The 56,280-nt window shown below is 43.5% G+C and carries 44 protein-coding genes and 1 pseudogene; 30 read left to right on the top strand and 15 right to left on the bottom strand.

Annotation, left to right across the window (positions count from 1 at the left end):
• The first annotated feature begins 373 nt into the window (after positions 1-373).
• The 6 genes from KL866_RS08005 (at position 374) to KL866_RS07980 (ending at position 6,881) form a co-directional block, all read left to right on the top strand.
• Positions 374-1,648 carry a hypothetical protein gene (locus KL866_RS08005; protein ID WP_214994500.1) on the top strand — a complete coding sequence of 425 codons (1,275 nt, stop codon included), beginning with the start codon at positions 374-376 and terminating at the stop codon, positions 1,646-1,648.
• 162 nt (positions 1,649-1,810) lie between these two features.
• Entirely contained in the window at positions 1,811-3,118 is a 1,308-nt protein-coding gene (locus KL866_RS08000; protein ID WP_025254157.1) for a sugar ABC transporter substrate-binding protein, read from the top strand.
• A 67-nt stretch (positions 3,119-3,185) separates the two neighbouring features.
• Positions 3,186-4,058, top strand: coding sequence for a carbohydrate ABC transporter permease (locus tag KL866_RS07995; RefSeq protein WP_025254158.1), 873 nt, complete (start codon positions 3,186-3,188; stop codon positions 4,056-4,058).
• Positions 4,059-4,061: 3 nt separating this feature from the next.
• Entirely contained in the window at positions 4,062-4,892 is an 831-nt protein-coding gene (locus tag KL866_RS07990) for a carbohydrate ABC transporter permease (RefSeq protein ID WP_214994498.1), read from the top strand.
• A gap of 12 nt (positions 4,893-4,904) precedes the next feature.
• Positions 4,905-5,945, top strand: coding sequence for an ABC transporter ATP-binding protein (locus tag KL866_RS07985; RefSeq protein ID WP_025254160.1), 1,041 nt, complete (start codon positions 4,905-4,907; stop codon positions 5,943-5,945).
• A gap of 231 nt (positions 5,946-6,176) precedes the next feature.
• Positions 6,177-6,881 (top strand): HAD family phosphatase, encoded by a 705-nt coding sequence (locus KL866_RS07980; protein WP_214994496.1) that lies wholly within the window; start codon positions 6,177-6,179, stop codon positions 6,879-6,881.
• 14 nt (positions 6,882-6,895) lie between these two features.
• Here the strand turns inward: KL866_RS07980 and KL866_RS07975 are convergent, their stop codons facing one another.
• Positions 6,896-10,057, bottom strand: coding sequence for an EAL domain-containing protein (locus KL866_RS07975; RefSeq protein WP_214994493.1), 3,162 nt, complete (start codon positions 10,055-10,057; stop codon positions 6,896-6,898).
• 234 nt (positions 10,058-10,291) lie between these two features.
• On the opposite strand from KL866_RS07975, the gene KL866_RS07970 reads away from it, so the two are divergent.
• The 5 genes from KL866_RS07970 (at position 10,292) to KL866_RS07950 (ending at position 13,324) form a co-directional block, all read left to right on the top strand.
• Positions 10,292-10,495, top strand: a complete 204-nt coding sequence (locus tag KL866_RS07970; RefSeq protein ID WP_214994485.1) for a DUF4405 domain-containing protein — start codon at positions 10,292-10,294, stop codon at positions 10,493-10,495.
• Complete coding sequence (locus tag KL866_RS07965; protein WP_214994483.1) at positions 10,495-10,806, top strand: hypothetical protein; 312 nt, start codon at positions 10,495-10,497, stop codon at positions 10,804-10,806. The genes KL866_RS07970 and KL866_RS07965 overlap by 1 nt, the downstream gene beginning before the upstream one ends.
• Positions 10,781-11,692: a LysR family transcriptional regulator gene (locus KL866_RS07960; RefSeq protein ID WP_214994482.1), complete on the top strand. Its 912-nt coding sequence runs from the start codon at positions 10,781-10,783 to the stop codon at positions 11,690-11,692. Before KL866_RS07965 ends, KL866_RS07960 begins: the two co-directional genes overlap by 26 nt.
• A 110-nt stretch (positions 11,693-11,802) precedes the next feature.
• Entirely contained in the window at positions 11,803-12,777 is a 975-nt protein-coding gene (locus tag KL866_RS07955) for a TonB-dependent receptor plug domain-containing protein (RefSeq protein ID WP_214994480.1), read from the top strand.
• A gap of 88 nt (positions 12,778-12,865) precedes the next feature.
• The gene (locus tag KL866_RS07950) at positions 12,866-13,324 is read left to right on the top strand and encodes a TonB-dependent receptor (protein WP_214994472.1); all 459 of its coding nucleotides are present in this window, start codon (positions 12,866-12,868) and stop codon (positions 13,322-13,324) included.
• Positions 13,325-13,402: 78 nt separating this feature from the next.
• On the opposite strand, the gene KL866_RS07945 is transcribed toward KL866_RS07950, so the two are convergent.
• Both KL866_RS07945 and KL866_RS07940 read right to left on the bottom strand, forming a co-directional pair.
• Positions 13,403-15,643: an alginate lyase family protein gene (locus tag KL866_RS07945; RefSeq protein WP_029661335.1), complete on the bottom strand. Its 2,241-nt coding sequence runs from the start codon at positions 15,641-15,643 to the stop codon at positions 13,403-13,405.
• A 290-nt stretch (positions 15,644-15,933) separates the two neighbouring features.
• A complete protein-coding gene (locus KL866_RS07940; protein WP_214994465.1) occupies positions 15,934-16,866 on the bottom strand; it encodes an AEC family transporter in 933 nt (310 codons plus the stop codon).
• A gap of 273 nt (positions 16,867-17,139) precedes the next feature.
• Between KL866_RS07940 and KL866_RS07935 the strand changes: the two genes are divergently transcribed.
• Positions 17,140-18,900 carry a diguanylate cyclase gene (locus KL866_RS07935; protein WP_214994463.1) on the top strand — a complete coding sequence of 587 codons (1,761 nt, stop codon included), beginning with the start codon at positions 17,140-17,142 and terminating at the stop codon, positions 18,898-18,900.
• Here KL866_RS07935 and KL866_RS07930 read toward each other — a convergent pair.
• From KL866_RS07930 to KL866_RS07920, 3 genes and pseudogenes are all read right to left on the bottom strand, one after another.
• The gene (locus KL866_RS07930; protein WP_025254170.1) at positions 18,897-19,928 is read right to left on the bottom strand and encodes a substrate-binding domain-containing protein; all 1,032 of its coding nucleotides are present in this window, start codon (positions 19,926-19,928) and stop codon (positions 18,897-18,899) included. The genes KL866_RS07935 and KL866_RS07930 overlap by 4 nt on opposite strands.
• Before the next feature lie 42 nt (positions 19,929-19,970).
• A complete protein-coding gene (locus KL866_RS07925; protein WP_214994461.1) occupies positions 19,971-21,062 on the bottom strand; it encodes a polysaccharide lyase family 7 protein in 1,092 nt (363 codons plus the stop codon).
• A 90-nt stretch (positions 21,063-21,152) separates the two neighbouring features.
• Positions 21,153-24,079 (bottom strand): annotated as a pseudogene (locus KL866_RS07920) (TonB-dependent receptor).
• A 505-nt stretch (positions 24,080-24,584) separates the two neighbouring features.
• Here KL866_RS07920 and KL866_RS07915 point away from each other — a divergent pair.
• The 6 genes from KL866_RS07915 (at position 24,585) to KL866_RS07890 (ending at position 32,053) form a co-directional block, all read left to right on the top strand.
• Complete coding sequence (locus KL866_RS07915) at positions 24,585-25,352, top strand: SDR family NAD(P)-dependent oxidoreductase (protein ID WP_214994459.1); 768 nt, start codon at positions 24,585-24,587, stop codon at positions 25,350-25,352.
• 50 nt (positions 25,353-25,402) lie between these two features.
• Positions 25,403-26,647, top strand: a complete 1,245-nt coding sequence (locus KL866_RS07910) for an Nramp family divalent metal transporter (protein WP_214994457.1) — start codon at positions 25,403-25,405, stop codon at positions 26,645-26,647.
• 9 nt (positions 26,648-26,656) lie between these two features.
• Positions 26,657-27,148, top strand: coding sequence for a gluconokinase (locus KL866_RS07905; protein WP_118492376.1), 492 nt, complete (start codon positions 26,657-26,659; stop codon positions 27,146-27,148).
• Between the two features lie 49 nt (positions 27,149-27,197).
• Positions 27,198-29,444 (top strand): polysaccharide lyase 6 family protein, encoded by a 2,247-nt coding sequence (locus KL866_RS07900; RefSeq protein ID WP_214994451.1) that lies wholly within the window; start codon positions 27,198-27,200, stop codon positions 29,442-29,444.
• Positions 29,445-29,554: 110 nt separating this feature from the next.
• Entirely contained in the window at positions 29,555-30,673 is a 1,119-nt protein-coding gene (locus KL866_RS07895; RefSeq protein WP_214994449.1) for an adenosylhomocysteinase, read from the top strand.
• 138 nt (positions 30,674-30,811) lie between these two features.
• The gene (locus KL866_RS07890) at positions 30,812-32,053 is read left to right on the top strand and encodes a Xaa-Pro peptidase family protein (protein ID WP_051511216.1); all 1,242 of its coding nucleotides are present in this window, start codon (positions 30,812-30,814) and stop codon (positions 32,051-32,053) included.
• A gap of 26 nt (positions 32,054-32,079) precedes the next feature.
• On the opposite strand, the gene KL866_RS07885 is transcribed toward KL866_RS07890, so the two are convergent.
• Both KL866_RS07885 and KL866_RS07880 read right to left on the bottom strand, forming a co-directional pair.
• Positions 32,080-33,783 (bottom strand): protein adenylyltransferase SelO family protein, encoded by a 1,704-nt coding sequence (locus KL866_RS07885; protein ID WP_214994447.1) that lies wholly within the window; start codon positions 33,781-33,783, stop codon positions 32,080-32,082.
• Positions 33,784-33,902: 119 nt separating this feature from the next.
• Complete coding sequence (locus tag KL866_RS07880; protein ID WP_025254181.1) at positions 33,903-34,460, bottom strand: DUF1439 domain-containing protein; 558 nt, start codon at positions 34,458-34,460, stop codon at positions 33,903-33,905.
• 240 nt (positions 34,461-34,700) lie between these two features.
• Between KL866_RS07880 and KL866_RS07875 the strand changes: the two genes are divergently transcribed.
• Positions 34,701-37,856: a VPS10 domain-containing protein gene (locus KL866_RS07875; protein ID WP_214994445.1), complete on the top strand. Its 3,156-nt coding sequence runs from the start codon at positions 34,701-34,703 to the stop codon at positions 37,854-37,856.
• Between the two features lie 74 nt (positions 37,857-37,930).
• Here KL866_RS07875 and KL866_RS07870 read toward each other — a convergent pair whose 3' ends face one another.
• Genes KL866_RS07870 through KL866_RS07860 form a run of 3 tightly spaced genes read right to left on the bottom strand, consistent with a single transcriptional unit; the run spans position 37,931 to position 40,719 of the window.
• Positions 37,931-38,947, bottom strand: a complete 1,017-nt coding sequence (locus KL866_RS07870; protein ID WP_214994443.1) for an ester cyclase — start codon at positions 38,945-38,947, stop codon at positions 37,931-37,933.
• Positions 38,948-38,958: 11 nt separating this feature from the next.
• Complete coding sequence (locus KL866_RS07865) at positions 38,959-39,963, bottom strand: cupin domain-containing protein (protein ID WP_025254185.1); 1,005 nt, start codon at positions 39,961-39,963, stop codon at positions 38,959-38,961.
• A 15-nt stretch (positions 39,964-39,978) separates the two neighbouring features.
• Entirely contained in the window at positions 39,979-40,719 is a 741-nt protein-coding gene (locus tag KL866_RS07860) for an SDR family NAD(P)-dependent oxidoreductase (RefSeq protein WP_025254186.1), read from the bottom strand.
• A 120-nt stretch (positions 40,720-40,839) separates the two neighbouring features.
• Here KL866_RS07860 and hisD point away from each other — a divergent pair, with 120 nt between their 5' ends.
• The 9 genes from hisD to KL866_RS07815 all read left to right on the top strand — a co-directional run bounded on the left by hisD (position 40,840) and on the right by KL866_RS07815 (position 48,041).
• Positions 40,840-42,117: a histidinol dehydrogenase gene (hisD, locus tag KL866_RS07855; protein ID WP_025254187.1), complete on the top strand. Its 1,278-nt coding sequence runs from the start codon at positions 40,840-40,842 to the stop codon at positions 42,115-42,117.
• The gene (locus KL866_RS07850; protein ID WP_025254188.1) at positions 42,118-43,140 is read left to right on the top strand and encodes a LacI family DNA-binding transcriptional regulator; all 1,023 of its coding nucleotides are present in this window, start codon (positions 42,118-42,120) and stop codon (positions 43,138-43,140) included. It abuts the gene before it with no gap.
• Complete coding sequence (locus KL866_RS07845) at positions 43,133-43,840, top strand: alpha/beta fold hydrolase (RefSeq protein ID WP_214994441.1); 708 nt, start codon at positions 43,133-43,135, stop codon at positions 43,838-43,840. The genes KL866_RS07850 and KL866_RS07845 overlap by 8 nt, the downstream gene beginning before the upstream one ends.
• Positions 43,833-44,579 carry an HpcH/HpaI aldolase/citrate lyase family protein gene (locus KL866_RS07840; protein ID WP_025254190.1) on the top strand — a complete coding sequence of 249 codons (747 nt, stop codon included), beginning with the start codon at positions 43,833-43,835 and terminating at the stop codon, positions 44,577-44,579. Before KL866_RS07845 ends, KL866_RS07840 begins: the two co-directional genes overlap by 8 nt.
• A 162-nt stretch (positions 44,580-44,741) precedes the next feature.
• Positions 44,742-44,966, top strand: a complete 225-nt coding sequence (locus KL866_RS07835; RefSeq protein WP_025254191.1) for a DUF4177 domain-containing protein — start codon at positions 44,742-44,744, stop codon at positions 44,964-44,966.
• Positions 44,959-45,183 carry a membrane protein insertion efficiency factor YidD gene (gene yidD / locus KL866_RS07830; protein ID WP_081765817.1) on the top strand — a complete coding sequence of 75 codons (225 nt, stop codon included), beginning with the start codon at positions 44,959-44,961 and terminating at the stop codon, positions 45,181-45,183. The genes KL866_RS07835 and yidD overlap by 8 nt, the downstream gene beginning before the upstream one ends.
• Positions 45,184-45,187: 4 nt before the next feature.
• On the top strand, positions 45,188-45,583 hold the full coding sequence (locus KL866_RS07825; protein WP_214994439.1) for a TM2 domain-containing protein: 396 nt from the start codon (positions 45,188-45,190) through the stop codon (positions 45,581-45,583).
• Positions 45,537-46,319 carry a M48 family metallopeptidase gene (locus KL866_RS07820; RefSeq protein ID WP_214994437.1) on the top strand — a complete coding sequence of 261 codons (783 nt, stop codon included), beginning with the start codon at positions 45,537-45,539 and terminating at the stop codon, positions 46,317-46,319. Before KL866_RS07825 ends, KL866_RS07820 begins: the two co-directional genes overlap by 47 nt.
• Positions 46,320-46,628: 309 nt before the next feature.
• Positions 46,629-48,041 (top strand): serine hydrolase domain-containing protein, encoded by a 1,413-nt coding sequence (locus KL866_RS07815; protein WP_214994435.1) that lies wholly within the window; start codon positions 46,629-46,631, stop codon positions 48,039-48,041.
• A 769-nt stretch (positions 48,042-48,810) separates the two neighbouring features.
• On the opposite strand, the gene KL866_RS07810 is transcribed toward KL866_RS07815, so the two are convergent.
• On the bottom strand, positions 48,811-49,416 hold the full coding sequence (locus KL866_RS07810) for a TetR/AcrR family transcriptional regulator (RefSeq protein WP_214994433.1): 606 nt from the start codon (positions 49,414-49,416) through the stop codon (positions 48,811-48,813).
• A gap of 101 nt (positions 49,417-49,517) precedes the next feature.
• On the opposite strand from KL866_RS07810, the gene KL866_RS07805 reads away from it, so the two are divergent.
• Positions 49,518-50,534: an aldehyde reductase gene (locus tag KL866_RS07805; protein ID WP_214994431.1), complete on the top strand. Its 1,017-nt coding sequence runs from the start codon at positions 49,518-49,520 to the stop codon at positions 50,532-50,534.
• 558 nt (positions 50,535-51,092) lie between these two features.
• Here KL866_RS07805 and KL866_RS07800 read toward each other — a convergent pair.
• The 3 genes from KL866_RS07800 to KL866_RS07790 are packed head-to-tail and all read right to left on the bottom strand — an operon-like array spanning position 51,093 to position 54,708.
• Complete coding sequence (locus tag KL866_RS07800) at positions 51,093-51,971, bottom strand: nuclear transport factor 2 family protein (RefSeq protein WP_025256361.1); 879 nt, start codon at positions 51,969-51,971, stop codon at positions 51,093-51,095.
• A 2-nt stretch (positions 51,972-51,973) separates the two neighbouring features.
• Positions 51,974-53,062, bottom strand: coding sequence for a nuclear transport factor 2 family protein (locus tag KL866_RS07795; protein WP_214994429.1), 1,089 nt, complete (start codon positions 53,060-53,062; stop codon positions 51,974-51,976).
• A gap of 32 nt (positions 53,063-53,094) precedes the next feature.
• Positions 53,095-54,708, bottom strand: a complete 1,614-nt coding sequence (locus tag KL866_RS07790; RefSeq protein WP_025256359.1) for a sodium:solute symporter — start codon at positions 54,706-54,708, stop codon at positions 53,095-53,097.
• Between the two features lie 132 nt (positions 54,709-54,840).
• On the opposite strand from KL866_RS07790, the gene KL866_RS07785 reads away from it, so the two are divergent.
• Complete coding sequence (locus KL866_RS07785; protein ID WP_214994427.1) at positions 54,841-55,839, top strand: ester cyclase; 999 nt, start codon at positions 54,841-54,843, stop codon at positions 55,837-55,839.
• The last annotated feature ends 441 nt before the right edge of the window (positions 55,840-56,280 follow it).

Here is a 56,280-nt window from a genome sequence, read left to right as displayed (position 1 = left end):
AAACCTCAATTAAATTAAAATTTTAAGTGTTTCTATCGAATCTTTGATAAAAACTTGTTAATTTTTTGGTTGACGAGGGTAACAAATAATGGTCATATTCTCGCATGTTGAGCATTTGATCTTTGTGTGAGCATTTGGGTTTTAGTGATGTTTTTCCCGACCTCTCCAAGATACGAAGACTCTTCAAAAATTACACTCCACACAATTACGAAAGAATAAAAGAGGGTTCACAATGGGACTAAATACAACGAACGACATGGCGCAACTAACCAAGTACTCGAAACGAGCATCTCTGAGTTTGATTGCTGCCGCTGTAATGGCTGCAACCGTGCCGACGTTAGGTATAGCGCAAGAGCTAAGCCAAGAAAAGCCGATGTATGTACCACCTAGTGAACCCAACGAATTTCTTGATGGTCGAGTTCAAGTTAACTTCTTAGCTATGCAGAATTATCAGGCTATCCAAGCCAAAGACGGTGCGTTCCGCCCAGAGGATGAAACCCAGTCTGACGGTTTCGGTCGTCTTCGCGTTAACTTAATGTTTAAGTTCAAAATTACCGAAAATATTACTGCCGATATTGATATTGCAGAAGAGCCTAATGACTTCGGTAATAATGGAGACAGAGACTTCTCATTTCACCAAGATTTTGCCGGTGTTGAATTTGATATGCTTGGTTTGACTGGCTATGAAAAAGAGAACGCTAGCCTTATTTTACGAGTAGGCAACATTGGTGCTTCTCCTTTCCAGTTTAAAGGTTTCCAAGACGGTGCGGACAACCAAGGTAACGCACTTATCGGTAACGGCATTAACGACTACGCCACTGCCGAAAACGGTATTCAACTAAGCTATACCGAAACCTTCGATAGCGGAATTCTTCGCTCATACAATGTGGCGGGTCACATGACTACGTCAAGCTTTGGTGAAGCTTTCCAAGAAGAGCGTGGTTACAACTACCGCTTGCAAGGTACCTTGGAATTTGAGGGTGGTTTTAAAGCCGGACTTAACTTCTTCAATGCTAATCAAGGGGATCAACTTGTATTCGAAAATGGTTTAGCCAGCTTAGATGGCGTTACCACGACCAACTATCGTTTTGGTGACGGTGAAAACTATAACTTTTCTGCGTCTGCCTCCAGTGAACGTGATACTCACGTAGGCGCACTACCTGGACTTAATCAATCAATTATGCAGCTTAACTTGGCGTATCAGCCAAGCGACCAAACCAGCGTTATTTTAATGCTAGGTAAAGCAACTGATGATTATACATTTGCAGACGTAGACGGTAATGCTGTTGCAGGTATCACTTACTTCGGTAATGAAGGCGTGTTAGACCCAACCGGTACTACGTTCGATTCTAACCAAGTCATTGAAGCTGATTCGTCAGTCGAGTACTGGGTTGTAGAAGCGCAGCAGTACATCATTCCAGAGAAGCTCTATGTTGCTGCACGTTATGCAGAATCTGAAAATACGTCAGACCTTATTGAGCAAACAGATAACGACGTAACCCGTTTACAGGTATCTGCGGGCTATTGGATTAACGACCGCACCCTTTGGAAAGTGGAATACGTAGACCAAGACGAAGGCGTTAATTCTGGTGGTCAGATTGGTGCTGGTTTCGACGGCCTAACTTCTGAAATTTCAGTTAAGTTTTAATCGCTAGCCGAGTTTTAACCAAAAAGGTTAGGCACTGAGTTGCTTCGCTGTCTAACCACCTAATTTACTTTAATACCTCTGATTTTCTTATCCCCGCGTTAACCCAATTTGGGCGGGGAGGGGAAAGTCATATCTGAAAAGAGTACAAAGGGGAGAGACCCGATGTTAAAAAAACTATCTTTGATAATAGCCAGCGCACTAACTATTAATGCGGCAGCGCAGGCAGAAACTATCACTATCGCTACAGTAAATAATGGCGACATGATCACTATGAAGTCGCTTAGCAGCGAGTTTGAAAAGCAGCACCCTGATATTGACCTTAAATGGGTAACGCTAGAAGAGAACATTCTTCGTCAGCGCGTTACTACTGACGTTGCTACTAGCGGTGGTCAATACGATGTAATGACGATAGGCACCTATGAAGTACCGATTTGGGGCAAGCAGGGTTGGCTTACTGAACTTAACGGGCTAGGTGACGATTACGATATTGATGACTTATTGCCCGCAATTCGCAGCGGTCTTTCAGTAAACGATAAGCTTTATGCTGCGCCGTTTTATGGTGAAAGTTCAATGGTGATGTATCGCACCGACCTAATGGAAAAAGCGGGCTTAGAAATGCCAAAAGCGCCTACATGGAGCTTTATCAAAAAAGCCGCTGCAGCAATGACCGATAAAGATGCTGGTGTATACGGCATTTGTCTTCGCGGTAAAGCCGGTTGGGGCGAAAACATTGCGCTATTAACCTCAATGTCTAACTCCTTTGGTGCTCGCTGGTTCGATGAAAACTGGAAGCCGCAGTTCGACTCTAAAGCGTGGAAAGATACGTTAGAGTACTACGTAGATGTGATGGATAAATACGGTCCTCCTGGCGCTTCAGCCAATGGTTTTAACGAAAATTTAGCGCTCTTTCAAACCGGCAAATGCGGCATGTGGATTGACGCTACAGTAGCGGGTGGCTTTGTAACTAACGAGAAAGACTCTGAAGTTGCCGACAAAGTAGGTTTCGCGCTAGCGCCAGATAACGGTTTGGGTAAACGCGGAAACTGGCTATGGGCCTGGACTTTAGCAATCCCATCAAGCAGTAAGAAAACCGATGCGGCAATGAAGTTCATTAGCTGGGCAACATCAAAAGGTTATTCAAACCTTGTTGCAGACAAAAAAGGATGGGCGAATGTCCCTCCGGGCACACGTACCTCACTATATGAGAACGACGCTTATTTAGAAGCTGCGCCGTTTGCACAAATTACCTTAGATTCAATTAATTCTGCAGATCCGAAAAATCCAACAGTAGAGCCTGTACCCTACGTAGGTATTCAGTTTGTCGCAATTCCTGAGTTCCAAGGTATTGGCACTGCGGTAGGTCAGCAGTTTAGCGCAGCACTAACCGGTCGTATGACGGTAGACCAAGCTCTGCAAAGCTCACAGCGTTTAGTTGAACGCGCTATGCGCAAAGCACGTTACCCAAAATAACCAGCGTTAACCATAGGGAAAGTGCTCTATCGCACTTTCCCATTTAATAATTATAAGAGGGCTAGTCATGGCGACCACACAATCTCGTACTTTAGCCAAAATCATGCTTTTCCCTTCGGTCTCTTTGCTTTTAGCATGGATGATCGTGCCTCTATGCATGACCCTTTATTTCTCGGTATTAGACTATAACTTGCTAATGCCGGGCGATAACGAATTTATCGGCTTTCTCAACTACGAGTTCTTTTTAACTGACCCCGCGTTTATCGAGTCATTTTTTAACACCCTGCTGCTGGTAGGCGGTGTGTTGTTTATCACTATTTGTGGCGGAATTGGCTTAGCGGTTTTATTAGACCAGGCAATATGGGGGCGAAACTACGTACGCATTATGGTACTTGCGCCATTTTTCGTTATGCCTACAGTATCGGCGCTGGTATGGAAAAACATGTTCATGAACCCAGTGAATGGTCTGTTTGCTCACTTCGCTGAGTTCATTGGCGTAACCCCTATCGACTTTTTTGCACAACTGCCTTTGCTATCAATAATTATCATTGTGTCGTGGCAGTGGCTACCGTTTGCTGCACTGATTTTACTTACTGCTATTCAATCGCTTGACCGAGAGCAACTAGAAGCGGCAGACCTTGACGGTGCCGGTCCATGGAGCAAGTTTGTATATATCGTGTTACCTCACCTTTCTCGCGCGGTTACGGCAGTAATTTTAATTGAAACGATTTTCTTGCTATCGATTTTCGCTGAAATTTTAGTAACGACCAGCGGTGGCCCTGGATATTCATCGACCAATATTACTTACCTTATTTATACCCAGTCGCTTCTTCAGTTTGATGTAGGCGGTGGTTCTGCAGGCGGCATTGTGGCAGTGGTCATTGCCAACATAGTCGCTATTTTCCTAATGCGCCTTATTGGCAAGAACTTAGAGGGATAAGTAATGGCGATTAAAGATACGAATAAATCAAAACTTATCTACACCCTTGCGGCGTGGACAGTGAGCGGGATGATTTTCTTCCCCATTCTTTGGACGATTATTACAAGCTTTAAAACTGAGTCAGAGGCCATTTCTGCTTCGCCTCGTTTGTTTATGTTCGATTGGACGCTGGAGAACTATGCTGAAGTACTTTCTCGGTCTCCTTATTTCGACCATTTCATGAACTCGGTTGTGATTTCGCTTGGGGCTAGTCTTCTTGGGTTGCTTATTGCTATTCCAGCAGCTTGGTCGATGGCCTTTGTTCAAACTAAGCGCACAAAGAACCTACTTAAGTGGATGCTCTCTACCAAGATGCTTCCACCGGTAGGCGTGTTAATTCCTATTTACCTGCTATTTCGCGATTTTGGATTACTAGATACACGCATTGGTTTGGTCATTGTAATGACGCTTATCAACCTGCCTATCATGGTGTGGATGCTTTATACCTATTTTAGGGAAATCCCTAATGAAATCTTAGAAGCTGCACGTATGGATGGCGCTGGAATAAAGCAAGAGATCTTTCAGGTGCTGTTGCCGATAGCGCTACCAGGGATTGCGTCAACATTATTGTTAAACGTTATCTTGGCATGGAACGAGGCATTTTGGACACTCATTCTTACAGCGGCTAACGCAGCGCCTTTAACAGCATTTATCGCCAGTTACTCAAGCCCAGAGGGGTTATTTTACGCAAAACTATCAGCCGCCTCAGTCATGGCCGTGGTGCCAATTCTTATTCTTGGTTGGTTTAGTCAGAAACAGTTAGTGCGCGGCTTAAGCTTCGGCGCAGTTAAATAGGAGAGCTTCAAAATGGGAAGTATTACCTTAAAACAAGTAACAAAGAGCTTCGGCGACGTTAACGTGATTAAGCCGCTGGATTTAGAAATTCGAGACGGTGAATTCATCGTGTTTGTTGGACCGTCGGGTTGTGGTAAGTCAACCTTACTACGTATGATTGCGGGCCTTGAAGACACCACAAGCGGTACTATCGAAATTGATAACCAGGACGCGACAGACATGCCGCCAGCTCAGCGGGGTTTGGCTATGGTGTTTCAGTCTTACGCCCTTTACCCTCATATGTCGGTAAGAAACAACATTGCGTTTCCACTAAAACAAGCGAAAGTGGAGCCTGCAATCATTGAGCAGAAAATTGAAAAAGCGGCGAAAATGCTTAACCTTACCGACTACCTTGACCGTAAGCCGGGTCAGCTTTCGGGCGGGCAGCGTCAGCGTGTTGCTATCGGTCGAGCTATAGTACGCCAGCCTTCAGCGTTCTTGTTTGATGAGCCACTGTCGAACCTAGATGCGTCACTTCGCGTGAACATGCGCCTTGAAATATCTGAGCTTCATAAAAGCTTAGATACCACCATGATTTATGTTACTCACGATCAAGTTGAAGCCATGACCATGGCCGACCGAATTGCGGTATTCAATGGCGGTATTATCGAACAAGTAGGTACGCCTTTAGAGCTTTATCAAAAGCCAGTAAACCAATTCGTGGCAGGCTTTATCGGCTCACCAAAAATGAACTTTATTAGCGTAGATGCTAAAGCGGGCGACCCAACGTGCAGCTTGGGTGTTCGTCCAGAGCACTTCAAGATAACAGAAGAAGAGGGCTTGTGGACCGGCAGAGTTGGCGTGATTGAACACTTAGGATCTGAAACCTTTTTACATGTTCATGTTGACGGTGTCGGTACATTAACAGTGAAAGCTGATGGAGATTGTAAAGTCGCTTATGGTGATATCATTCACTTGGCGGCAGCTGAAGAAAAAATCATGTACTTCGACAAAGATGGCGTAACAATCCCCGAGTTGTCGTGGGGGGAAGAACACCCGTCTTCAGCAGCATAGTGGTATTGCTTGGAAATTGAATATTAGGCCCTAATTTATACATCGCAAGTGCTCTATTTTTTGAGCACTTTCATCATATGCGAGTTTTTGTGTAAATAAGGCCTTTCACCTTTTCACATCAATATATGAAACATCGAAAACACGGTTAACAACGCTATTGAATAAATAACGGTAGCGCGTAATGGCACAAGATATATGTGTAACAACGGTTAGGAAAAGCAAGGAATAAACATGGAACAGAAAAAGCCAACAGCAACATACACCGATATAGAGTTGGTTATTTTTGACTGTGATGGAGTACTTATTGACAGTGAAATTTTGTGCAAGAGCGTGCTTATCTCTATGCTACAGGACCTTGGCGTAAAAATAGATGGCGATTACTTTGATAGGCACTTTTTAGGTAAAAGTTATGATTCTGCAAAAGCGCAAATTGCGGAAGATTTTGATATCAGCCTTCCCGTAGCGTTTAGGGATGATTATTTAACTGCGTTACTGGCCGTATTTGCCGAAGAGCTTGCGCCAACTAATGGTTTGGAAGATTTATTGCATCGTCTCGTTTTGCCCAAATGTATAGCGACAAGCAGCCATCCCGAGCGAGTGGCTTTTTCTTTAAAAACAACGGCACTAGACAGCATTTTTAATAGCGATATAACCACAAGTGCTGAGGTTACAAGAGGGAAGCCTGCGCCTGATATTTTTCTATTGGCGGCAAAGAAAATGGGCGTATTACCTGAAAAATGCCTAGTCATAGAAGATTCTGATGCAGGAATAATTGGAGCGTTAAGCGCTGGAATGAAGGTTGTAAAATACACCGGCGCCAGCCACTTTGAGGGAAAGCAGTCTAATTCCTTTGGCGAGGTTCCAGTCATTAATAGTTGGTGTGCGTTGCCTGAGCTTTATCCAACTTTGTTTGATGATTACAACAGGGGCCGTTGAAAGTTCCCCCGTTTCTATATGGCTTCCCATTCTTTGTTTGCTGCCCACTGTTGTAACCATATCGATAAGTTGTTAGCAGGCATCGGGCGCGCGATACCGTAGCCTTGAGCGAGTTCACAACCTAAAGCTATTAATGTTGCGCCATGTTCACGGGTTTCTACACCTTCAGCAATAACGTCGCGGTTGAAAGATTTAGCCAATGCTATTACCCCCTTAACAATGGTTTCGTCTTCAGGGTCTACCAGCATATCGCGCACAAAACTTTGGTCAATTTTGATAACTTCAGCAGGCAAACGTCTTAAATAGGTAAGAGATGAATAACCCGTACCGAAGTCGTCTATGGCAAATTTAACACCTAAACATACACATTTATCCATTATTTCTGCTACACGATTGATATCGCCTAACTCGCTGGTTTCAAGTACTTCCAGCTGTAACGATGAGGGGGGAGTATGCAGCGTTTCAGATAGTAAGTGGGCGAGACGAGATGGAAAATTTCGTTGCTTAATCTGTAACGCAGAAATATTGACACTAATTTTGAGGTCGATGCCTTCTCGTTTCCATAACTCGTGTTGACGCAGTGATTCTCTTATAACCCACTCCCCAATTTCAATGCTAATTTGGTGGTTTTCGATAGCCGGTAAAAATTCATTGGGAGCAAGTAACCCGCGTTCAGGGTGCTGCCAACGGATTAAAGCTTCTACTCCAATCACAGCTTTCGAACGCATATTCACTTTGGGTTGATAGTAAAGTTCAAATTCTTCTTCTAACAGCGCTCTAGATATACGCTGAAGTAATTCGTGCCGCACTTTAATCGCGTCTTCTGACTCTATATCGAACAAGTGAAAGCAGTTCTTTCCTTTTTGCTTTGCTAGATACATAGCTTGATCTGCGTGTCGAATTAGCTGGTCGGCATCAGTGTTATCAGTGGGGTAAACAGTAACACCTATACTTGCAGATACTTTTAATTTGTGGTCTTGGTAAATTACCGGCTTAGAGGCCTCTTTTAGCATATTTCTTACGATATTCATAAAGTCGTTAGCTTGCTCTAGATTCGCAAGCACGGCCACAAATTCATCGCCACCGAAGCGAGAGATTGTATCGGTATCGCGCAAAGTGCTTTTAAAGCGTTTTGAGAGGGTAACAAGAAGTTCATCGCCAATACTGTGGTCAAAGTTATCATTTATTTCTTTAAAGCCATCTAAATCAAGGAGAACAACCGCAACAAACTTACAGTCTTTCTGGGAATCAAGCAGTGCTTTGTCTAAACGTTCAGCCAGAAGGGAACGGTTGGGTAGGCTAGTGAGCACGTCATAATGTGCCATTTGCTCTAAGCGATATTGCTGCTGTTTAGACTCAGAAATATCGCTGAAGATAGCAATGTAATTTTGCACATCACCGTGAGCGTCTTTGACGGCGCTAATCGTCAACAGCTGGGCGTAGATTTCGTTATTCTTTCTCCTGTTCCAAATTTCTCCTGTCCAGTAACCCTCATTGGTAATTGACGCCCATAGTTCAGCATAAAACTCAGCAGATTGTTTGTCCGACTTAAACATATTTGGGTTTTTACCTAAAACTTCGGTGCGCGAGTAACCCGTTATTTCCTCGAACGTTTTGTTTACATCAATAATGTTGGCGTTACCGTCTGTGATAAATATGCCTTCTTTGGCGTGCAAGAAAACGCTAGCCGACAGCCGAAGTTTGTCCTCCATACGTTTATTCTTTGTGATGTCCTGCACTAGAGACATTACACTTATGGCATTTCCAGAGAAGTCTAAAATTGGCGTGCTGTACCATTCACAGGTAATGGTTTCTAGCAAACGAGTAACATTGTCATTTACTTTGCGAACCGGTTTTTTTCCCTCAAGCAATAGCGTGAATACACTATCAATTTCATCTCGTAGTTCTGATGGTACAACTAGTTCAGATGCATGCTTTCCTATGGCTTCATTTTTGCTAAAACCAAAAATTGATTCAGCCGATTTGTTCCAATCAATACAAATAAAGTCCGTGTTCCAAGTAACGCAGCCCAAGGGCGTATTTTCAATATGACTAGCCAACATGTCTCTACTTTTCTGGAGCGAAACTTGACTATCCACCATTTTTTTTTCTGCGTCTAACCGCGTTTTAGCCATCTGTGTAAAACGTTGTTGTAATTTTTTTAGCTCTATACTGCCATTAGGTGTGGTGTTATTAATTTCTTTGCCTTGGGCAAGTGCTTTAGTGGACTGAAGAAGCGTTTTTATTGGTATTAAAACATTCCTTCTTATGAGCCAAACTGAAACGCAGACGAAGAGTAAAACGACAGAGGTCAAGATTAGAGAGGTTTTTAAAAGTCTTTTATCAATATTCTCAAATACATGTTTTAGCGGAATACCAATAGTAATATTGATATGTTGACCATTATCAAACATGGGGTGCTTTACGAAAACTCTTTGATAAGGGCCATCGCTTAAGAAAGCGTAGCCTTCTGACACCGCATTTTTATATCTACTCGTGTTGTCTTGAATGTCCAGCGCCGTGCCTAAAAGGTTATTACTTGTTGGAAAAGTCGCTAAAATTTTATTTTGGCTGTCGGTTATATAGGCAACTGTATTAATAGGTAGGTAAGACTCAGAAAGTATTTCATTCCACCAGTCTAAGGATATAACGGCTACAGCCACGCCAACTAAATTACCTCGCTTGGAATCCAAAACGGGATAGGCAAAATTGATACTCGTTAACTTGGTCGCACGGTCTATTTGAAACTCGCCAATTGAAAAACTTCGAGTGGTGAGTGCTTTTTTTATGTATGGGCGGTCGTATACGTTTACTGAGTGCTTTAAGGGCTGTGCATTACACAGTAGGTTACCGTTTTTATCGGGAACGCCTAAATTAACATAATTGCTGTTTACTTTAATTACGTTAGCTAGAAAACGGCTGCATTGTTCAGAGCTAGGTTGTTGTACTGCATCAAATTGCGCTAAGTTATGAAGGAAAGCACGCGTTTCATTTATTATTTTTGATTGAATTTTAGAGTGTGTTCTTGCGGTATTAATTGCTTGGTTTATGGCTGAGTTTATCGCTTTTTCTCTTTCAGCATAAGCGTTGTAGAAGATGCCAAATAACCCAGGTATAGCGGTCACTACGATGAGTAGGATTATACGTGCCTGAAGTGTTTGAAAAAGTCGCAACATGTAATTTTATTAAATCCGTTTAACGAATGTGGATAAACAAACACCAGTATTTACGATACTACTAACCCAAATAAAAACATCGTTAATAGCGTGCTAGTTTCTGTTAGGTTTGAGTATAGTAAAAATACAATAAATGAGTAAAGGATAACTAAATGTCTATTTCAACAAAGGGTTAACTTTTAATGTATAGGCTATAAAGCTTCATTAGAATTGCTCTGTAACCTTTATTTATTGATGATGTTTGTCTTAGTTAGTGGTTTTTTAGTGTCTGTTGCATTGTTTCCTGCACTAGGTATTCCATTAAATATTCAGGATTTCTGGTCGAAGATGCATCATGATTCAGCCACGTTAATCATGCCTATTTTAGGTTTACATTTAGCATTTCATTTTCGTTGGATTAAAACGCTCATTGTGCAAATGAAGAAAAAGGCATTGTAATGAAGTTTATTAAGAAAGATTGGAAGTCTCGAACGGCTATCGTTGTTGGTATATCTGTATGCATAGGGTTGCTAATGATAACTCTTGAGCAAACTCAATTTGCTCAAGACATTAATGCTGCGGGTTATCAACACGGCGGCGAAGGCAAACCCGACATTCCAGCAGCGATTCTCTTTATATTGCCTTTTATAAAAGCCTTAGTGTTAATAGGTGTGCCGCTACTGATTGCTCGCCTCTTGGCTAGTATTTTGCGCCTAGTTTCACGCAAGGGGTCTCGGAAAAATAGTGGATATCAGCAAACTAGATCTTAACCTTCTCATTGTTTTAAAAACGCTGCTCCATGAAAAGCATATTAGCAATACTGGGTTAACGCTAAATATGAGCCAATCGTCGGTGAGTCGAGCACTTAAAAAGCTGCGCGAACTGTTCGATGACCCTTTACTTACGAGAGTGGCTGGGCAATACGTGCTCACAGAGAAGGCAAAGTCTTTAGAAGGAGAATTAACCCACCTATTAGCAATGGTAGAGGGAATGCTTAACAAGCAGAGCTTTACCCCACTAACCAGCCGAGCCACTATCAAACTGTTTGGCTTACCACCACAAATGAGCGTGTTCATAGAGCCCCTTATTAGTGAAATCAGACGCCAGGCCCCAGGCCTCTCCCTTGACATTGATTCTACTCCCAAACCTCAGTTCAATGGATTGATAAACGGAGATGTCCACTTCGTTGTTAGTGGTCATTCTCCACAGAATGCGGAAGATAAAATTCACAGACTACCTCTTTTTAAGCGAAACTTTGTGCTGCTAATGGCGCAAACTCACAGACTCGCCACCAAAGACATTACCATTGAAAGACTGAAGGACTGTCACTTCGGACAAATATCGACCCAAGGGGAAAGCGTACTTCCCATAGCAGAGAGTCTGGAAAGCTTAGGCATAGGCAATGTATCTACGCCTGTAAAATTGAAACACTTCTTTAATATTGGTGGATTAGTAGAGAAAACTGATATTATTTTTTATCTACCTGAACACCTTGCAGAAGACATAGCAAAAAACCATAACGTAGCCATTCGCAAAGTACCTTCCTCTATAAAGTCAGAATACTCGCAGGTTTATCTTTATTGGCACCAGCGCGTCCATACAGACCCCTTATGTTTGTGGTTCAGAGAACTCGTTAAAAGTCGCTTTCAGTACTGAAATACTCACTATGCATGTTGTGCATAAACTATTGGTTGCCGCGGTCCTCTCAAAAGCATTTAATGCAAACCATTCTTAATAGCATTTGAATTTTTAACAGGGGATATGTTTTGTCGCGTTTCGAATTGAGCACACTGAGTTTTACAATTAGCGCTTTACTAACTGGGGTGTCTTCTACAGTAAACGCTGACACTAATGCAGTAGTGTCTGTAGACGATAAAGAAGAAACCGAAGTCATTGAAGTGTGGAGCACAAATATTATCAACTCAGCGCTAATAGAAGATGATATTGAAAAGAAACAAGCGGCACACCTAAGCGACCTATTACGAGATCAAGCCGGTCTCGATATTGGTGGCTCACACTCTATTGTGCAGGGAATTAATATTCGCGGTGTGGATGATTTAGACCTGAATATTACTATTGATGGGATCTCGCAAAACAATAATATGTTCCATCACGCTGGCAACCTTTTAGTGAATGCCGATATATTGAAAGCCGTAGATATCAATGTCGGTACCAACTCGGTGCTAACAGGTGGGTTATCGGGTGGCGTGGCTTTTGAAACAAAAGATGCCAAAGACTTATTACTACCTGGCCAGGAATTTGGAGCCCGCCTTCATACCGATGTTGCTTCAAATGACTACTGGGGTGGCTCAGGTACGGTTTTTACACGCATTTCTGACAACGTAGACGCTATGCTGTATTACACCTATACCGATAAGGATAACTTCGATTCGGGAACTGGTCGCGAAGTGACCGGGAACGAAGGGCGAACTTATAATGGAGTATTAAAGTTAGGCTGGGACGTTAATGCGCATAATCGCCTTATTTTTTCATATGATAAATATAACGACCGCGGCGACTATTACGTAAAAACCAACTTCGGTGCTGAATTTGCTGAAGATACTAACGCTGAAACTCAAGACATTGATTACACAAGAACAAGTACCTCTATCGCTCATGAATTAGACTATGGTGATGCCATTACCATGAGAAGTACACTTTATAAAAACGAGTTGAGCTACGTGACCTTGGGAGTTGAGGGTAACTCGGAGCACACTGGCTATAATGTGCTAGCTACGTAGACTACACCACAGTATTCGATCAAAGCCTTAAAGCTGAAACCGGCATTAATAAAACGCTGGGCGTTGCTTATTTAGAAAAGGACGTCCAGTGGGTCTATACGCCAATTCAGGCGACTATGATATTGATGGATTCGAGTCGTCTATCTCCCTTCGAAAGGATCTGTTTAATGCTCGATTAAGTTACTCAAAATCAGATTCTAAACACCTAGAAACAGTTGACCAGTTGCGTTACGAAGTGGGGGATAGTATTGCGCTAAACCTTGGGTACGACATGCCTGATTATGACTTGAATGTTAACTGGACAACACTTGTTACACTAGCTGATGATTCAGTATTCAGTGGTGCTGATATCCACAAAGCTGGTTACCAAGTTCACAATATCACCATGCAATGGCTACCTAGAGATATAAGTGCACTTACTGTAACCCTTGGGGTACAAAACTTATTCGATAAAGCCTATTACTCCCATGCATCTTATAGCAGCGATACAGTACAAGATTACGAAACAGGGCGGAATTTTAAATTATCGGCATCTTACTTATTCTAATAAGACGATATCTAACTACAAAGGCCTCAAATTGAGGCCTTTTTTAAATGACTTAGGGGGGCGCCAAAAAAGTGAGCGCTATTTATAAAAATATGGCCCACTCCAGCTGTATTTTTGACCTTCAATAGTGACAGAGTGCTCAGAATCTTTATCGCTGTTGCTATTGGCTATGATAAATAGCTGTGTACCGCCCTTTACGTCGGTAATACGCACGCCTGTGTACGCGTCGCTATTTAAAACCACCTCAAGATTTTTGATACTGCTTCTTGAGTTTATCGACGATTCGCTCACCGGACTGTAAGAACCATGTGGTTCTACTACAGAAACAAACACCGTATCCTGGGTATCATTTCGCCTAAGCGTAATAGCTGCATCGCGACGCAGGTTGAATTCTGGATCGTTTGCGCCAATACGAGTTAAGTATACCTGGTCGTCTGCTTTAGTAACCGAAGTCAGCGTGTAGTACTTCCCATGCTGAAGCCATTGGAACTTAGTATTGCCTTCACTTGCGTTACCCTTGCCCTCTACAAATAAATGTTGATAGCCATTTTCATCACCAAATGGTGCCAATGTGGAAGGTGATTCGTGAGTAAAGCTCTTATCAATTATCTGACCCATGTAATAGAAGGGCAGGTCGTATTGATTTTTCTTATCAGAATCAACGCGTAAAATGTCTAGTACAAACGGCTTTTCAAAGTTTTCGTCTTTGATCACGGCCATAGTACGGTGCATTAACGTACCCGGGTAGGCATTTTCTTCTGTCGCACTAACCACTTTTACATTGTCATTTTCTGCGTCGAAAGTGAAAAGATCAGAGTGATGTTGGCTGGCAACCTCATACTTCCCGTCAAAATGCTTTGTACCATTTATTGATAGAGTATTATGTGCAATGGTTGTCTTAGCCCACGTGGTGTTTTCTTTTAGATAGTTACCACCGCCTTTTTGACCGATATTCACAAAGCGAGCTAGTCCATAATCTTGCAGGACTTCCTCACCTTTTTCGTACAATGAGAAGGATAACTTATCGTAGTGACCGTGACTTAAACCCTGCGCAGCATACTTAAACACAAGCGTTAGGTCTTCATTGCCATAACGCAAAATGCCTACACCTCCTTGGTCACCGTTAGGTCCGTCACTTAAATTCACGGAAGACTTTACAAAGGGAACCGCTTTGCCATCTCGAATATCAATAGCGGCTTCAAGACCCGATTCTTGAAGAAGTACTTGTCCTTGCTTTTCTACCACGCTTAACAAGCGAGGATCTTTCTCTCCATAAAAGTAGGCGAGGTCTACTGCGGTAACTAATGAAGCTTTCTTATAAGACATGCCCTTTTGAGCATCGTTAAGCGGGAAGAATTCGCCATCTGCGTCAGAAAGGTTAAGAAGTGCATCGATACCTTTTAACAACACATTGTCTTTATGCTGTAGTACTTTTAAGTCTGGACGATTGTTTTCCATCGCCAGCGCAAGTATTAGGAAAGGATACATTGCATAGCGCTGATAGTAAGGCCCTTCGGTATAGTAGCCATCTGGAGAGAAGGGCTCTTCTAAATTAGCAAAAAAGCCCTTACGCTGACCTTCTACTTTAATAGTGCCGCCATCGTTGTCTTTACCGCCTACTTCTAAGCCGTCGTCTTCAATACCATAAAGCGCACGTTGTATAAGCTCTTCATCGTTCATAACAAGGCCAATCATGCCTACGGCAGCAATGCCCCAGGTACTGTGGTTGTGAACGCGATTAAAAAATTGTGGGTTTTCTAATGAAATAAAATCGGCAAACGGACGGAAGAGATTGTCCTCCAGTGTTGTACGTTCATCAGCAGATAAATAATCGTAAATAGCATCATAAGCTTGGCTCATATAAACCAGCCAATTGCTGTCGTTTAGGCATTGCCAGAACAATTTACCCCGCGAATATGAGCGCTTTTGCGGGTGAAGGGGTAAGTCTTTGTACATGGCTTCATATTGAAACAACATGTCACGAATATATTTAGCGTACTTTTCATCTTCTAACACTTGATAAAGTACGCCAGCTTTTTGCGCAATGAAGAAGTTTTGTTTATGGCGCTGGTGGGTGTAGCCACCTGAGAAATCCTTTGGAATGGGCGTATCAATACCCATTGCAATTTCGGCATCTACTTCTTGCTTAACGGTTGCCAAACTTTTATCAAACAGAGGAACTTCACCCAAATTGTCTCTCATTCTTTCTACGCCAGGCTCGGTAAGAATAAGACTAGGGTGACCTTTTGCTTCGCTAGCAAAAGACGACAGACTGATACCAACAGCTAGCATGGTAAGGCTAAATTTCTTAATGTTCATTGTATTTATTTCCTTGTTATCAAATAGCCATTGATGAAAACAGGCAACAACGGATGTAGGGTAAAAATGTTGTTATTTAAAAATGACAATTTGTAATAAACACAATAACAGAAGTGAAAGAAGAATGGAGCAGACCAATTAAATATTTTGGTAAATTTTGTAATTTAATTGGTAAGACAGGTTTGGTGGTCTATTGCTCGGATTTAATAGCTCTGATTCTATTTACCCTAAAAGTTGTGATAAAGACGATTGCAAAATAGAGCTATTGAACAAGGGCTAGAGCGTATTCGTCACACCAGCTGTAATTTGCTTAGTATTCCAAAGGCTAGGGCGGTAATAGGCAAAGACACTAATGTGCTGACTGCGATAATGCTTGCCGCTAAGCGATAATCACCGCCCAAGTTTCTCACCATTACATAGCTTGCCGCCGCCGTGGGTGAAATCGCGAGAAGTAGAACAATGCCAAGCTCCATTCCTTTAAAACCGAAAGCATAGGCAAGAGCGACCAATATAGTTGGGTAAACCACGCATTTGCTAGTTGTACTAAGCACAATATTAAACCAGTCACTGGAAAACGAGCGGAACTGAAGTGAGGCGCCGGTACATATAAGTGCAAGTGGCAGGGTAAGTTGAGCGAAATATTCTCCTGTTTTAACGACTGTATCCGGGAGCTGCCATTCAAAGTATGAGAAGGGCAGAGCGGCAGCGATAGATAAGATTAACGGGTTTTTCGCCATGCCGGTAACTTGGCCCATTAATGATCGCGAGGTACCTTGGTAAAAGTTCAGAACAAAGACCGAAAGTACATTAAATAAGATGGTAATACACCCCATGTAGACAGACGCTACCGCTAGACCCTCTTGCCCATAGGTGTTAGCGCAATAGGCTAAGCCAATAATACCCATGTTGGCTCTAAAGCCCCCCTGTACAACTACACCTCTGGCTTTGTAAGGGTGTACTGACATGTGAGAGATAATCATGAGCGCAGCAAATACAATAAGTGTTCCTATCACTCCCACGCTTATAAGAGATAAATTAGCGGCTTTGGAAAAGTCAGCCCGCGCAATTGATAAGAACAGTAGAGCAGGGAGCGCAACGTTAAATACGAGTTTAGAGCCAGCTTCAATAAACCCTTCATTAAGCCACTTAATTCGGAAAAAAAGCCAACCCATTAAAAGAAGGATCAATACAGGAATAAGCGTACTGGTAATAAAGCTAAGCATAAAAAGAACGAATGCCTTTAGGTTTATGGGAAATAGAACAGTAAATTGCTGCTTTGTGAATAGGCAGAACGAACTATAGTATGCCAAGCTTCTGCATCTATGCATAAAGTAAATGTGTAATTAACCAAAGAAAAAGCGGTTACATTGTTTTCTAGCCAATAAACTTATTCACAATCCTTGTTAATAAGCGTAACTTAATATTGATGTTAGCAAGGGTGGACCTTTTTTATTGTCGGCCCTGTATCTGAATCCCCTATTAGAAAGAGCTGATGTATGAAAGCATTTTTTTTCTTTGTCGGCTTGGTAATAGCACATAGCATATGGGGTTGGTTTTCTGACGCTTACGCGCAGGAAGCTGTGGCATTAAATAAGATGGAGTTGGTTAATCACAAGCTTTGGATGTACTTAGAAGACGGTAGTACGTTATCTGCCGACGCTATTTTTGACAAATATAAGCAGAATGATTTAGTTAAAAATACTGACGGGCGGGTTAGTTATGGGTTTACGAGTAACACCATCTGGGGCGTGTTAGAAATTGATCAAAATAATTATAGTGGTTTTGCTAGTCGCGCTACTGAACACAGCCTAGTAACAGTTCCATTCCTTCCTCTCAAGATAGAGGTAGATAATGCGTGGCTAGATGACATCGACATCTATTTCTTTGAAAGCGGTCAAAGAAAACATCATGTTAAGCTTGGTGACAGTCAAGCGCATAGTGCTCGTTTTGAAGATGCTCGTATGCCATCACTTTTCTATCGGTTTACCCAGCCAGATACGTTAGTGATATTTCGGTTTGCTTCCCAAGACCCAATGACTATTCCCATTTATGTCGGACCTTCCGGCGCGGCAAAAGACAAGTCTACGGAAAATGCATATTTTTATGGCGCTTTATACGGTGCGCTTGTCATTCTACTGGTATACAACCTAGTTTTATATTTTTACCTCAAAGAACGGCGCTACCTGCTTTATTCACTATATCTTTTGTCGTTTCTGGTCTTTAATTTTACCTACACAGGCCACGGTTTTTGGTGGGTTTGGTCAGAGTCAGTATTCCTTCAGCAGTGGCTCATGCCATTGTTTATGTTTTTGTATCTATTCAGTGCGGTCAGGTTCACCATTGAGTTTCTCAATACCCAACTTTACTTACCTAGGCTTTATCGGATTAGGAAGTATATTTATAGCGCACTAGTAGCTCTTGCGGTGATAATCGTGTTGGTGGGCAGCCGCTCTTTTGCGGTGATGTCACAACTGGTGGTACTGACATCAATTGCGGTTTGGATGCTGTGTATCGGAATACTAGCCTATCGAAATGGGGACACCCTTGCAAAGTTTTTCCTCCCCGCTATTTTGTGCGGAACGGGTGGCGCAACGGTGTCGAGTTTGGCCACGTGGGGTCTTATTCCCTATTCAAAGTGGGCATTCAGAGGTATTGAAATTGGCATGGTATTGGAAATGTCTCTACTGTCTATTTCACTGGCGTTTAACTACAAGCAAGTGCAGCAAGCACGAAAAAATGCTGAGCGCGACGCAAGGCTCGACCCACTAACCTCTCTTTATAACAGGCGCGCTTTTGAAGATTTGGTGTACCCGATTTGGGAGCTCGGAAAGCGCAGCAATAAATTTATGTCAGTTATGCTTATTGATATCGACTGGTTTAAAAAAGTTAACGATAAGTATGGTCATGACATGGGAGATAAGGTGCTGCAAAAAGTCGCAGAAGAAATTAAAGGGCAGGTCAGAGGCTCTGACATTACTTTTCGCTGGGGCGGAGAAGAATTTTTAGTCTTTTTACCTAATACGCGTGTTCAGTACGCTAAACAAATAGCCGAGAACTTACGCATGCATCTATTTACTCACGATATCAATAAGCTGCTGCGAGTGACAGTAAGTATTGGTGTGGCAGGCACCTCTCCGGGCGAAGAGGATATCAACGTTCTAATTAAAGAATCAGACCAAGCCTTGTATTTAGCAAAAGCGAACGGACGAAACAGGGTGGTGTTATGGAACGAAGGAGTGGAAACATCCACTCCTTAAAACTTTGCTATGCCTTTCGCCGTTGAGCAAGATTCCCTGAGTACTAGCTCACAGGGCACTAAAGTACGGGTGTTGAAGGCTTTTCCGCTTTTAATCTTGTTCAGCAACATACTCGCAGCTTCACTACCTATTTCGTAAGGTTGTTGTCTTACTACTGTTACGGGAACCCTGAAAAACTCTGCCATAGGAATTTCTTCAAAACCTAACAACGAAACGTCATCGGGAATATTAATATTTGCTTGCTCTAACGCCTTTAGCACATCAACAGTGATAGCAATTTGCTGAGTGAAAAAAGCAGTGGGCGACAGATCTGATTTAAGAAGCTCTACAGGAGAAGCGGCTAAGCCCTCAGTTCTGCTCCAATGAAGGATCAGTTCTTCCTTAACCGGCAGGTTGTGCTTGTTATGAGCATCTACAAATCCTTGATATTTTTCTTGGCGTGACTTTACCGTTTCAAACTGCTGGGTGACAAAGCAAATATCTTTATGCCCTAATTCGATGAGATACTCTGTGGCTTCAAATGATGCGCGTTTGTAATCAGCAACAACAATACCCGTATCGCAGTCGTCGTGCTCAAGCTGAAACTGAACTACTGGCACAGTATTTTTAGAAATATCTTCGATTAACTTCGCGTTGTTGCCACACGAGGCAATAATAACGCCGTCTACATTAAGCTGGCATAGCGTAGTTAGCGCACTCTTCTCAGTTGCGGGGTCGAAGTCAGAGTTATAAATAAATAGGTCGTAGCCATGCTTTTTACAATAATCGTCCATGCCTCGTATTGCTTGGCTTGTGTAATAACTCGCGATATCGCGAACAATAACCCCCAATGTACGAGTTTTATTGGTTTTTAAACTGCGCGCAATATTGTTAGGTACATAATTTAATTCCTCGACTGCTTTTTGCAATCGTAAGCGGGTATCTAACGACATGAAGTCGAAGCGTCCATTTAAAAATTGAGATGCGGTACTTTTTGAAACGCCGGCTTTTGTCGCAACGTCTACAAGTCTTACTTTGGTTTTATTCATTTAATGTTCTCTAACTGCTTACGTATCAAATGGTTTTCCGCATTACTTAGGTGCTACCGCGTCACCCAATTGTAAAGAAGAAAATGAAACACTGGTATAGTTACCTGCTTTTTTATCTACGTCCCAATTACCTGTACCGGGGCAAGCTGGATAGCGAAACGTTGGCGCATCCTTTGTGCTGCATTGGTTATACGCACCAACCTTGAAAAACAACCAGTCGTTTTTATATCCAATAGGGTCGTCATACTCATCAATATTTCCAGAAGCATCTACATTATCTGCAAGATTTATTTGATGCTTCACCGTGGGGTGATTTGCAGCAGAAAAGGTAAGGTACATGGTATCGCCATAAACATTAATCTCGTAGCTAAACGATTCACCTAAGGCTATGCCGTCACTGCCTGGATCGGTGTTAGTGTTCCAGCCATCTCCCCATACCGGGTAAGCAATGTCGATGCGCTCTGGATGGCTTTCAGGAAGGTTTCTTTCGTAGTTCCAAAAAACAGTTCCTGTTTCGTGGTTAGGGTACTTTTTGTAGTAAATTTTAAGAGGCTCATTACCCCAGCCAAAGCCAGCGTCTTCCGTTTTTTCATCATTTAATTTTGCAGCATGAATCTGACCCACTACCACGGAATAAGCGGGTGGTTTGTCGGCATACTTTGCATTTAACGACACGTGATTAACTTTAAGTGTGGCCTGCATTCGCCCGCCTACAGCAGCAAAGTTTTCGTTATTCGGCGTGGAGGATAACGCGAAGTAATTACGAGGGCTTTCATAACTAGGTACTTGCCCATTTTCGCTTGTATAAACTTGTCTAAGTTCACTACGCGTGTTTGTTGATGTGGGCGATGTAAAGCCTTTGTTAGGAGCAACAAATACCATATTGTTGTCTGCATCTAAGTAAAAGAACGTTTCGTGCTGATAGTATTTGAGTGCGTTGTTTTTAACCCGATCTGCTGCTCCATCACCGTCTTCATCAACAGGAAGCATGATATTCCACCCACTCAAATCGAATTTATCACCGGGTACTTGGATGGAAGTGCCTTTTTCTTCAGGTTCTGATTTGCCGTTGCATCCTACAATAGTGAAGGCAATTAGGATGTTAGCCGCAACTAATGGCGTTCTTGTTTTCATAGAATTAACCTAGGGAATTTGTTATAGATTGGGGTAGAGAAAATAGCGCTGCAGCACACTACAGCGCCATTAAGAGAGGCGGTACGCTTCTTACCAGCGCCCGCGCACTCCAAGGGTAAAGCGACGATCAGATTCGCTGTAAAGCCAAATGCTATCCAGTTCAGAAACTTGGGTGTAGGGTTCCGCCGTAAGGTTTACCGCATTGGCGACTAAGGTGATGTTCTCGTTCACGTCATAACTTGCGGAGAAGTCAAATTGACCCCGTGCATCGCGATAATTGTTGCCAAGTGTTGGGTCAAAGAACGGCTCATCGGGGTTAGTTCTATTGTAAATACCTGTGGCTAGCGCGCCAACTGGACGAACCCGTTTTTCGTCCTGTGAGTCTAGATATTTGTCACGCCAGTTATAGGCTAAACGAACTTGGAAGCCCCCGTGTTCCCAATAAATTTGACCATTGAAAGTGTGATTAGAAATATCCAATAAGGGGTTGCCATCAGGCTGTTCACTGTCTGCATACGTATAGTTTGTGCTTATGCCAAGCCCAGACCACATGCCAGGTAAAAAGCTGAACTGTTGTTGATAGGCAAGTTCTACCCCAGCAACTTCACCACTCCCGCCGTTTACGTCAGTATCGATAACAATGCCCGTGAGTCCTGCATCACGTTGGGCTTCAACGTAGGCAAGGTCCTGATCGCCCGTGACATAATTCACATCAGCTTGGCTAACACCAGCCGTGTCGAGTAGGCATACATTGACGTATTCAGTAACATTCTGCCCCTCTACTGTGTCTGGATCTGCTACACAAGAGCTGCTCGCGACGGTGAATGATTCTACGTCTTTATAAAAAATAGCAGCTGATACCATACCACCTTCGCCAAAGTAGTGTTCAGCAGAGAAGTCGTACTGGGTCACTCGATACGGGTCTAGCTGATAAGAGCCTTGCGTGCCTGTTACGAGTGAATTATCAACGCTAAGTGCTGGGCTTAATTCTCCAAACTCAGGTCGCCTCATTACTTTAGCCGCAGCGAATCGCAGTATTGTATCGTCGGTGAGCGTGTACGTGACGTTTAAGCTTGGTAGAAAATCTGAATAGTCGTACTCGCCGCTTTGGTCAAAGGTGTTAGAGGTTAAGTCAGTTTTAACATAACGCGCACCTACCACAGCAGTTAGAGCGTCAAAGTCTAAATGAAACTGCGCATATAGGGCTTGAGTTTCTTCGTTAATCTGCGCGTAAGAACCCGTGTTTCTTACCATGTTGTCAGCTAACGAGCCCGTTAGCTCCATGTTACTGCCTTCCAGCATTTGCTGAACTCGGGCATAGGTGCCGTCAATATCGTACGCTAGCGCTGCCCCGTCATAAACATAATAGTGGGTAAGTGCATTGTTGCCGGCAATCCCGCTTTGGTCGAAGGAATTACTGTGGTTAATTTCTTTAAATCCACCAAACGCTTCATTGAATTCATCGACCCATGTAGGGGTAACAACGCCATCATAAGAAACACTGGTTTGCAGGTTCTTTAGCTCGCTTCCATTATTCCTAAGATCAAAGCGGTCCAGTTCATAGTCTCGGTCTGTGGTACGAACGCCAGCTTTAACCTTGGTTAAAAAACTTAAGCTTGAAAAGGGTTCTAAGTACTCAGCATCGAAGCGAATAGCCGTTTCTTCATTTTCTTCATAGTAGCGTTGGTGCGTAAACTGCCTAATTGCTAGGTTATTTGGATCTAATAACGCATCTGGGTCGGAAAAAGCGATTCCTGGGACTTGGTCACCGTCACCAAGCATGGTAATGGTAAAAAGATGTTCGGTAATTGTTCCATCTTCTTCATATTGAGAGCGGGATATAGGGCGAAGGTTAAATTCGGATTTTGTACGCAAGCTCTCAGACTTAGTATAGGCAATTTCTCCGGATATCTTAAGCTTATCGGTAATAAACCATTCACCGCCTAATGCGTTAGATGTTGACTCGTTCGTTGTGAAGTCAGCCCAGGTTTTCGGCTGAACAAATACGCTGCCTGAGCCAAAGTTTTCCAGCTGACCCTGCGCATCGTCGTAAGCATCATCAAGTATTAAGTCACCATAATCTTTGCTGTCGTTGAGAACAGAATAAGCCTCTTGTCCTCCATCAAGTTCGGTGGTGTTAATGTCTAGATAAACAAATGCATCAGTATCTTTAGGCGCCCACTGCAACGAAACGCCATAAGCGGTTCGTTCTCGCTGCTCTGTTTTTTGCTCTACTGTGTTTTGGCTGCGAACAAGGTAATTTCCACTAGGTGTATTGGCTTGATCACTTGTTCCATCACCATCTAAATCTAACTCAGTAGGCGTTACAAGATTAAAAAATTCATCTCTTCTTAGTGTTCGATCTTGATAAGACATGAACACCGAAGCCCCAAAAGTACCGGCATCACCCAAATCCCAGTTGGTACCAGCGGCACCAGAAAAAACCGGCGCCCAGTTCTTGCTTTATCCGCATATTCGCCGTCAAGCGTAAAGGCAATTAAGGGCTCAGAAAGCTCTAACGGCCTAACCGTTGTCATATTAATGGTGCCGCCCAAAGCGCCCTCTATCATTTCTGGCGTGGGAGACTTCACAACTTCAACGGTTTTTAGAAAGCTTGAAGGGAAATCAGCTAAACTTATTCCACCACGCCCGCTGCCTGAAGTAGAGCGTCCATTCAACTCTACTCGGTTTTGCGAGATACCTCGTATAGTGACAGATTCACCTACGCCAAATTCACGGCTTATTGAAACGCCAGTAATACGCTGTAGGGCTTCGGCAATATTGTTATCAGGCAGTTTACCAATATCTTCTGCAACGATAGCGTCAACTATACGAGAATCGTATCGCTTAAGACGGGCTGACTCTGCAATACTGCTGGCAATGCCTCGTACTTCAATAACCTCTACATCGCTGGTTTTCTCTGGCTCTTGCGCTTCTTGAGCAACACTCGCTGACGTGAAGCCAACACTTGTGGCAGATAAAATGGCAAGGGTGAGTTTAGATAATTTCTTGTTCATTTCGCTTCTCCGAAAAGCTGGTCCGCTTAATACCTCACAAACCCCGAATTAAAATTTCATGTGAAGTTTTATTTAACTAAACCGGTTTAGTTTTTGTTTTTAAAAAATCCCGCTTTGCAGGATATTTACAATAAAGTTACATTTGAGGTGGGTTTAGTCAACATTATTTTTGTTTTTAGCGCGTTTTATTTTCGTTCCCACGTTAGTTTTCTTTACTAAATGTCTGATTTTAATGTTTATTTGTATTTTTTTGACGGTTATAAAAGCATCAAACTTAATGGCTTTATCCAAAAGTCTAACAATATTAATTATTTTTCCATAAATCTTTTTCATTTTTAAGTATATGAATTTTATGCATATTCGTCTTTCACCAGCCGTTTTTTTATGTTTCTTTAGTGTTGCTTATGTGTTGTCATTTTGTTGACATGGCATTTCGCTGTGTTAATTTGAATCTATACTAAAACGGTTTATCAAGTGGATTTTCAATGATAAATAAGGAGTCAATGTGAATTCTTTATCTGGTAAGAAAGCATTAGTTACTGGCGGCGCTAGCGGAATTGGTGGGGCCATTTCTTCTGAGTTAGCAGCCCAGGGGGCAACAGTAATTGTGCATTACTATCGTTCCGAAGACGCGGTAAAAGAGTTGCAAAAAGAGGTGTTGGAATCGGGAGTTGGAGAAATAATCCCTGTTCAAGCCGATTTAACAAAAGAAGAAACAGTGAATGAGTTTGCTAAAACCATCCTGGGTTTAACGCCTTCTTTAGATGTTTTGGTAAATAACACCGGAGATCTCGTAGAGCGCCATACGCTAGATGATATAGACAATGCGTTCTGGGAAAAAGTAATGGCGGTAAATGTCACCTCAACCATGATGGTTAGCCGTGTTCTTTTACCCCTTTTAAAATCTGCAAAAGATGGTGCATCGATAGTGAATTTATCATCTCTGGCGGGGAGAAAAGGGGGGCATGGCGGCTCGCTTGCGTATTCAACGTCCAAAGGAGCGGTACTCACGTTCACTCGTTCATTGGCCTCTGAACTTGCGGGTGATGGTATCCGGGTAAATGCGGTTACACCTGGCCTTATATTGGGAACGCGCTTTCATACAACCCACACCACCGACGAATCAGCGAATAAAACCATTAGTGAAATACCTTTGAAACGTGCGGGAAATCCGCGAGATGTGGCTCGCGCCGTGGCCTTTTTGGCATCGGAATACAATGGGTTTATTACAGGCGCCACCTTAGACATTAACGGTGGTGTATACATGGCGTAAGCCTGTCTAAGCTTTATGCGTGCCGAATAAATTATAAAAAGAGGTATACAATGTTGCCGATTCTCAAAAAGCTAATGGCATTCGGGCCGGCGTTCTTTGCAATAGGTTACACCATAGGAACTGGTAGCGTTACATCTATGATAGTGGCAGGTAGTACTTACGGAATGTCGCTATTGTGGGTTTTGTTTCTAAGTTGTTTGTTTTCAGGAGCGCTCATATATGCCTATGGTAATTACGCCATAGTCACTGGCGAAACAGCACTTTACGCGTTTAAAAAGCATCTCAAGTTTGGGCGTATTATCGCTATCTTAATTATAGTTGGTGTGACATTTGGGCAATGGAACTCACTAATGGGTATCCTCGGCATATCTTCAAATATCATATTTGAGATGCTTGCGCTTTATTCTCCCTCGCTTAATCAATACAAATACGAGTTGGTATTGGGCATAGCTGTGTCAGTCATCGGCATTATGTACGCCATTATGCTTATTGGAAGGTATTCTCTTTTTGAAAAAATACTGGTGATGTTTGTATCGTGCATGGGGCTTTCTTTCGTATTCTCACTCATTGTGGTGCGCCCGCTTCCTGTCGAGGTCGTTGCTGGGTTTGTTCCTTCAATACCCGATGTGCCGGGCGGAAAGATGATGGTGGCGGCGTTCGTTGGCACGACAATGGCCGCTGCCACGTTTTTATCTCGCCCCTTGTTTATTCAAGGAAAAGGGTGGGGCATGGCTAATCAGGGTCAACAAAAGAAAGATGCAATTGTTGCTGCTATTTTGGTGTTCATCATTAGTGCATCGGTCATGGCGGTTGCCCATGGTGCACTGTTTCACGAAGGGAAAAAGATTACTCATGTATTAGACATGGTAAATGCTCTGGAGCCTATAGCGGGAAAAACGGCGCTGACTGTGTTCTTTTTCGGTACCCTAGCGGCAGGGCTTTCCTCTGTATTCCCTTGTTTGTTGATAGCCCCCCTTCTTATTGCAGATTATCGCTCAGGAAAGCTAGATACCAAGTCAACACAGTTCAAAGTGATAACCGGAATTGCGTGCTTGGTGGCGCTTATTATTCCTGTTTTCGGTTTTAACCCGATAAAAGGGCAAATACTTTCTCAGGTATTTAATGTGTTCGTACTGCCCTTAGTGACTTTGGGGATCTTAATCCTGGCTAACAAGAAAGTATTAATGAAAAACCACGCGCCAGGTAAGTTGCTTAATACCCTGTTAGTGATGGCATTTATTTTCGCGGTCGTCATTTCAGCGAATGGTGTAGTAGCGCTTTTTGAGCAAGTATAGGATTTTTGTATGTTGATTCTAGTTGCAGGCGTGTCAGGTACAGGTAAGTCTACTGTCGGTAAAGCACTTGCCGACAATTACTCACTTCCGTTTTTCGACGGCGATGATTTTCACTCTAAAGCGAATATAGACAAAATGCAGCGGGGAAAAGCGCTTAATGACGAAGACCGAATTCCTTGGTTAGAAGCGCTTTCCGATTTACTTAGTGAACATGATAAAGCAGAGGGAGCGGTGCTGGCGTGTTCGGCACTCAAAGAAGCTTACCGCAATATACTAAGCGCGAATAAAACTTTGCCTATTCATTGGATAGTGCTTACTGGCAGTGAAGCTTTGTTGGCTTCAAGGCTTTCTTCTCGTAACGACCACTTTTTCGATCCCAAATTGCTGCGTTCACAGCTAAATACTTTTCAGTTGCCTTACTATGGAAAGCATATAGATGTAGCAATGCCGGTAGATGAAGTAGTTCATAGTGCTATTGAATTTATAAATCGAAATGTTTAACGCCTCAACCATTTAAGGCTGTCAGCGTTGTTAATAACAAGGTTAAAAAATGAATCATATATTGGTAAGTAAACTAAATATTCTGGGTGTGGCGCTGATGCTGTTTTTTAGTAACTCAGTATTTGCCACTCTTGTTTCTAATATTGAAGAGTTTAATCAGACGGTAGAAACGGCAAAGCCCGGCGACACTATTACCCTTGCTAACGGTGAGTGGGCAAACGTTGAACTTGTATTCAAAGGCGAAGGCACTGAAAGGAAACCTATAACCCTAAAGGCACAAACGCCGGGAGAGGTGATAATCACCGGCCAGTCTAACTTAAGTCTTTCAGGCAAATATCTAGTGGTTGATGGGCTGGTATTTACTCGGGGGTATACACCCACAGGTGAGGTAATTGCATTTAAAACCTCGCCTACAGAGTTGGCGAGTTATTCTCGCTTAACGAATGTTGTTATTGACGATTTTAGCCACCCCGAGCGCGAGCTTTCAGATTTATGGCTTGCGATTTATGGCAAACACAATCGTATCGACCATAACTCGTTTATTAATAAGCGTAACCGTGGGGTAACGGTTGCGGTGAGAATGAACTCGAAAGAAAGTCGAGAGAATCACCACGTTATAGAGTACAACTACTTCGGCCCTAGACAGGTTCTAGGTGCTAATGGTGGCGAAACCTTACGTATAGGCACCAGTCACTTTTCTCGCGAATATGCCAATACACTAGTGCAGTACAATTATTTTGATCGCACCAGTGGTGAACATGAAATCATCTCTAACAAATCAAGTGGCAATACCTTTTTAGGCAACGTGTTTTATGAAGCGCAGGGCACATTAACAATGCGTCACGGGCATTACACACGAGTTGAAAATAACTACTTTATTGGAAATAGAAAGCCAAATACGGGGGGAATTCGCATCATTAACGAACACCAAACCGTAAAGAATAATTACTTATATGGACTAACGGGCAGACGCTTTCGCGGTGCGCTTGTGATAATGAACGGTGTTCCCAATTCACCGCCGAATCGATACGACCCGGTGATTGAATCTGTTATGAACAACAATATCGTTATCGATAGCGACTATATTCAATTAGGTGCGGGTGCAGACGAAGAGCGTTCCGCTCCACCGAAAAGCTCTGAGATGCAAAACAACATTATTTTGGGAAAGTACAACGATACACCAATTACGGTATTTGATGATGTATCAGGCATAAACTTTAAAGGTAATGTGTTAACGCAGACGTCTGAAAACCCAATTGGTAAAGGCTTCACAAAAGCGCCTTATAAAGTAACAAAGAACGAATACGGCTTAATGACACCTGAGCAAAGCTTAATTGACGATATCGAATTTGGGGAAATAAAACTGCCCGTTACGAAAGATGAAGTCGGTGCACCTTATTACGATAAGAAAGAAAGTAGAGTTGCATTTGGAAGCGGCAAAGACATTATGGTTAGTCCAGGTATAGACACCCTTGCTAATGCCCTCGAAAATAGCATGCCAGGCGACACGCTTGTGCTGGAAAATGGTGGAGAATATTTGCTAACCCGTTTCGCCAATATCAACCACCCAGTTACAGTGATGGCAAAGCAGGGCGCTAAACCTGTTATCCGTTCTGAGAAGCCAAGCTTTATCGTTATTCGCAATGGTGGAGCTTTGAACCTAAATAATCTTTGGTTTGATGGCGCCGCTTCGCCTGACTACAAAGGCAATAGCATTATCAGAACCAGTCGTTCTTCAATGAATATCAACTATTCGTTACTTGTCGATAATGTAAAAGTGACAGACCTCAACATTAACGGCTACTTCTACTTTTTTAAAGCCTACCCAGGTACATTTGCTGATGAAATAGTTATTGCGAATTCTGACATGAGTAACATCACAGGCGCCATTCTTTCGCTTAATAAAGAGACGGAAGATCTCGGCGTTTACAGTGTTGAGAACCTTACGATAGAAGGCAACACCTTCACCAATGTAAAAGAGGAAGTGGTGACAGTGTACCGCGGGGGCTTTGATGAAAGCACTTTTGGCCCTATGGTAACGGTAAAAGGTAACAGGCTGAAAAACGTTGGTAAAGGTAAAACCCATAGGACTGGCGCTTCTATGTATTTCCACGGCGTGCAAAACCTTCATATCGATGATACGACTATTACCGACAGTGCACCAATTTCGCTTTACTTAACTAACGGTGAACCCATTACCGTCATTGAAAATGTATCACACATAAATACGCCTAAAATTAAGGCTAACAACACACAATATAACGTTGATAACGTTAGCTACCAAAAAAGCCAATAAAACCAATAAAAGGGCTTTTATCTAAAAAGCCCTTTTATAATCACAACTTGTGAATTGCGGGATACCTGACGTAGTATTGCTGTTCCTAGTTTTCTCAGAGTATCCTTTTCATGTACCAAGATTTTCAAGCAGAGTTGGCGTGGGCCAGCCTGCATATGCCTCGTACTCGTAAGGCTATCGCATCACTTCCTGACCTGTCTAATATTAGGCTTGCCTGCAACATGCATTTAGATTTGAAAATGGCGCCTTTAGTAGAGGGGCTGCTTTCAGGTGGCTGTAATATCTTTTTGACCACATGCAACCCTACTACAGTGCAAGATGATGTGGTGTCCTACCTTGTGGATAAAGGTGCAACAGCCCATGCGTGGCGCGATATGAGCGACGCTGACTGGTCTGAATCATTTGATAAAGCGTTGGCTTGGCAACCCACCCATTTATGCGAAATGGGTGCGGATCTCACCACTCGACTACACGAAAATATAAAAGTAAATAAACCAGTACCAAACATAGTATCGGGCTTGGAAGCAACAGGCTCTGGCATCAACCGGCTAAACGGTATGGCGCCAAACTACCCCATTTTTAACTGGGATGATTTGCCAGTAAAAGAAGGGCTTCACAATAGACATATGGTGGGCTTAAGCGCTTGGCAAACCTTCTTCCAAACTACCCATCTAACCCTGCACGAAAAAGTAGTGGTTGTTATTGGTTATGGCTTGGTGGGGCAGGGCGTTGCTGCGTCGGCGAAAGCTTACGGGGCGCAGGTCCAAGTAGCAGAACTGGACCCAGCAAGAGCGCTCCAGGCGAAATACGACGGTTGGCCAGTGGTTGATTTAAATGAGGCTGCTAGCCAAGCCGATGTTATTGCCACTGCTACTGGCGCCTATGGCGTAGTCAGTTCAACTCATTTAGACAGTATGAAAGACGGGGCGTTTATTTTGAATGTGGGTCACGTAGCACAAGAGATTGATGTGCCATACCTAAAAAATAACGCTACCCACAGTGAGCCAATGCCTTATGTAAATGCCTATAAACTGGGCGATAAAACACTGTATCTACTCGCTGATGGCTCTATGTTTAACTTAACCGCGGGCTATGGCGACAGCATCAATGCGTTTGACGTAACCTTAGCCGTTATGGCTGCAGGCATTGGCTTTATTGTGAATGAAGGTGCGACAAGTGAGAAAGGTTTGTACTTACTTCCAGAAGCCGCGTGGAAAAGTGTTCTGTAAAAGTATAGCGGATAATAAGCAAGTGTTTATCTTCATGTACACTGTATAAAAGGTCTAGCCACCTTGGCTAATCTCGACATTCCTATTGAATGTTGTACAGTGAGCCCGTTTTAATAAATCTATAGTTAAGGCGGGCTAATGAGCACTCCGATAGAAACACAGCTAGGCGAAAAAATAGGTACGGGAATAGGTACAAAAACACCACAGCAGGCACTAGATAGCCTTAGCGACATGGCAGGCGATCTAAGTCCCATTTCACTTTCAGAACATAAAGCTCGCATCGCCAAAGCCCAGCGTTACATGCAACAGCATGATATTGGCGCGTTATATCTAAACGCGGGTGCTAATTTAGCGTATTTCACAGGCATGCAGTGGTACGCCAGCGAACGTTTAGTCGGTGCGCTTTTGCCTGCAAAAGGTGACATTGTATATCTTGCCCCTACGTTTGAAATCGACTCGTTAAACGAGCTTAAATTAGTAGAAGGCGAGATTATCGGTTGGCAAGAACATGAAAGCCCATACGCGCTTGCCATCTCTATGTTGAGCGAGCTGGATACAGCGGGTGGCAGCAAGCTGGGTGTTGATGAGTCTACGCAGTTTTTTATTGTAGATGGTCTTAATAAACTGCTGGAACAACCATGGCAAATCATCAATGGTGCTGAGGTAACAGCGCACTGTCGCATGTATAAATCTAACAATGAACTAGCGCTCATTCAGCGTGCTATGGATATGACTCTTACTGTGCACAAAGCCACTGCCAGTATGCTTTATGAGGGCATAACTACGACAGAAGTTGAAGCATTTATTAACGAGGCGCATAAAAAAGTAGGCGCCAGCGGTAACTATTTTTGCATTGTGCTTTTCGGAAAAGCGACCTCGTTTCCCCACGGCGTTAAAGACCCACAAGTATTAAAGAAAAACGACTTAGTATTGATTGACACTGGTTGTAAGGTACACGGTTACCTCTCTGATATCACGAGAACCTATTGTTTTGGTGAGCCAACCGATAAACAACGCGCAATGTGGGAAAGCGAAAAACGTGCGCAGCTTGCTGCATTTAACGCTGCAGAAGTCGGTGTACCCTGTGGCGATGTGGATAAAGCTGCCCGAGATAGCTTAGCGAAAGATGGCTTAGGGCCTGACTATAATTTGCCAGGCTTACCTCATCGAACGGGTCATGGTATTGGTATGGATATTCACGAATGGCCGTATTTGGTCAAAGACAATCCCCATCCATTGGCATCTGGCATGTGTTTCAGTAACGAGCCTATGATAGTGGTGCCGAACGAGTTTGGCATACGTTTAGAAGATCATTTTTATATGACCGAAGATGGCCCTGTCTGGTTTACTGAGCCCAGTGAATCTATCGATTCACTGTAACTAGACTGAATTGAAGCTGCTCTTTGTTACGAAGAGCAGCTGTAGTGCGCAACACCGCCAGCACTGAAAAATTCAAGTGGGCGCAGTTGGTAATACTTATTCTCTACCTCTTCAGTTTGCTCATCATAAGGCGCGGTAAGTATCTTCTGAAGTTCGTGAACTTGGGTAAAGTCACTTTTCTCGGCGGCTTTGTAAGCAGGCACAATAAGCCACTCGCGCCAAGTGAATTTAGGGTTAGCTTTGCGCATATTCTTTGCTATCGCAGCAATAGCGTTCTCCACATCACCTTGTTCTTCTGCGTCCGTTTCAATGCGCTCACGCCAGGTTTGTAGCCACGCTTCCCATTCTGTCATTACCTCTGCTTTAGGCGGGTAGTAAAAGCTCTTCGTCAAACCTGCCATATCTTCAGGTATCGAAGATAGCTCTCGGAAAAACATATTGTAGTCGGTGCCTGTGCGCAGCATTAATTGCAGAAGCTTGATAAGCAAGTCGTGGTCGTAGCTCGCAAGGCCGAGCTTTGTTGCCCACATGCTTTCCATTGCGCTTTCCATAACGCCAGAAAAACCGTCGTTAATATTGTTAAGCTTAGAGAGCTGTTCACTGTTGCCTTCAAGTAGCGTCATCAGTGAGCGACAGAACATATCAAAATTCTTTTGCGCGGCGATGGGCTGGTTTAAAAACGAGAAGTGACGCCCCCCGCCTGTCCACGGTTGGTAGTCTGCTTCAAAAAATTCACAAAAGCCGAATGGCCCGTAATCCAGTGTAAAGCCGCCTGCGGCGCAGTTGTCGCTATTAAAATTGCCCTGACAGTAACCTACTCGAACCCAACCAGAAACAAGACGAGTTAATCGGTCTCTGAATAGCGCAGCCAGCGTTACCACTTGTTCGTCAAATGGTGCAGTTGTGTCTATTTCACTTGCGTATTCTCGCGCAATAAGGTGTTTAACAATGGCTTCTAGTTCGTTTAATGCTTCGCTGTGTTCGTTACATCGTGCGCGCCTAGCAAAAAGCTCAATTTGGCCAACGCGTAAAAACGAAGGGGCTACGCGGGTGGATATGGCTGTTATGTTATCGACCATCACTTCAGGTTCATAGGAATGAGAGCCTTCGCGATACCAGGGTCTGTCTACAGTGTCTGTTTCAGACATAAACAAACTAAGTGAGCGTGATGTAGGGATGCCTAGCGCGTGCATGTGCTCTTGCACTAAGAATTCGCGCACGCTAGAGCGCAATACGGCTCTTCCATCGGCGCCGCGACAATAAGGCGTGCGACCCGCGCCTTTTAACTGCATTTCCCAACGCTTGCCGTTAAATACCGCTTCAATGATAGAGATTGCGCGGCCGTCACCGTAGCCGTTACCCGTTCTAAACGGGCATTGCTGTGTGTACTCCGTACCATAAATAGAAAGTGCGTAGCCAGTTGCCCAACCAAAAGGCTTCATAGGTTCAGGTACTGCTGACATGTCGCCTGAAAACAGCTGGGTGAAATCTTCAGATGTAGCTAAGCTATCGTCTAAGCCTAGTTCGGCAAATAAGATCTCGCTGTGCGCAATATATTTGGGTGAAGATAATGGGGTCGGAGTAACCGGCACATAGTGACCCGAGAAAACTTGGCGCGGACCATGGTCGTTACCATCACACGTCGACTGCGGGTCTGGGGTAAGGGTATTTAGTAATGAATAATCCACGTGCTTTGCAAATTCATCTAGCGTTTTGATACGTTCTGTCACTATGCCTGCCTATTTCACTAAAGCGGAAGTTTGTTCTTTGGCGTCGAGGCTTCACCTACCTTAGTATGGCTGAAGCACTCGACGCTCGGTACACGACAATTGGTACGGTTACACAATGATTATTGTTTAGGTCGAAGCGCAAGTTTTCCTTGCTCAACGGTTAGCTGTAAAGGCACGGTTGAAAGTACGTTTACCGCTTTGTTTGCAGGGTCTAAGCGATAAACCGGGTTCGATGCTAAATAACCGTTGATTAGCTGCATAAATTCGCCACTTACAGGTGCTAAGTTACCTTTAAAACCGCCTGCATCAATGGTGCTATCAAGTAGCGACAACGAGCGCACAAATATCGCCTTTTCCTCACTGTCGTAATAAGGCGTGCCTTCTAATGAAAGGCTGACCTTAGCTGGGTAGTTCAAACCGAAGGCACTTACGCGAGCCGTGGCAATTGCGCCTAGCTGAACCACGTCTCTGCCATCTGGTCCAATGGTCGCTGTCATATCTTCCACATCCAAATAAAGAGGGATACCAGCAAGTGAGGTTTGCTTTTGTAGCTTACTCAATTGGCTATCAAGCACTTGTTCTAACTCGGCATTAGAAACCGTGTAAACCGCTAACTGAGAAAGGGTTGCACAGCCTGTAAGCGTAATAGCGAAAGCTATAGAAAGTAGAAATCTCATAAAAAAAGTCTCTTTAGTAATTAGGTGTGGAATAACACAGCGCGAGTCACTAATGCTAACGCTATCACAACAGAATGCATTCATTGTAAGGGCTGAGGCAACAGATGAACAACGAAATCGTGAAAGAGGTAAGAAAAAGGCACGCCGGACAACCAGCAAAAACTTTTGCCATAACGCCTGTAACAAAGCAGTATAAGAAACTCTTCTTATTAAAAATAAAAACACGACAAGGCACTTAATATGGTTTCTAAGAGACTGGTTTCTCGGAAAATGGTGGCCGCTTTTGCTATTTGTGTAAGCGCACTTTCTAGTTTCTCGCATTCTGCATTCGCACTTGAAGATACGGTTAACCCCGAACTTTTCGATAAAATGGAGTATCGCTTTATTGGGCCTTATCGCGGTGGGCGCTCGGTGGCGGTTACTGGGGTTGAAGGTAATACCAACCTTTATTTTATGGGCACCGCAGGTGGCGGTGTTTGGAAAACCGAAAATGCCGGTTTATCTTGGAAAGCTATATCCGATAAAACATTTAAAGTAGGTAGTATTGGCGCTATAGCGGTTGCCCCGTCAGACCCTAACGTCATTTATGTAGGCACTGGTGAAGGTCCTATTCGAGGTGTAACTACTAGTCACGGAAAAGGTGTTTATAAATCTACAGACGGCGGTGAAACCTGGAAGCTGGTGGGTTTAGATAATCGCGGGCAAATTCCTAAAATTCGTATCCATCCTACCAACCCAGATATAGCTTGGGCAGCAGTGCAAGGCAATATATGGGGGCCGAACGAAGAGCGCGGTATATTCAAAACGACGGATGGCGGTGAAACATGGCAGCATGTGTTAAAAGTAAATGCTGATACCGGCGCTGCCGATTTGGCGATAGACCCAACTAATCCCAGAATTCTCTATGCCAGCATGTGGCATCACGGCAGAACGCCTTGGTTTATTAAATCAGGCGGTGAGGGCGGAGGTCTATACAAATCAACAGACGGCGGCGAAAGCTGGGACAAGCTAGAAAAAGGGTTACCTAAGCTTATTGGTAAAGTGGGTGTTGATATTGCTGCGTCTAACCCTAAGCGCCTCTATGCCATTATCGAGGCTGATGAAGGCGGCTTATATCGCAGTGACGATGCGGGTAAGTCGTGGTCGCTAATGAACGACGACAATATTCTTAAAGCCCGCGCGTGGTACTACAATCATATTAAGGTTGACCCTAACGACGAAAATACCCTGTATGTGATGAATGTGCAGCTGCATAAATCCATTGATGGCGGTAAAACCTTCGAAATCAAATCTTTGCCCCACGGTGATACCCACGATATGTGGATAAACCCGGAAAACAGCTTGAACATGATAAACGCTAACGACGGTGGCGCAACCGTCACCTTCGACGGTGGTGAATCCTGGTCGAGCATTTACAACCAGCCAACGGCGCAGTTTTACCGCGTTATTACTGACAACTTAAACCCTTACTATGTTTATGGCGGGCAGCAAGATAACTCGACCATGGCAACGCCTTCTGAAACCTGGGGTGACGGTATAGGAATTGAAGATCAATTTGCTGTGGGCGGCGGTGAAAGTGCGCATATTGCGTTTAACCCTGACGATCCCACTCTCATTTATGCTACTACTATTAACGGAACATTGACCGAATATAACCGCGATACTGGGCTTACGCGACCTATTATGCCTTACCCTGAATATGTGTTTGGCAGAAATGCTCGTGATCAAAAGTATCGCACCAACTGGAATGCTCCAGTGATAGTGTCAAAGCACGATCCTGACACAGTCTACTACGGCACGCAGATGATCTTAAAAACCACAGATCGCGGTGTTAACTGGCAAGAAATCAGCCCAGACTTGACCCGTAACGAGCCTGAAAAGCAAGGCTTAAACGGCGGGCCGATTACCAATGAACAAGCTGGAGCTGAATACTACAATACGGTTTTCTATATTGCAGAATCAGCGGTTAACAAAGGCGAGCTTTGGGTGGGAGCCGATGACGGTAAGCTTCATATTACCCGTGATGAAGGTAAAAACTGGAAAGATATTACTCCTCATAAAAAAGAAGCGCAGGTAAATGCTATTGAACTTAGCCCTCATGCACAAGGTAGAGCTTACATTGCGGTAGCAGGTTATAAGTTAAATGACTATACGCCATACATTTACAAAACCGACAACTACGGCAAGCGCTGGAAGCGTATTGACGAAGGGCTACCAAAAGAGGCCTTTGTTCGTGTAGTGCGCGAAGATACAGAGCGCGAAGGTATGCTGTTCGCGGGTACAGAAAGCGGCATGTTCATTAGCTTCGACGACGGTGAACACTGGCAAGAATTAGATTTAAACCTTCCGCCTGTGGCGATTACAGATATGCAGGTAAAAGGTGACGATCTAGTTGTAGCAACCCAAGGGAGAGGCTTTTGGATTTTAGGCGACATTAGCCCATTGCGTGAAGTGCACAAATCTCTTGATGACGAAGCACTGTTTCAGTTTGAGCCCGTAGATGGCGTTCGTTTGCTATCTGGCGGCGGCATGACCGACCAGCCACAAGCGAAAAACCCGACACGTGGCGCTACATTCCGCTATTACCTGAAAGATGCGTTAGAAGAAGAGCAAACGCTGCGAATTGATATATTTAATGCAGATAACCAGCTAGTTCGCACACTGTCAACGGCGCCTAGTGCATTTGAGAAGTGCGCGAAGGGTAATGAAGACGTTCGTAGCCCTATCAAATTTAAACACCCTAAAGCAAAAGCGGGTTACAACGAATTTGTATGGGATCTTCGCCGTGAGCCATTAAACTGTATTGAGAACGTAAAACTGTTTGGCGGTTGGAACGGCGCCCGTGTTATGCCTGGCGACTATAAGGCGAAAATCACAGTAGGTGAACAGGCACAAACCCGCGCGTTTAAAGTGCTTCCAGATCCAAGAGAAGAAGCAGATGAAGCGCAGCTTCAAGTGGTTGAAAAGAGTATTCAGGCTACAGAAACCTTACTGAATGATTTGTTTGCATACCTGCAAAAAGCCCGTGACGTGCGAGCACAATTAAACGGCGTTTCGGGTAATAACGTAATGCTGGCAAGCGATGTATCGGCTTCAATCGAGCGCATTGTTAGTGCAATCGACGACTGGGAAGCTTTAGTTATTCAGCCTAAACACCAAACCTTTGAAGACGACATTAACTGGCCAAATATGCTCGACAGACAAGTACGTTTCTTGATGGATAACTTCGACAGAACAGGGGCGCCTGCACAAGCTGGTGCGCTAAAACGGTTAGAAGACTTAGAGGCAAAGTGGCAGCAGTATAAAGTACAGCTAGAAACCTTGTTTGGCGAAGAAGTGAAGCCATTGAACGAAAAGCTCTCAAAGCAAGGCGCGTTTGATTTAGAGAGTTTGTAGACTTGGGGCAAACCCATAAAAAAGCCCCGTATTACATAGTAGTAATACGGGGCAAAAAGCATCTTTAACGGGAGTTATCGATACTTGTTACGGGTCAACTGTTTAACTCGGGCGAATACATCGACACCAAGCTGACGGTATACGTGAAGTAAGTCTATTAGCACCCAATTCTCGCGTATTATGCCGTTCTCATTGCGCCAAAAATCTAAGCTGCGCATAGTGATAGGCTTATCGTTTGGCACAATACCCAGCCATCCATCGCCTGAAATAGTCATGCTCATGCCAGGCCAGCCAGTGAACCCGACGTAATTATTTTCGGAAAACAAATGGCCGTTTGCGGGGTCGCCCACGCGGTTAGGCATGCCGTTTAAAAATGCTTCTTGATGGGTATTGCGAAAGCCTTGAATACCGCGTCCAGTACCAATACCAGAAGGGCCATACCAGTTTGATTTAGGGTGCCAGTATTTGCCTAGGTTCATGGCTGCAACACCGCCTTCGGCGAATTTTCCTAAACTATTTAGCATATCAAGCACAAGCTGATGGCTCTGTGCGGTAAGTACCTTGTTTTCTTCAAACAAGTGTATTCCGTCTTGGGTTGCTGGCCCCGGCACATGCCACTCGGTGCCTAAGCTTGGACTAAATGGCCAGCACTTTGCCTGCATCATGACTTCAGGCAAATCCCAAATGGCTTGAACTTCTACTATGGTGTCGCCTTCAAAACGATAGAATTCATGAAAGCGCATGTGAATTTGATCGCCAGTGGCAGGGATGTCTAACCAGGGCTTTTCAAGACGCCCAGTGTAGTACCCACAGCATCCTAACCAGCGCAATTGCTTGTCGTCCTCGCCAACCATTATTATGGTATCGCGTCGCTCAAGATCGGGGACAGATTCCAGCAGTGGCGCATACACCTTGTCTAGCATTTCGCGGTGGCCTGTCATGTCATCAAAAGGCACACAAAACTTAATGGCGGCGTCCCTTGAAAAAAGCGTATCGCCAAGCGTTTTTAGCTTTTCGAGGTCAAAATCGTACTGTGCTTCTCGAAAAGAAAGGAACGCTTTTTTCAGTGCAATATTTGAAAAAGTAGACATCGAATTTGCCTCTAATCTATAAATTGTGGGGCTTTGGCCGTGTCACCACGTCGGGTTACATAGATTAATGCTACCTCATTACCTTGCTGGGCAAAACTGCGTGCTGCGCCTATAGGTGTGGTAAATGTATCGCCCTTATTAAGAGTAAGCGCTTCGCCGTCGACAAGCATTTTGATGCTGCCGTCTTGCACATACACCACTTCTTCCTCAAAGCGTTTATGCGTAGTAATAAAAGCACCCGGCTTGAATTTGAGGGCGCGAACGCAGAATCCATGAGACCAATTTAGCTTTGTTTCACCAAGCTTTTCATCGGCACTGGTAGGGCCAATAAGCGGCGCTTCTAATACGTCGGTTCCTTGAGTTAATGCCGTGTTGTTGCTAAACGGAAAATCAGCTAAACGCACTACACACTGCTCTAACGCTTCATCATCAATTACGCGGTGTTGCGCTATTTGTTCTGCCGATGTTTTTGGCATAGGCGCAACGCCTTCAGGCATTTTTTGCCCCAGAGTAGTATCAACTAAACCACCGTTTTCGAGCAAGACAAGCCCATAGTCGCTGGCCATATCAAAAACTTGAGGGGCCCAAAGCACACGACCTGGATCGTCTTGTCCCAATACTGCGTAAAGGTATCCCGTGCCGTCGCCTACATTTTCAAAACCGCGAAACAAATCCATAGGAATAGAAATAATATCGCCTTCTTCCATACGCACTACAGCATCGGTACCTTCTACGCCAGTAGTAAAGTGCCAACTACCTTGAGACACAACAAATACTTCTTCGGTTAGGTGGCTATGCTGCGAGTTAAGGCAGCCAGGAGGCTGACGAGCCCCGCCAATATTAAAGCCGTGTGGAATAGCAATGTGAACATGTTGGTCCGGGTTTTCGGCGACACCAGGGCCAATTATAGTGAAGTTCTCTTTTTGATCACTGCCTGGCGAGCGCGTATCGATAAACGCGTTGCGGCATGGGATTAATTCTTCATAGCGGACTAAACGCTCGGATAATACTGACACAGTGATACCTCGTATTTAATGGGCGGTCCAACCGCCATCGACTTTAAGACAACTACCCGTGGTGGTCATAGACAATTCACTAAGTAGAAATATGCACGCGTTAGCAACGTCTTCGACGCTGCCTAAACGTTGTAAGGGAATGTTGTTCATCACCATTTCAGCAAACGCTGGTTCTTGAAGCATGGGCTCGGTCATTGGTGTTTTAATAAACGTTGGTGCTACGCTATTGACGCGAATGTTATTCGGCGCCAGTTCCACAGCCATGGCTTTTGTTAAGCCTTCAATTGCGTGTTTGCTTAAGCAATAAAGCGTGCGGCCAGGAGAGCCGACAAAGCCCATTTGCGATGACATGTGAACAATAGATGGTGCCTGACTTTTAAGCATTGGCGTAATGGCTGCCTGCGCAACTTTGTATGCAGAGCGAATATTTAAATTCAAAATATCGTCAATATGCTCATCGCTCTGTTCTTGCATTGGTGCAACGCGGTTCGTTCCGGCGTTATTGATTAATCCGTGAAGAAAGGGAAGTGCACGGATCTTTTCGTAAAGTGCCTTATCTTGAACATCTCCCACCCAAAAGCTAAGTCTTTCTGAGCTCTCGTCCTTAAGCGCCACAAGGTCACTTTCGGTTCGCGCCACAGCAATAACATTTGCACCACATGCGTCAGCCAATAAAGCACACGCTTTACCAATACCTTTACCCGCACCTGTAACCAAAATTGTCTTGTCTTTTAATAGGTCATGAGAGAAAGCCACATGTCACCTCAAAATAATAATTGCATTCGAAGTCATTCTTATGTAATTTTTGGTGAAGATCAAGATAAATGTTTGTTCGATTAATGTAACATCTCATTCACCTTTGTAGAGGAATAGACCGTGATCAAGTACTTGAAGCAAGGCAAGCAGGCTGAAGAAAAAGCAATTGATAATCAAAAAGTTAAAGGTATAGTTGAAAATATAATTAGCGATATCGAAAAGCGTGGAGACGAAGCCGTTTCGCAATATTCTGGTCAATTTGATAAATGGACTCCGGAGTCTTTTAGGTTGAGCCGTGAGGAAATTGATGCATGTTATGAGCAGTTAACCGAACAAGAGATTAGCGATATCAAATGGGCGCAGAAACAAGTTCGAAACTTTGCGACCATTCAGCGTGAGTCAATGAAAGACGTTGAAGTTGAAACACTGCCCGGCGTTGTGCTTGGTCACAAAAATATTCCGGTAGATAGTGTGGGTTGTTATGTACCAGGTGGTAAATATCCGCTGGTGGCTTCAGCACATATGAGCATTGTTACGGCAAAAGTGGCTGGCGTGAAACGGGTTATTGCTGCTACTCCTCCATTTCAAGGTAAACCTGCACCAGCCGTAATTGTAGCTATGGACTTGGCGGGTGCTGATGAAATATATACCTTTGGCGGCGTACAGGCTATTGCCGCTATGGCAGTGGGTACAGATACTATTGAACCGGTAAGTATGATAGTTGGGCCGGGCAATGCCTTTGTGGCGGAAGCCAAACGCCAATTGTTCGGGCGCATCGGTATTGACCTTTTTGCGGGCCCAACAGAAACGTTAGTTATTGCTGATGACAGTGTTGATGGCGAATTATGTGCGGCGGATTTGCTAGGGCAGGCTGAGCATGGGCTTAACTCTCCGGCCGTGTTGCTTACCAACAGCGAGCAACTTGGTAAAGATACCATAGCCGAAGTAGAACGCCAGTTGACTATTTTACCTACCGCAGATGTAGCCTCTGTCGCATGGCGAGATTACGGTGAAGTCATTGTATGCGACACCTATGATGAAATGTTAGAGGTAGCGAACGACCTGGCATTTGAGCACGTTCAAATTATGACGAAAGACGTTCCGTACTTTCAAAAGAACATGCGTAACTTCGGTGCACTGTTTTTAGGCCCTGAAACCAATGTATCTTACGGCGACAAATGTATTGGTACAAACCACACTCTACCCACGAAGGGCGCAGGTCGTTATACTGGAGGCCTATGGGTTGGTAAATTCTTAAAAACCTGTACATACCAGCGTGTTACACAAGAAGCCTCAGTGATGGTTGGCGAGTATTGTTCACGTTTATGTGCAATTGAAGGTTTTGCAGGTCACAAAGAACAGGCTGACATTCGATTACGTCGTTACGGAAAAAAATAATTGAATAAAAAAAATAGGGTGACGTCATATGACGTTGCCCATGCAGCAGGAGTCTCTCAGTCGGCAGTGTCGCGGGTATATCGCCCGGGCGTTAGCGTATCTAAGAAAACCCGTGAAAAAGTGCTAAAAGCCGCAGAGGAGTTAGGCTACAAACCTAACGCCATTGCACGCATGTTGATAAACCAAAGCACGGGCATGATAGCGGTAATTATTTCATCGCGAGCCAATGTGAACTTCCCCGAAGTATTGGCACAGCTAAATAAACACATTGCTGAGAAAAACAAGCGGGTGCTGTTATTCACCCTTGATGACGCAGATCAGCTAGAAACGGTTATTGAGCAAATATTAGCGTATCAGGTCGACGGTGTAGTAGCGCTTACAGCGCACTTCGAACCCGACAGTGTCACGCAGTTTGCTAAACACAACATTCCAGTGGTGTTGTACAACCGTGAGCTTCCTGATCACAGTGTAAGCTCGGTATGTTGTAACCATGACCAAGGCCTTCGCATGTTGGTGGATATTCTAGTCAATCATCATCACCAGCACTTTTTAATTATGGCTGGGCCAAAAGATTCTGATGTGGCCCGCGCAAGGTTAAGTGGTGCGAGGAATGCCTTACTATCTCATGGGTTTACCGACACTAACGTGGTTTATGGCGACTATAGCTATGACTCGGCAAGAGAGTGTTTAAGTGCATATGCTGACAAAAATGCACTTCCTACTGCAATTATTTGTTCCAACGACACAATGGCAATTGGTGCCATTGACGAAATACGGGAAAACCTGAATTTACGGGTACCTGAAGATATTTCAGTTGTTGGGTTTGATGGTATTAGTGCTTCTTCGTGGCACAACTACCAGCTGACTACCGTAAGTCAGCCAACCTATTTCATGACAAAAGCAGCAGTAGAAACCCTGGTTAACTTAATTGAGAGCCCTGATGTACCGCCAGAGACACGCTACTGGCCGGGCAAGCTCATTGAAGGAAACTCAGTGGCCGCTGCGCCAAGAGACAATGAGTAAACTATTATTTATACCCGGAACCCTTTGTAACGGAAACGTTTTTACCAACCAAATAACTACCTTAACTAATGCTGGTCATCAGTGCATTACCTTAGAGTATGACCAGCATGACAACCTAAGCGATGTTGCCAGTCACGCGTTACGTCTTTTTGATGAAGGCGAGCCATTCAGCATTTGCGCCTTTTCGATGGGCGGTATGGTGGCGTTTGAACTTTTAGCGCACGTTCCCGAGCGAATTGAAAAAATAGCATTGCTAGACAGCAATGCGCACGCTGATAAACCTCAAGGAAGAGCAGTCAGAAGCGAGCATTTAAACTATGCCATTTCGCATGGTCTAGACACACTTATTCACGACCAGTTTGGCGCCGTATATCTGCATAAGCCCAATGAAGCACTGATGAGTTTAATTGCTCAGATGGCACTGGATACGGGAGTTGAACGCTATAAAGCCCAGCTCGAAATTCTTGCAACACGCCCTGATGCTAGCGAGCTTTTAGCTAATTGCGCACATCCAATGCTGATAATTGGCGGTTGCAACGATGTGCTTTGCCCGCCTTCAGAACAGCAAAGAATGCATAACCTGGCGGCAAATAGCGAATTGGTGCTGATTGAAGACGCGGGTCATTTCGTAATGCTTGAGCAAAGCGCAAAAGTGAACCTGCATTTATACAATTTTTTCGGAGGTGCGGCACATGCTTAAACACACAATTAAAAGCAAGCAAAGCCTTTTGGGTACGTTCATAAAAACGCCCCATTACAATGTAATTGAAGTATTAGCGCACTCTAGCATGGACGTATTGTGTTTAGATGCTGAGCATGCGCCATTTGCAAGACACGATTTAGACACCTGCATTCTTGCGGCTAGGGCAGGGAACATGCCTGTTTTAGTAAGAACACCAAACGATGCGCCAGAAACACTGCTAAATGTGCTGGATATGGGCGCAGACGGTGTAGTTGTGCCACATGTGAAAACGGCGGAGCAGCTAAGTGCCATCGTAAGGCATTGTCACTACGGTGCAGGTGGAAGAGGCTATGCAGGCTCAAGCCGATTTGCAGGCTACACGACAAAGCCACTGAGCGAAAATCTAGAAGCGGGCGAGAACATTACCATTGTTGCTCAGCTTGAAGATTTAGACGCGATTGACAATATCGAAGCGATTGCCCACGTTGAAGGTGTCGATTGCTTGTTTATAGGTCGAATGGATTTAACCGTAGCGCTAGGCGAAACCAGTGCAGACGCCCCAAAAGTTAAGCAAGCGGTTGAGCACTTAGTTGAAGTGAGCCACAAAGCTGGAAAGGCCACGGGCATGTTCGTGGGTAACTTAGACGAGCTGGCCTACTGGAAAGAAAAAGGCGTTTCTCTGTTCTTATTAGGTTCTGACCACGGCTTTATGCTAAGTGGTGCCAAAGCATTACGCGAGACGTTTGATAAGGCGTAAAAAGTCGGAGTTATACTTTTTATCAAGCGAGAGTGCACTATGAGGACTAAAATAAGTAAATTTATATATCTAGCTCGGTAGGTAGATATTTAACTATTGCCGCTCTATTTCGATTGTTATATGGTAATTCTTTGTTAATTATAAAAATTCAGGGAAGATGCTATGACTCAATATGACGAATACAAAGTAATTCACGTGGTAGAAGGCGGTTGTGGAACATTATTACTTGGTTCCAGTGGATTGCCTCTGAAAAAGCTTGAAGCAACGCTTAATATGGAAGCGCAAGATGGCTGGCAGCTTGTTTTCCAAGTTATCGAAAATAAACGATTCCTGCTATTCTGGAGCCGAGAAGCTGTTATTTTAACTCTCGGCCGTAAGCGTGTTTAAACGCGTTGCACTTTCAGCCATTCGCCGATATCAAGCGAATGGCGGTTCCCAAGCTCATTTCAATATAAGCTGCAACTTTACTCCAACGTGTTCCGAATACACGCACCAAGCAATCGAAAAGTACGGTGTAATGAAAGGCATTTATCTCGGTTATTCTCGTATCCGACGATGTAATGATCCTGATTGTATTACGGTAAAACCAGATCCGTTAAGGTAACGTCATGGACGATTTAGCATTTAGAGAGCAAGAAGAAGCACTTAGAAACAAGGCTGCACAACTTAGTTCTGAGTTAAGAAAGCAGTACTATCAGCTTGAAGAGCAACTAGTCAAAGACCCGGATACCTACGCTGTACTTAACTATTTTTTTGCAGCTGGTTTACATCACTTCTATCTAGGCAAAATAGCTCGCGGTGTCGTGAATTTAGTATTAATGCTAATTGGTCTTGCACTAATTCCCTATCATGGTTGGGTATTGATAATTTTCGTATGCGTTATTGAATTACCTCAATTATTCAATAGCCAAAAGATAGTTAGGCAATACAACATTGACGTGATGCGAGAAGTATTAGATGAGCTTAACAATTCAAAGCAGAATCAAACAATCTCAGACGACTAAACGAGCACAATGGTTTTTAATTTTTGCGGCCACAATAATCATTGTGTTGCTCAGTGGTTATCAGTTTTACACCAAAGGTGTGCCTTATTTTGCGGAAAAAATATCCGAATCGTTACCTGATGAGATCTACCAAGTTATTGACGAAAGTAGCTTACAAGAATTAGATAACTCAGAGTTTAACGCTTCTCAATTAAGCATATCTGAGCAAGAAGAAATACAGGCTCTTTTCAAATCATTACTCAAGGGAGGCACTCACGGCAATCGAGGTTACAAGCTTGAATTCAGACAGTGGGATGGAAAAGCAAATGCCATGGCGTTGGCAAACGGCACAATAATTATAACTGATAGTATGGTGACTCTTTCTGAAAATCCGCAAGAACTGAGCGCAGTCATGCTTCATGAAATTGGTCACGTTAGACATAACCATGTTATGGAGTCTCTGGTGGGTTCTTCTATTGTTTTCGTTAGCTTGACTATAGTATTTGGCGATGTCTCTGCGGTTTCAGACATAATAATGCAGGGAGCAATACTTGGGCTAAATCGAGGTTACTCTCAGCAAGCCGAATTTGAAGCCGATTTTTATGCTAACGAAAAAATGAATGAAATGTATGGTGATAATACAGGAATGATTAGCATTTTTGAGAAGTTAGCTGCTGAGACAGACGACCCGCACAGTTGGTTGAGTTCACACCCAAGTTTTGAAAAACGGATAGAGAAAATCAAGCGGGCGGATTGATTCGCCTCGTTAACTCAGATTATTTGCACATGCTGTCTTTACCTTGGGCTACACACTTCCGGTGAAAGCTAAATTAAATCTGGCGGTCTGTTGTGTACGTGAAGCCGCCGTTCACGATTTTTAATTTCTAATCAAACCTAAGCCAGTCTGAGGTTTGCATTTTTTATTTTAAAACGAAGTACAACAGCTAAGTAAATGTTTCCAGTCGCAAGTTTTCAGAAGAGAGTAGAGCAAATCGTTCTTCATCACAGAATGGTGTTACGCTAACGCGTAGATAAAAAATAAATATGACAGTGGAGCGTCAACCAAGTGAATCAGAAATCAACATTAGTTTTTATCCTATTTTTTTCCTTTTGCTCTTTTGCTTTTGGTGACGAAAATGACCAAAACGCAAAGAATACGACTCTTACTGCAATCACGAACGACATCGCAACGCAATTTCATGATATGGGCTGGTTTTCCGGAAGTGTACTGGTAATACAAGATGATAAAGAAATATTTGTATCGTCTTATGGTTTTCAGAACATTAAAGAGCAAATAAAGAACACGGGGCAAACTCGGTTTAACCTTGGTTCGATCATGAAGGACTTCACTAAAGTATTGGTATTACAACAAATTGAAAAAGGCAAGCTTAGGTTGAACAGTCAGCTGATTTCCTTTGATTTGGGTTTCAAACAGTCTTTTACTGAAGACATAACAATCGAACAACTACTAAATCACAGCGCTGGGTTTGACGATATCTTTGTCGCTGAATATCGGGAAAACCCTCTTGCATTTGATACTCTCGATAAGAAACTGAGTATATTGATCGATCGCCCTCTCATATTCAAACCCGGTACTGACAATCAATATTCGAACTACGGATATATCGTATTGGGTAAGATTCTTGAAAAAGTTACGGGTGAGCCATTCGAAGAACTACTGAAAAATAAGATATTCTTACCGACGGAAATGACAGACACCACATTCGAGCCTTCTAATTCACATGATCACCAGTCGGTAAAATATACTTATCAATACGACAGCACATTGAGGGAAGTGGGTGTTGTTGAGCATCCAAGTCCAGATGGCGGTATTGAGTCAACTGTAAGAGACGTACATCGATTTTATAAATCGCTCTTTTACACCGATAAACTATTACAAAATTCAAACCCAATTAATCGCAAAGTATTTGCTATGGATAAGCCTCATTGGGGGGCATATGGTGGCGGACTTGGAGTCAGTGCCGCCGTGGAAATTGACCTAGCTAGTAACTATCAAATTGTGGTTCTTGCAAATAGTGACAACTTAGTCGCGGAACTCATATCTGGTCGAATACTCTCGTTTATCAAAAACGGGGAGTATGCGCCAGTTAGGCAGTTGGAAAAGAATTTTGCTTACGAATACTATAAGACCAACGGGAAAAAGAAGTTTTCAAAGCAGTTTAAACTGGCTTACAGCGATGAGGGATACGGGCGATTCATTGGCAGAACCATCAATGAACTTGGAATGGAACTCCTTAGGGCAGAATCATTTACGGAGGCATTTGACATGTTCTATTATTTAGTTTCACTTTTTCCAGATGCACCTCAGGTATACGACAGTCTAGCCTTTGCCTATCTATATAAAGGGGATGAGACGACTGCGAAAGAGACTTTCAATCAATCTTTAGCGATCAAAGCTGATTTTGAAAGCGACTACGTGAGTGATAATTATGGTCATGATGACACTGTAGTTGACTGAGTGCACAGTATTTCTAGCTTTAAGCACTGCATTGCTCTACTTGTAACTATCCACACGAAGCTTTTAATTTGGGATGTAGTGGCATAATTTTTTTGCAATTAACTACCCAAAGGTTAGTCAATTTTCTGCATGCTGAATGTCCGCTCCTTGTCTCAAGGTGCAGCTAGCACTTAGGGGCTGAAACTTACATTAAGCGGTCATTGGCGCATTGACAATAGAGCGGCGACACAGAGCGAGAAGCAGACGGTCGATAAACTTGTTTTTGGGCATAAACGCCTCAGTGTTTTTACTAATTTAAAACAATTCGGACAACCTCAGGTATTGCAAAGCCTCTAATCGAGTGGCCAATTTAACTATGCCACTACACAATGATGGTTTGATATTGCCGTGGCGCTTTATGCTTCAGAGAGAGTCTATTGCTCTTAGTATGGCTCACCGTTTTTTATAGGATGATCTTCTTATATCGGTTCAAATGAGATTACACGGTGCAGGAGCTGCGTATTTGCCTACTGGATTAGTTCAACGGTATATCGATGAAGGAAAACTAATAAGCTTTTGTGAGGAATGGCTCCCGCAATGAAGAAAGTTGTATTTGGTTTGCACCGGTAAGCAGCACTTACCTTCAAAATCGAAGAAGTTCAATCACTTTATTAACAGCCAACGTCAGGAAATTACCGTATTGTTAAATGGTAAGCCTGCTTAACTCCGAGAACTCTTCAATAACGAAAATCATTCAGAGCTAAACATTCATTAGTTTGTTGGCTCCCTATCAAAGCATGGAGAGAGCTACCTGCAATATTGCCCGAGCATCCTTACCGGACTCGCCTTTCATCATTTGTAATTGCGCAAAGCTGATTTGGGCATAAATATAGATAGCAGCAAATCGGCTATCCATAGCTGTCGTTTTGAACTCTCCTTTCTCTTTTGCCGCATCAATCCATAGCTCTAATGCATTTATGACATTTTCATAGGTTTTATCGATTTGTTCGATTGTTGAGTCGCCCAAGTTCAAGCGTGATTCTTTCATATTTGCAAACAGGCACCCTTTGGGCATTTCAGAGGTTTCATCTTCACTCGTGCTGTAAAGTGCAAGGTTTTGTAGTGTCTCATGAAATGGAATGTCCAAACTCAGAACGCTGAGCATCGGGCTAAGTATTGTCTTCTCGTAGCGTTCTAGCACAGCATGCTTCAGTCCATCTTCATCGCCAAACTCTCGATAAATACCTGGCTTAGATACGCCTGCCAGTTTGCACAATTCATTAATCGACACCTGATTGATACCGAGTGTCCAATAGCTTTCCTGTGCAATATCTAGCACATGGTTACGGTCGAATTTTTTAGGCCGACCACGAGATGCTTTTTTTTCTTCGTTCATATTTAAGTACCGACTGGTATTTTATTGTTGACAGCTGAATAACACAGAATTAAGATACCACCCAGTACTTAATTATTCAAGAAACAAAAGAGGCAACTATAATGGTTAAGAAAACCGTTCTACTGACTGGTATTTCAGGCTTTATTGGTCTTCATATTGCAAAACAGCTTTTAGACCAAGGCTTTCATGTTCGAGGCTCTATTCGTAATATGAAAAAGGCACAGAGCATCAAAAAAACACTAGAGAAAGCATCAACCAATGTAAGCGAGTTGTCATTTGTCGAGCTAGATCTGACCTCTGATGAAGGATGGGATAACGCCGCCGAAGGCTGTAACTATGTAATGCATGTTGCATCTCCGTTTGCCGCTGCTGAGCCGAAACATGAAGATGAAATGATAAAACCTGCTGTTGAGGGCACACTTCGAGCACTTCGAGCAGCTAGAAAGGCTGGAGTTAAGCGAGTTGTATTAACTAGCTCTGCGATGACTATGATGGCAACAATGAAGAGTGGCACAATTGGACCAGATGATTGGGCAGACACTAACGCTAAAGATATTGGTACCTACGCAAAAAGCAAGACATTAGCAGAACAAGCGGCATGGCAATTTATAGAAAAACAAGATTCTGCTATGGAGCTTGTTAGTGTCCACCCTGGTGGCGTTTTTGGTCCGGCTTTGGGTGATGATATTAGTGGACAATCGATGTCAATGATTGACCAAATGCTACGCGGAAAAGTCCCAATGCTCGCTAATGTGGCTATTCCAATGGTCGATGTTCGTGATGTAGCAAACGTCCACGTACAAGCAATGACTCACGATAAGACTGCCGGTCAGCGTATTATTGCTTCTCGACCAGAGGCAATCCACCTTAGACAAATTGCAAAGGTACTGAAAGAGCATGGCTATAAAGGTCCAAGCACACGCGTCGCTCCAAACCTATTAATTCGTATTATGTCTCTTTTTGATAGTGAAGCTAAGGGTATGCTGGGCTTCCTAGATATGAATATCAGTGCAGACAATAGCAAAGCACGTGAGCTATTTAACTGGACGCCACGCCCGTTTCCAGAAACTGTACTTGATGCGGCAAAATCTATTAAAAAGATTCAGAAAAAGTCATAACCCGCTTGCTATATGGGTCTTCGTTGATCACCATTTACATGCACCCATAAATCATAGCTTAGAGAGAGCTATTTAGCAGTCTCATACATACTAAAATGCCCAAGGTTATTACCAGCTTTGGGCGCTTCTTTTTAGCAAAATTAAAAATAGCTTTCCCATAGCTTCTGGTCATGAATGTATTCGACTAACAATTAATAAGTTAGCTTAAAGATGCATCAAATAGCCACCATTTACAGCTTAGCTTGAGAGCAAAAAACAATAAGAGTAGTAATGGTTAGGTAGTGTCTATTTGGCTCACTTTGGGGCATAAACGAGTTAGTTCCACAGTCCGCATGGCACATAACGGAATTATAAGCAGAGAGTATTGAATGTCCGTTGCTTGTCTATAGCTGCCCCTTAAAACTCAATGCAGCGATAAAAAACAAACTAACCCTTCAACCTCTCAATCACTACTAATAGAAAGCCAAAAAAAACGCCTCTACACACAAAGAGGCGCAAAAATTCTAACGTATCAAATTTTAGTGACTGGAAGCTGATACGTTAGCTTAAAAAAGTTGTTTAGAAGGGAAGGAGGGCACCAAAGCGTTTTTCAAACGCGATAGAATCAACTACCCAGTACTCATTAGTAATTTTATTATCGTTAAACGTAAGCATGGTTGCTATGGGCAGGCGCACGCGTATAAGGCCGTTATCTGTCTTCAGGTCTGCATCTATTCGCCATCTAACTAGCGCATTGCTTTCATCAGCTATTACTTGTTCAAGTTGACAGTAGCGGCGGTGTAATTTGCCTTCAAGTTGAGTTAGCCAGGATGAGATAGAAGGGGAACCTTCTTTGTTTAACACTTGGCTATTTACGCTAATATGGGTAGCGTCACTGTAAAGTTCCTTGATGCCAGCCGTGTCGAAGCCCTGCCACACCTGCCACCATTGTGACAGTAGCGCTTTGCTCTTATCGCTAGTGTTACTTGCAACTACATCGCTAATGCCCGCATGAGTTGTCTTAAGATGAAGTTGAGGGTCGAATTCGCTCAGCTGTAATGGGTCTGGCTCGGGCCAAAAAGGTAGCGACATCGAGTTGTCATAGCCTGGGGCTTCTTTCGTATTATAGTGCCCCGCAAGTGAAGCACTGTCTACCCATTGAAGCAATTGCTTGATAGCGTCATTGCGATGTTCGCATTGTGCAATAAAGTAGGTGCTGGTCGATGCTGATGAAAGACAAAATACGCCTGCTTCAACATCACCACTTTGCACCTTCGCGCATAGTTCAACGGTCTCAAAACGCGTTGTAATATCAAGCCAGTTAGCCATTAAACCCCGCTGCTGAATAGGCCCGTAATGCAGCCTTTCTCCTAAAAGCCAGCGGCTTGAATGAAGCAAGGCAGCGGTAAGTGTTTGTGTGTCTTGTTTTTCTAGCAACTGTTGAATTGTGCTTAACATGCTTATGCCTCCGTCGCTTGTGGTAGTTTGCGCATAAGGTTTGCTAACGCCGCTACTTCGTCAAACACCGTAAATTCCTTGACTATTACACCGTCTTCAATCTCAAAGTGAGTTGCCCCTAAAATGTAATGGGGTTGCTGATTAAACTGCGCATATTTGCTTTGTGTAGCATTGTAATGACCCGCCAAGCCCCATCTAAGCGCAATATTCACGCGATTGTCGTCGTAATGGGTAACGCAAATATGATCCACAACCATGTTGGCGTCTGGGCAACTGGCCAAGTATTTTATGAACATGCCGCCAATAGCTGCATTGCCAGTGGCTTGGCGACCGCCCGGCCATTGCACTGACGCATTGGGTTTGTAAAAGTCAGACAGCTTATTGAACATGCGCTTATTGAAGATTTGGTCGGCCCACGATTTGGCAAAGTCGCCCCACTGCTTGTCTTGCTCTGGCAATACTTCCCAGCGCGATGCCTCGTTAGCACATGTTCGTGCGTACTCTTCATTTAGCCATTGGGTAAACGTGCTCGACACAGGAAACTTGGCTTGAAAAGCAGCTGCATCGTCTAGCTCAATACCAAGCTGAGCAATAAGAAAGCTATTGTCTCGCATTAGCCATTCGTAAAAAATCTTATTGTCTCTACACATGCAGTCTGCAATGGTGGTTACACGCCCGGTTTTGCCTGTTGGCGCACCGAATTCAGAGGGACCTTTATTGGTCATAATACTGGTGATACGGTGCGACGAATAATACACATCGTTGGCTTCTTCGCGGTAAATAACGTCTTCACCAATAAGCGACCTGTCAGGGAAGGCGGCAATGGTTTTTAACGTGTTTTGAACCACCACATCAACACTGTCGGCATAACCGCCAAGCGTATGTACCGGGCAGTAATCAGCATAATAATCGTAGCAAGCGCCAATATTTTTCTGCTCCCAAATACGATGGGTAATGCGCAATATGTAGTCTGCTAAGTCAACAAACTCTTCATCGAAACCCGCTAAGGTTTGCGTTTTACTTCGTGCAGGGTCCAGCATGTCATTCAGAGGCTGCCAATACACCGTTTTTGCTATGGATGTTTCGCTCATAGAATCTCCCTCAAAAGCGCTGAGTTTGGCTTTTAAAACATAAATTGAATTGAAAATAAGAACACGAGTGTGAGTAAGAAGAACCCGAACAATATGTAGTTGATTGGGTCTACGCGGCCAGGTACGCGATACCATCCTTGCTCTTTCTCATCGAGGCCTTCGCGCGCGAAGTATTGCTGTTGCCCTTTAATGGTATACGCGTTGTACTCGGTTTGAACGCCATCGATAAGGCGGCTAGCAATCATAGACACTACAATGTTGGCGCTTGCGCCTATGATGCAGTACCACGGCCACGCGATATCTGTATTTAAGGCCACTAAGGTCACAACAATAAAGCCGCTTAATGTGCCAATGATCAGGCCATTTTCGGTTGTCTGCTTAGAGAAGAACCCTAAGAAGAACATGCCCATTTGTGCACCCACAAAATAGGAGCCTACTTTAGACAAAATCTCTAAAATTGAGCCTTCACTGAATAGGTGGTAGCCAATTGCTGGAAAAATAATAAGTACGGCGAAGAACAAGGTGAAAATACGCGAAGCTTTAAGGTAATGGGCATCTGACGCGTCTTTCTTAAAGTATTTGATGTAGAAATCGATTGTTGCCACTGTCGATAGCGAGTTAAATGATGAGTCTAGGCTAGACATGGATGCGGCCATAACTGCGGCTGCGATGATGCCCATTAAACCCGGTAAGCCGTAATCGGTAGCGAATTGCAGAATAATTGTGTTGCTGTTTTCGAAGGTTTTGCCTTGATAAAAGTCGTAAAACAACACGCCAAGTACAATGAAGAAGAAGTAGATAAAGAACGCGCAGAAACCCATTAACAGATACGATTTCTTAGCGTCACCAATATTCTTGGCTGCCAGCGTTCGCTGTACCATCATTTGGTTGGTGCCGTAAACGGTGATATGGTAAAGCGTCATAGCAATAATGCCGCTCCACACTGTGGTTTCTTCAGTAAAATCGAAGTCCCAGTTAAGTGGGTTTAATTTCCCTTGCGCTTTAAGCTCGCTCATTGATGATGACAGTGTAGTGTCGCCGCTATCAAGCAGGGCGTACATAATAATGCCTGCGCCTACAAACAATATCACTGACTGAATAACGTCAGTCCAAATTACGGCGGTAATACCGCCCATCATTGTGTAGATAAGTGCTATCGCGGTAACAATAACAATAGACCACACCACAGGTACGCCAGTAATGAACGACAAAACAAGAGAGGTGGCATAGAGAATAGCCGCAGAACTCATAATTTGGCTTAGCATAAAAATGCTAGATACCATGGCGCGGGCACGTTTGCCGAAACGCCGTTCCTGATAATCGTAAATGGACGCTACACCCGCGTTATAGAAGAATGGGAAAAAGAATATGATTACGGCCATGATGACGAGAGGGTAGTTTAAATGAAGTGCTATAACGGATAGCCCCTCTGAATAAGCCCAGGCTGGTGCCCCAAGAAATGTCATGGCGCTAACATAAGTGGCAATAACCGAAATACCTATTGCCCACCACGGTGTTTGTTTTTGACCGAGATAGAAATCGTCGGAATTTTTTATATTTTTACCAATCACCAAACCCAGTAACAGGTTCGCAATGATGTACCCGCCTAAGATGGACCAGTTTAAAACGCCAAAATTTTCAGTCATATTGTTTACTCTGCCTGCTTAATAAGCGCGCTTTCTATTTACAATAATACTCAACCTAATACATAATGACTTCGAAGTCATTAATTATTTCAGGCCAGTATTAACAATTTTTTAAACAACGAGGCATAAGTCATGAGTTTTAATAGCGAAAAAGCAATTGTCAGATCTTATCAAGCCGCTTTTGATGAAGGTGAGGCAAGTGATGTTAAAGACGTAGTTAAATCATATGTCGATGAAAATGCGAAGGTTTATGCCTGCTATCCGTTTGATGAATGTTCGACTCCAGCAGAATTAGTGAAGGGTTTGTGGGAGCCGTTGAAGCAGAGTTTTACACGTATGAAGCGCCGTGAAGACGTATTCATGGCCGGAAATAACAGTGCAGGCGAAGGCAAGTGGGTTATGTCAATGGGTCACTTCGCTGGGCTGTTCGATAAGCCTTTTCTTGGTATTAGAAGTACAGGCAAGTTGGCCTTTTTACGATATGCCGAGTTTTTTGAAGTGCGCGAAAATAAGATAGTTAGCCACGCTATTTTCTTCGACTTAATTGCTCTAATGCAGCAAGTCGGGCTTAATCCTCTGCCCGTAGAAACAGGCCATACGTTTGTTTATCCAGGGCCATGCGATCACAACGGTTTATTGTTTGAAGAACAAGACCCTCTGGAATCTAAAAAGACCATTGAGCTGGTTGAGGAAATGGTAAGAGATCTGGATTCTTTGAATAAATCGGGTAACGATAACTGTCCGCCAGAGCTTCTAGCTAAATGCTGGAGTGAAGATATGGTGTGGTACGGACCAGCGGGAATAGGGGCTACGTACACCATCGAGCGTTACCAGCAGCAGCATCAATTTCCTTTTCGCAAGGGTTTGAAAGATAAAGTTTTTAATGGCCATGTGGCGCGTTTTAGTGAAGGCGGTTTTGCCTGTTTCTTTGGCTGGCCTAACCTTTCGAATACTGCTGGTGGAGGTCTTTTCGGTATGCCAGCGTCGGGTATTCGTGCCGACATGCGAGTGGTTGATGTGTACTATCGAAAAGGAGATAAATTACTGGAAAACTGGGTGTTGATGGATGTGCCATATTGGTTAAAACAGCAAGGGTTAGATATCTTATCGCGCACTACCACCTATAGTTAAGCTAACAACACTTAAGGCTTTATACCTGAAATAGGTTTACTGACTGACGTCATTTTCCCTCAAAGCTACCTAGCAAAATCCCCGTTTTTGCTAGGTAGGCTTTCTGATAACCCAAGCTATCTTAAGTGCACTTTCTTATCTATTTCCACTAATGCTTAGCTCATGCATTCGCATTCGGTTTCTATCCTTTCGAATGGCATTTCTCTAATCAGCTCCTACCAGTCATTTTTGACTTGAAGTCTTTATTTATACTTCGGAATCTTATTTTTATTGTCATTGTTAAGACCCGTGATCGGGTAATAAATCCTTTTATTACATGCGTTTATTTGTTTTAAGTGTATTTAAACAAAAAATTAAAATTCATGAATTAACAATCATTGAACATTTTTATTGACTTCGAAGTAAATTGGGTTGTATGTTTGTTTAGACCAAGAATTACAC

Origin of the sequence: Alteromonas sp. ALT199 (assembly GCF_018619335.1) — a bacterium.
Lineage (GTDB): Bacteria > Pseudomonadota > Gammaproteobacteria > Enterobacterales > Alteromonadaceae > Alteromonas.
The sequence above is the reverse complement of the archived record's forward strand: the minus strand, read 5'-3'. Positions and strand labels throughout refer to the sequence as shown.

What these genes read in the sequence shown, in the direction of transcription:
- KL866_RS07940 (WP_214994465.1), bottom strand. Translation starts at nt 16,866, where the DNA reads ATGCTTAGCTTTATTACCAGTACGCTTATTCCTGTATTGATCCTTCTT.
- KL866_RS07795 (WP_214994429.1), bottom strand. Translation starts at nt 53,062, where the DNA reads ATGAGCGAAACATCCATAGCAAAAACGGTGTATTGGCAGCCTCTGAAT.
- KL866_RS07905 (WP_118492376.1), top strand. Translation starts at nt 26,657, where the DNA reads ATGTTGATTCTAGTTGCAGGCGTGTCAGGTACAGGTAAGTCTACTGTC.
- KL866_RS07820 (WP_214994437.1), top strand. Translation starts at nt 45,537, where the DNA reads ATGAGCTTAACAATTCAAAGCAGAATCAAACAATCTCAGACGACTAAA.
- KL866_RS07835 (WP_025254191.1), top strand. Translation starts at nt 44,742, where the DNA reads ATGACTCAATATGACGAATACAAAGTAATTCACGTGGTAGAAGGCGGT.
- KL866_RS07970 (WP_214994485.1), top strand. Translation starts at nt 10,292, where the DNA reads ATGATGTTTGTCTTAGTTAGTGGTTTTTTAGTGTCTGTTGCATTGTTT.
- KL866_RS07800 (WP_025256361.1), bottom strand. Translation starts at nt 51,971, where the DNA reads ATGTTAAGCACAATTCAACAGTTGCTAGAAAAACAAGACACACAAACA.
- KL866_RS08000 (WP_025254157.1), top strand. Translation starts at nt 1,811, where the DNA reads ATGTTAAAAAAACTATCTTTGATAATAGCCAGCGCACTAACTATTAAT.
- KL866_RS07910 (WP_214994457.1), top strand. Translation starts at nt 25,403, where the DNA reads ATGTTGCCGATTCTCAAAAAGCTAATGGCATTCGGGCCGGCGTTCTTT.
- KL866_RS07985 (WP_025254160.1), top strand. Translation starts at nt 4,905, where the DNA reads ATGGGAAGTATTACCTTAAAACAAGTAACAAAGAGCTTCGGCGACGTT.
- KL866_RS07945 (WP_029661335.1), bottom strand. Translation starts at nt 15,643, where the DNA reads ATGAACATTAAGAAATTTAGCCTTACCATGCTAGCTGTTGGTATCAGT.
- KL866_RS07875 (WP_214994445.1), top strand. Translation starts at nt 34,701, where the DNA reads ATGGTTTCTAAGAGACTGGTTTCTCGGAAAATGGTGGCCGCTTTTGCT.
- KL866_RS07825 (WP_214994439.1), top strand. Translation starts at nt 45,188, where the DNA reads ATGGACGATTTAGCATTTAGAGAGCAAGAAGAAGCACTTAGAAACAAG.
- KL866_RS07890 (WP_051511216.1), top strand. Translation starts at nt 30,812, where the DNA reads ATGAGCACTCCGATAGAAACACAGCTAGGCGAAAAAATAGGTACGGGA.
- KL866_RS07990 (WP_214994498.1), top strand. Translation starts at nt 4,062, where the DNA reads ATGGCGATTAAAGATACGAATAAATCAAAACTTATCTACACCCTTGCG.
- KL866_RS07965 (WP_214994483.1), top strand. Translation starts at nt 10,495, where the DNA reads ATGAAGTTTATTAAGAAAGATTGGAAGTCTCGAACGGCTATCGTTGTT.
- KL866_RS07870 (WP_214994443.1), bottom strand. Translation starts at nt 38,947, where the DNA reads ATGTCTACTTTTTCAAATATTGCACTGAAAAAAGCGTTCCTTTCTTTT.
- KL866_RS07975 (WP_214994493.1), bottom strand. Translation starts at nt 10,057, where the DNA reads ATGTTGCGACTTTTTCAAACACTTCAGGCACGTATAATCCTACTCATC.
- KL866_RS07790 (WP_025256359.1), bottom strand. Translation starts at nt 54,708, where the DNA reads ATGACTGAAAATTTTGGCGTTTTAAACTGGTCCATCTTAGGCGGGTAC.
- KL866_RS07995 (WP_025254158.1), top strand. Translation starts at nt 3,186, where the DNA reads ATGGCGACCACACAATCTCGTACTTTAGCCAAAATCATGCTTTTCCCT.
- KL866_RS07880 (WP_025254181.1), bottom strand. Translation starts at nt 34,460, where the DNA reads ATGAGATTTCTACTTTCTATAGCTTTCGCTATTACGCTTACAGGCTGT.
- KL866_RS07840 (WP_025254190.1), top strand. Translation starts at nt 43,833, where the DNA reads ATGCTTAAACACACAATTAAAAGCAAGCAAAGCCTTTTGGGTACGTTC.
- KL866_RS07845 (WP_214994441.1), top strand. Translation starts at nt 43,133, where the DNA reads ATGAGTAAACTATTATTTATACCCGGAACCCTTTGTAACGGAAACGTT.
- KL866_RS07810 (WP_214994433.1), bottom strand. Translation starts at nt 49,416, where the DNA reads ATGAACGAAGAAAAAAAAGCATCTCGTGGTCGGCCTAAAAAATTCGAC.
- KL866_RS07980 (WP_214994496.1), top strand. Translation starts at nt 6,177, where the DNA reads ATGGAACAGAAAAAGCCAACAGCAACATACACCGATATAGAGTTGGTT.
- KL866_RS07900 (WP_214994451.1), top strand. Translation starts at nt 27,198, where the DNA reads ATGAATCATATATTGGTAAGTAAACTAAATATTCTGGGTGTGGCGCTG.
- KL866_RS08005 (WP_214994500.1), top strand. Translation starts at nt 374, where the DNA reads ATGTATGTACCACCTAGTGAACCCAACGAATTTCTTGATGGTCGAGTT.
- KL866_RS07930 (WP_025254170.1), bottom strand. Translation starts at nt 19,928, where the DNA reads ATGAATAAAACCAAAGTAAGACTTGTAGACGTTGCGACAAAAGCCGGC.
- KL866_RS07895 (WP_214994449.1), top strand. Translation starts at nt 29,555, where the DNA reads ATGTACCAAGATTTTCAAGCAGAGTTGGCGTGGGCCAGCCTGCATATG.
- KL866_RS07785 (WP_214994427.1), top strand. Translation starts at nt 54,841, where the DNA reads ATGAGTTTTAATAGCGAAAAAGCAATTGTCAGATCTTATCAAGCCGCT.
- KL866_RS07935 (WP_214994463.1), top strand. Translation starts at nt 17,140, where the DNA reads ATGAAAGCATTTTTTTTCTTTGTCGGCTTGGTAATAGCACATAGCATA.
- KL866_RS07925 (WP_214994461.1), bottom strand. Translation starts at nt 21,062, where the DNA reads ATGAAAACAAGAACGCCATTAGTTGCGGCTAACATCCTAATTGCCTTC.
- KL866_RS07805 (WP_214994431.1), top strand. Translation starts at nt 49,518, where the DNA reads ATGGTTAAGAAAACCGTTCTACTGACTGGTATTTCAGGCTTTATTGGT.